This window comes from Streptomyces sp. NPDC048671 (assembly GCF_055587045.1).
This window is the reverse complement of record NZ_JBVJHB010000022.1, coordinates 1-56,654: the sequence shown is the minus strand read 5'-3', so window position 1 is coordinate 56,654 and position 56,654 is coordinate 1. Positions and strand designations below refer to the sequence as shown.

The following is a 56,654-nucleotide window of genomic DNA, read 5'->3' as shown; positions in this document are numbered from 1 at the left end:
CTCTTCCGAGTCCGGCATCACCGAGATCAAACTCGGCACGATGCCCGTCATCGATGTAGCACCCGTGCGGCTCGGCATCGAGAAGGGCTTCTTCTCCAAGCGAGACCTGAAGATCACCATGCAGGACGCACAGGGTGGCGCCGTCATCGTTCCGGCGGTGGTGAGCGGCAGCTACCAGTTCGGCTACTCGAACATCGTCAGTCTGCTGGTGGCCCGTGCGGAGAAGCTGCCGGTGAAGATGGTCTCCGTCGGTGCCCGCGCCTCCGACGACGTGTCGGAAGACGGCTCGGGTCAGTTGCTGACCAGTGACCCAGAGGTGAAGAAGGCCGGCGACCTGAAGGGCAAGAAGGTCGCGGTCAACACACTCAAGGGACTCAGCGAAGTCGCCGTCCGCACCGGCCTGGAGAAGTACGGCGTCAAGGCCGGCGACGTCGAGCTGGTCGAGGTGCCGATTCCCAACATGCAGACGGCGATCGAGAAGGGGCAGGTGTCCGCAGCGCTGATCGGGGAGCCGTTCACCACGACGGCCAAGGCCGACGGCGCTCGCGCACTGCCGGTCAGCTACGCCAGCCTCGGGAAGCTGTCCCCGTTCGCCGGCTGGTTCACCTCCGAGCAGTACGCGGCCGCCAATCCCAAGGTCGTGTCCCGCTTCAAGGCCGCGCTCCAGGAGTCGCTGACCTACGCGGAGGACCACCCCGACGAGGCGAGGGCCGTCCTGAAGACCTACCTGAAGCTGAAGCCGGGTGTCAGCGAGAAGGTGACGCTGCCCGGATGGGACCCGGCGACGGACGCGGCGGAGATGAAGTCGCTGGCGCAGTACACCGTCGACGCGGGGCTCATCAAGAACGCCGACGCGCTGGACAGCCTCCTGGCGAAGTGAGGAAAGCGCGGCCCCGTGAACTCGGCGTGCACCTGGGCCACTTGATGCCTGCAAGGAGGGAGACGACGTGAAACTACAGCCGCACAGCGGTGACGGACCGGCGACGCCGTCCGCATCTGCTGCGGACGAACGGACCGCGGACGGTCCGGCGTCCGTGACGAAGAGCCGGACCTCCGACGTCCGTCCGGCACCGGACCCCGGCGGCCGGCCGCGGCGCCGGCCCGTACCCGACCCGGTCCTCGGGGTGGCCGGAGTGCTGATCTTCGCCGGTGTGGTGGAGGCGCTGCCCCGGCTCGGCCTGGTGAGTGACCGCCACCTGCCGCCGGTCAGCGACATGGCCCGTGCCCTGGCGGGGGAAGCGGGGGGCTCCGCCTTCTGGACGGCGCTGACGGACACCTTGCAGGGCTGGGGGATCGGACTGGCCATCGCCGTCGTGGCGGGGACGGCCCTCGGGCTGCTGCTCGGCAGCGTGGAGGTGCTGCGTAAGGCCACGGCCTCGACCATCGAGTTCCTGCGGCCGATCCCTTCGGTGGCACTCGTACCGCTGGCGGTCCTTGTCTACGGCACCGGGCTGCGCTCCACCCTGCTCCTTGTCGTGTATGCCTCGTTCTGGCCCGTGCTCCTCCAAGTGCTCAGCGGTGTACGGGACATCGACCCGGTGGCCCGGGACACCGCGGCCTCCTACCGGCTGTCGCCACTGGCGCGCCTGCGCTACCTGCTGTGGCCCACCACGCTGCCGTACTTCATGACCGGCTTGCGCCTTGCGGCCTCGGTGGCCCTGATCCTGGCCGTCAGCGCCGAACTGATCATCGGCGGTTCCGGGCTCGGCAGCCTGATCGCCTCGGCCCAGGCCGCCGACGCCGTACCGGAGACCTACGCGCTGGTCGCGGTGACCGGGCTGCTCGGACTCTGCGTCAACATCGTCTTCCGGGTACTGGAGCGGACCTTGCTGTCCTGGCACACCTCGGTACGGAAGGAGGGCACGGCGTGAGCGTCCTCGGCGTATGGACCCGCAAGGCGGCCTACCTGCTCGCACTGCCGGCGGTGCTGGTGGCTTCATGGGCGGTGCTCGGCGGCCGGACCACCAGCTTCTACTACCCCTCGCTCGGCACGATCCTGTCCGCGTTCGCCGACACCTGGGGGTGGGAACGCGTCACCGGTGATGTGCTGCCGAGCCTGGCCCGCCTTGCCGCCGGTTACGCGGGCGCCGTCTGCGTGGGCGTGGTTCTCGGCACGCTCCTGGGCTCCCTGCCCCGGCTGCGGGCCCTGACCGAGCCGATCCTCGAGTTCTTCCGGGCCATCCCGCCCACGGTGCTGATCCCGATCCTGATGCTCTTCAGCGGTGTCGGCGACGGAATGAAGATCCTCGTCATCATCTCGGGCGCCGTCTGGCCGGTCCTGCTCAACACGGTGGAAGGCGTACGGGCCGTCGACAATGTGCTGTCGGACAGCGCGCGGTGCTACGGCATCACCGGCTTCGCCCGGCTGCGGCACCTGGTCCTGCCCGCGGCGAGTCCGCAGATCGTCGCGGGCATGCGGCAGGCCCTGTCCATCTCGATCATCCTGATGGTGATCAGCGAGATGTTCGCCAGCTCGAACGGACTCGGCTTCACCATCGTCCAGTTCCAGCGCAGCTTCGCGGTCCCCGCCATGTGGAGCGGGATCATCCTGCTCGGCCTGCTCGGGTTCGCCCTCTCACTGCTCTTCGACCGCTTCGACTCCCGAGTTCTCGGTTGGTACCACGGCCTGCGGCGTTCCCAAAGGGGAGAGAAATGACCATGACGCATGTTGACTCCGCCCTGTCCACGGGCGCGGGCCCAGCCCGTCTCGACGTGCGGGGGGTGCAGAAGATCTACCAGGGTTCCGGCCGGAGCGTCGAGGCGGTACGCGACCTCACCTTCAGTCTCGCCGGGGGAGAGCTGGTCTGCATAGTCGGCCCCTCCGGGGCGGGCAAGACCACGCTCCTGAAATGTGTAGCCGGCCTGCTTGCCCCCACCTCCGGCGAGGTGCGGCTCGGCGACGAGCGGGTGGTGGAGCCGCCGCCGGGCATGGCCGTGGTCTTCCAGGAGTACGGCCGCAGCCTGTTTCCGTGGATGACGGTCCAGGGCAACATCGACCTGCCGCTGAAGCAGAAGAAGCTGTCCAAGGGGCGCCGCGCCGAACTGGTGGCCCAGGCGCTGGAGGCGGTCGGCCTGACCGATGTGGCCGACGCCCACCCCTGGCAGCTGTCGGGTGGCATGCAGCAGCGCGTCGCCATCGCTCGGGCCGTCGCCTACGAGCCGGCCGTGATGCTCATGGACGAGCCGTTCGCCGCCGTGGACGCGCAGACCCGGGCCGAACTGGAGGACCTCACACGGTCGTTGTGGCAGCGCCTGGGGATGACGCTGCTGTTCGTCACCCACGACATCGACGAAGCGGTGTACCTGGGGCAGCGCGTCCTGGTGCTGTCCGCGTCACCCACGGTGGTCATGGAGGACATCACGGTCGACCTGCCCGCCGAGCGGGACCAGATAACCACCCGCTCCGCGCCCCGCTTCGGGGAACTGCGGGCCCACGTCCACGAGCAGGTGCAGCGGGCGAAGACGTACCACACCGCGTCGGGCGACGGCTCCGCCGCCGGCAAGGCCGACCGAGGCTGAAGCAGCTGAAGGAAACCGGCGTAACCAACTACGGCGGTATCTGAATCCCGGAGGAATGATGGCAGAGATATCTTTGGCCATGGCCGCCAGTCACGCTCCTGGCCTGGCCGGCTGGTTCGACAAGGCCCCCGAGGCGGACCAGGCAACGGTCCGCAAGGCTTACGACGCGATCCACGACGCCGTGGTCGAGTCGCGCACGGACGTACTCCTCGTCATCGGCAACGACCACGTGGCCAACGCCCGGCTCAACGACTACGCCGACTTCACCTTCGGCCAGGCCCCCCGGCACACCGGCCCCGACGACTGGTTCAAGCCGTGGCTGCGCATGGCCGACTACGACCTGCCGGGCTCACCCGAGAGCGCCGCGATTCTCCACGAGGCCGTACGCGACACCGGACTGAACGTCAGGGGTGTCGAGCACAACCTCCGCTTCGACGACAACCTGTCGGTCCCGGTCCACATGGCGCGCCTGGAGTCCGCCGGGGTGGCGATCGTGCCGGTGCTGCAGAACTGCACCGTCCCCCCGGTCCCGGACGAACGCGCCTGCTACAGCTTCGGCCAGACGCTCGGCGACGCCATCAGGACCCAACTGCCCGACGGACTGCGGGTCGGCCTGCTGGGGTCCGGCGGACTCAGCCACGAACCGGGCGGGCCGCGCTACCTGGAGATCGACGAGAAGTTCGACCGCTGGTTCCTCGACCTTCTGGAGGCCGGCGACCACGAGCAGGTTCTGTCGCAGGCCACCTTCGAGCGCATGGAGGAAGTCGGCTCCGGAGGCACCGCCGAACTCCTGTCCTGGATGGTCGTCATGGGAGCCGTCGGACCACGGCCGTGTACGTCGCTGGGATACGCCGCGGTCGATCAGTGGCGTTGCGGCGTCGGCGCGGTGCAGTGGCACCTGTGACCCTCGCGGTGGCCGACCGGCCACCACCTCGACGACCGGCTCCCTCCCCGACGACCGGATGACGGAAGGACCAGTGACATGGCGCTCGACCGATTCAATCCGCTGCTGCGGACCAACGACCTGGTGCAGGACCTGAAATGGGACACCGAGCTGCGCAAGCGGTTCGAGTCCGACGAGCAGCGAGTGCTGGCCGACTACCCGCTCACCGACGAGGAGCGCACGGCCATCAGCACCCGCGACTACCGTGCGCTGCACGAGCTGGGCCTGCACCCTTACCTGCTCTCCCAGCTCGCCCGCCTCGTGCACGGCAACGGTGAGAAGGCCGGGACCTCCGACGCCGCGACCGCACTCATCCGCTCACTGCTCGGCGACGAGTTCGAGACGTACATGGCGGAGCGCGATGAGTGAACAGCTGATGGGCGCTCGGGCCGCGAGAGACCGGCCCGTGATCGACATCCACACGCACGCCCTGCCGATGCCTCTGCTGCGGCAGCTGGAACGCCACGGCCTCGCGGACCTGTCGGGCATGGCCGACCACGTACTCCGGCTCGACCCCGACCTGTGCGGCCTGGCCCCCGGCGCCGCCATCCCGTTCCCGCCCGAGCAGTACGACCTGGAGCTGCGCCTGGCGTCACTGGAGAGCATGGGTGTGACCCACCAGGCGGTCGCGGCACCGCCGTTCGTCTTCGCCTCCGAGTCACCGGACGCCTCGCTCGTCATGGACGTCACCCGCCGGGCGAACGACGCCCTCGCGGAGTTCGTCGCGGCGTCGTCCGGCCGCCTGGTGGGCCTGGCCACGGTCCCCGTCGGACTGCCCGACGCGGCCGAGGAGCTGGCCCGATGCATGGACGAACTGGGCTTCGCGGGCGCGACCGTGGGCAGCTACGGGGCGGGCCGGGAGCTGGACGACCCGGTCAACGAGGACCTGTGGTCGGCGCTCGCCGAGCGCAGGTGCTTCACCCTCCTGCACCCGAGCCGGGTGTCCTCGCGCGACCGGCTGGCCGACTACCACCTGGTGCAGCTCCTGGGATACCCGATGGAGACCGCACTGGCCGTATCGCGGCTGATCTTCGGCGGCGTCCTGGACCGGCACGACCTGGTGCTCTGCCTGACGCACGGCGGCGGCTGCGTGCCGGGCGTCGCACCCCGCCTCGACCTCGGCTGGCACCGCAAACCGGTGGCCCGGGTCACCGAGCGGGTGCCGACGGAGTACCTGCGGCGCCTGTTCTACGACACGGCGGTGTTCGACACCAAGACGCTGGCGAGGCTGGTGGAGGACATGACCGCGCAGCACATTCTCCTCGGCACGGACGCGCCGTTCGACCTGAGGGACCGGCAGCCCGTGGCGACGGTTCGTGCGCTGGGACTGGAGGCGTCGCAGGAGGACGCGGTCCTCGGCGGCAACGCCGCGGCACTGCTGCGCGGCCTCTCCCCCGGGTTTGCCGGGGCTACGGTGGGCGGGGCAGGCCCACCGGTTCCCGACCTCCGAGCGCGGAGCCGGCGCTCGGACGTCGGGGGCGGTCTCGCTACGCTCGCGATCGAATCCACCGCAGTCGAAGGGCATGGACCATGAACGCAGATGGCGACGTCATCGAGCTCCTCCGGACCTCGTCCCGGGCCGAAACGGTGGCCAAGGCCATCGAGGAGCGGATTTCGGCACAGAGCCTGCCCAGTGGCCACCGCCTCGGTACGAAGGACACCCTGCGGCAGGAGTTCAACGTGGCGGCGGCCACCTTCACCGAAGCGGTGCGGCTGCTCAGCTCACGGGGCACCATCTCCGTCCGTCCCGGTGCCAAGGGCGGCATCTTCGTCAGCTCGCCGCCGGCCCTGGTCCGCCTCGGCCGCAAGATGCTCGAACTGAGCGGGGATTCGGTACCCGTCTCCGACGCCCTCGCCATGCGGCATGCCCTCGAACCGCTGGTCACCCTTGAGGCCATGCGGCACCGGAGTCCCGCGGACCTCGAAGAACTGCACGCCCTGGTGCGGCAGATGACGGAGGCCGGCTCGGACATGGCGGCCTATCTGGCCATCAACTGGTCGCTGCACAAACGCATCGCGGCCATCACCCCGAACGAGATCCTGCGCCACACCTACGTATCCCTCCTGGACTTCGTCGAGAGCCGGCTGCGCCGGGTGACCCCCGCGGCCGAGTCCACATCGACCCTGGAGGGAGCGCAGGTGCACCAGCGCCTGGTGGACGCCATCGGTGGGGGAGACCGGGCCGTTCTCGACGAGGTGCTGGCGGTCCACGCGGCGCTGACGGCCGACCCGTGAGGAGAGTGGAATGAGTACAGAACGCACCACAGTCCCGGACAGCCGGGACGGCACCACCACGAGGACGGCCCTGGTCGTGGTGGACATGCAGAACGACTTCTGCGACCCCTCGGGCGTCTTCGCTCGGGCCGGCCTGCGCGTCGACGCACTCGACACCCTCACCGCGCACATCAACACACTGATCGCCGCGGCCCGCGCGGCCGGACAGCCGGTGATCTGGGTCCGGATGGAGTGGGCGGACGACACGGCGGTGGGGCTGCTCGCGCAGCGCAGCCCCTTCCTGCGCACCGAGGGCCTGCGCGAAGGGACTTGGGGCGCCGCCGTCGTGCCCGGCCTGGATCAGCTGCCCGACGACACCGTCGTGGTCAAGGCCCGCTTCAGCGCCTTCCACCGCACCGAGCTGGCCGACGTACTGGAGCGGCTCGGCGTCGGCACCGTGGTCGTGGCCGGCGTGCGCACCGACTTCTGCATCGAGTCGACCGTCCGGGACGCCTTCTTCCGCGACCTGCACGCGATCGTGCCCGAGGAGGCCGTCGCCGGCTACTTCGAGGAACTGCACCACAACAGCCTGCGGCTGATGGGCACGGTCTTCGCCGAGGTCGTTCCCCTGGAGGCGGCTGCCGGGGCGTTCGCCCCCGCCGCGGTGGAGGCCGGACAGCCATGCCCCTGATCGAGGTGACGCTCGTGGAGGGCAGGTCGGCGCGACAACTGCGCGCCCTCATCACCTCGGTGACAGACGCGGTGGAGACCTCCGTCGGCGCGCCGAGAGACAGCATCCGCGTCATCGTCCGCGAAGTGCCGCCCACGCACTGGGCGGCGGGAGACGTGACCATCGAAGAGAGAAGAGGGCAATGATGAAGGACCTCATTCCGCACATCATTGACGGCAAGGAGCAGGAGTCCCGCGACGGGGCGCGGTTCGACACGGTCGACCCGTGGACCCGGCAGCCGTGGTCCGAGGTGGCCCTCGGCGGAGCGGAGGAAGCCGGCGAGGCCGTCGGCGCCGCACGCGACGCCTTCGACAAGGGGCCGTGGCCGCGGATGGGCTTCGCCGAACGGGGCGCGGTCCTGCACCGGCTCGCGGACCTGATCGACGTGCACCGCGACGAACTCGCCATGGCCGACACCACCGACATGGGCAAGCCCATCGCGGACAGCACGGCCAAGGACGTCCCGCGGTCCGCGATGAACTTCCGCTTCTTCGCCGACCACGCCCGGATGTCGGCCGGCGAGGCCCTGCCGATGGACAGCGGCCACCACACCTACACCCGCTTCGAACCGGCCGGCGTCGTCACCGCCATCGCGCCGTGGAACTTCCCTCTCATGCTGGAGACTTGGAAGATCGCGCCCGCCCTGGCCTGGGGCAACACGGTCGTCCTGAAGCCGGCCGAGGACACCCCCGCTTCCGCGACCATCCTGGCGCGCCTCGCCCTGGAGGCCGGAATGCCTCCCGGCGTGCTCAACGTCGTCCACGGTTACGGGCCCGACTCGGCCGGGGAGGCACTGACCCAGGACCCCCGGGTGGACCGCATCACCTTCACCGGGGAGTCCGGCACGGGACGGATCATCGGCCGCGCCGCAGCCGGGAACCTCACCCCGGTCAGCCTCGAACTGGGCGGCAAGGGCGCCAACCTGGTGTTCGCCGACGCCGACCTCGACCTGGCCGTCGACTGGTCGGTGAAGGCCATCTTCAGCAACGCCGGGCAGGTGTGCCTGGCGGGCAGCCGGCTGTTCGTCCAGCGCGAGGTCTACGACGAGTTCCTCCGGCGGTTCTGCGCCGCCGCCGAGGAACTGGTGATCGGTGACCCCAAGTCCCCGTTGACCCAGCTCGGTCCGCTGGCGTCGAAGACCCACTACGACAAGGTGCGTTCGTACATCGACACGGTGGAGGCGGACGGCGGGACCGTGGCCCTCGGCGGTCTCGGTGACGGCTGGACGGTACGGCCGACCGTCGTGACCGGAGCACCCGCCTCGGCGCGTGTCGTCCAGGAGGAGATCTTCGGCCCGGTCGTGGTGGTCACACCGTTCGACACGGAGGAGGAAGCGGTGGCGGCCGCCAACGGCACCCCGTTCGGCCTCAACGCCATGGTCTTCACAGAGAACCTGTCCCGCGCCCACCGCGTCTCCGCGGCCCTGCGCGCGGGCACGGTGTGGACCAACTGCTTCTTCGTCCGGGACCTGCGCGCCCCCTTCGGCGGATTCGGCGACTCGGGCATCGGACGTGAAGGCGGCACCTTCAGCCGGGAGTTCTTCACCGAGCCGAAGGCCGTGACGATGGCCATCACTCCGGGCTGAGCCACGAGGGTCCTTGTCCGCAGCGGCGCGGGGACAGGGCGGTGGGAGGACGCCGGTACGCGGCGTCCGGGCCGTACCGGAGAGGGCCGGCACGACAGCCCGCTCGCGATCCAGCGACCCGCACGTTGACGGTCGCGGCCACCGCCGGCCCCCCGCCCGGACCGGCCCGCACGTTGACGGTCGCGGTCATGGCCGCCTCCCCCGCCCGGACCGGCCCGGCTACAACGCGTCGCCGAAGGCCTCGGCCAGCTCGCGCCATTCGGCCCTCGGCAGGCCGGCGCCGCCCTCGTCCGCGGTGAGTACCTGGAGGGCGACGTGGTCGGCGCCGGCGTCGAGGTACTGCTGGGTGCGGGCCTTCACCTGCCCGGCGTCGCCCAGGGCGAAGAGGGAGTCCAGCAGGCGGACGCTGCCGCCGCCCTCGAAGTCGCTCTCCGCGAACCCCAGGCGCAGCAGGTTGTCGGTGTAGTTGGGCAGCTGGAGATACCGCCCCAGCATGGTCCGCGCAGTGGTGCGGGCCCGGTCGGGGTCGGTGTCGAGCACGACGGACAGCTCCGGGGCGAGCAGCGCGTCGGGGCCGAGTGCCTCGCGCGCCTCCGCCGTGTGCTCGGCGGTGACGAGGTAGGGGTGCGCGCCCAGCGCCCTGTCGGTGGCCAGCTTCAGCATTCTCGGGCCGAGCGCCGCCAGAACCCGATGCCCGGAGTCCACGGGCGGGGTGGCGGTGTCCAGCGCGTCGAGGTAGGCGACCATCGCGCTGTACGGCTTCGCGTACTGCGGCACCATCGGGCCGTGGCTGACGCCCAGGCCGAGGACGAACCGCCCGCGCGCCTGCGCGTCGATCGCCGCGATCCGCGCCGCCACGTCCTGCGCCGTGTGGTCCCAGATGCTCAGGATGCCGGTGGCCACGGTGGCCTTGCGGGTGGCGGCGACGACCGCCGCGGCGTCGTCGGGCGAGGGGCTGCCGCCGATCCAGAGCGTGCCGTACCCCAGATCTTCGAGCTCGGCGACGGCTTCCGCGATCGCTCGCCTCCCCGCGTCGTCCGCCCGCGACCCGTGCAGGGCGCTGCTCCAGATTCCGACCCGTCCGAATGCCTCACGTGTCTCAGAAGTCATGCAGTGGCCAACAGCGACCCGCGCCCGCTATTCCCGGCCGGGCCGGGATTCACCCGAGTGCACGCGGTACGGCGCAGGACCAGGCACACCACCCGTCTGTTCGTCCCACCGCCCACCGCCCACCGTCCACCGTCCACCGTCCACCGTCCACCGTCCACCGTCCACCGTCCACCGTCCACCGCCCCACCGCCCGGCGAGTGCGGGTTCAGCCCCCCTGCGGGGGTTCCACCCGCGCCAGCCACGCGGTCAGGAGCGGCTCCAGCGCCGCCGCCTCGTCCCCGGTCAGGGTGTCCAGGAGGCGGCGTTCGTTGCGCATGTGCTCCGTGAACGCCTGGTCGATCAGCTCCCGGCCCGCGTCGGTGAGGGCGACCACCCGGCCCCGCCCGTCCCCGGCCGCGCGGCGGCGGGTGACCAGGCCGGCGCGCTCCAGACGGTCGATGCGCTTGGTCACCGCGCCGGTGGTGACCATGGTGTGCGTCGCCAGCTCCCCGGGGGCCCGCTCGAACGGGGCCCCGGCCCGCCGCAGAGCGGCCAGCACGTCGAACTCGCCCTCGCTCAGGCCGAATCGCCGGTACACCACGCAGAGCTCCTCCGTGAGCAGCCCGCCGAGCCGGTGCAGCCGTCCGATCACGCCCTGCGGGCTCACATCGAGGTCCGGGCGTTCACGGTGCCACTCCGCCTGGATGCGCGCGACATGGTCCAGGGGCTGAGGGGCGGGGGAGGCGGGGGAGGAATCCTGCATGGCTTCACTATAGCTTCCGTGGAAGGCATAATAGTTTCCATGGAAGCTACATTGCGATGGGTACTGATCACGGCGATCGCACCGGTGGCCTGGGGCACCAACTACTACGTCACCCACGCCTACCTGCCCGCCGAGACCCCGCTGTACGGTGCCGCGATCAGGGCCCTCCCCGCCGGACTGCTGCTCCTGGCCGTCCGGCGGGAACTGCCCCGCGGCTCCTGGTGGTGGAAGGCCGCGGTCCTCGGTGTCCTCAACATGGGCGGGTTCTTCGCCCTCGTCTACGTCGCCGCGCAACTGCTCCCCACCAGCACCGCCTCGACGATCATGGCGGCCTCGCCGGTGGCCATGATGCTGATCGCCTGGGCGCTGGTCGCGGAACGGCCGGGCCTGCTGCCCCTGCTGGGCGCCGCCGCGGGCATCGCCGGGGTGTGCCTCATGCTGCTGACCGGTTCGGTCTCCGTCGACGCCCGCGGAGTGCTGGCCTCGGTCGCCGCCATGCTGATGTCGTCCCTCGGCTACATCCTCGTCAAGCGCTGGGGCGCCGGTGCCGACGTGCTCGCCTCGACCTCCTGGCAGCTGATCGCCGGTGGCCTCCTGCTGCTGCCCCTCGCCGCCGTGGTGGAGGGCGCGCCGCCCGCGCTCGACGGGCCGGCCGTCCTCGGGTTCGGTTACGTCGCCGTGGTGGCGACCGCGGTCGCGTTCGCCGCCTGGTTCACGGGCCTGCGCCATCTGCCCGCCGCGACCGTCGGCCTGGTCGGACTGCTCAACCCGGTGACCGGGGTGCTGCTCGGCACCCTGATCGCCGGGGAGTCGCTCACCCTCAGGCAGGTGTGCGGGCTCGTCCTGGTGCTGGGCGGAATCCTCCTCGGCCGGCCGACAGCCCGCCGGTCGGCCGATCCTCCTAGGCCGACAGCCCGCCGGTCGGCCGAGGAATGCCCCACCGGGGCCGGGCGACCCGCCGGGCCCACCGGGGCACCCGGAGCGCCCGGATCGTCTACGGCTGGGTAACCCTCAGCTCCCGTACACCTGTGGGCTCGTCCGCATCCGCCGACCGGACCGTCACCCGCACCTCGCGGGCCACCGCCCCCGCCCGGTACGGCTCCCAGTGTTCCCCGTCGGCCGAGCTCTCCAGCCGGTGTGCGGCGGGGCGTACGTCCGTCCACTCCGGCACGATCGCCGTCACCGCCGCCGTCCGCCCCAGATCCACGGTCAGCGTGCCCGTCGCCCCGTCCGGGGACCAGGCCGTCGCCGTACTGCCGTCCACCGCCGCCGCCGCGTACAGGCCGGGGGTCTCCGAGGTCGCCGTCGCCGGGCGGCAACGGGACGCGTCGGTGGTCGGGGTGAGGTCGGGGCGCCGGGTCGGCAGGGTGAGCGCGGTGGACAGGAGACGCGGGCCGGCGGGCGTGTCAAGGGTGAACGGCGCACCCGAGGTCAGCCGGACCTCCGTCGTCCGGGGGCCGATCGCGATGTCGTACGTACGCCCCTGGTAGCGCAGGCCCGTCAGGGTGACCCCCTCGCGCAGTTGCGGCGGCAGCATCGGGTCCAGCCGTACTCCGTCCTCCCGCAGCCGCAACCCCGTCAGCCCGTGCGTGAACACCTGGAGGAAGCCGCCCTTTCCGGTGAGGAAGTCCTCGGCGGGGAACCCGGACAGGGGATCCTGCGCACCCGACTTCGCGCCCCGCGCCTCGCTGAAGAGGGCGTACGGACCGCGCGTGAACGGGCGCACGGCACGCTGGAGATAGGTGTACGTGGCGCAGCCGGGCTCCCCGGTCGCGGCCGCGTCGATCGCGTGGACCGAATCCGTCATCGCCGGGCCGTCCGGATCGGTGTGGGCCGCGTAGTAGTCGAGCGTCGCGGCCGCCGCACCCGGCTCCATCGGCCACTCCAGCGGGTAGATGAGCAGCACGGTGTCGGCCTGCTTGATCGTCGAGCCGTCGTAGCCCGCGTACTGGAGGTAGAGCTTGCGTTCCGGGTCGTACGGGATGCGCAGACCGTCCGCGACCTCGTTCCACTCGGCCGGAGCGGGGTGGCCGAGGAGCTGCGCCGCGCGGGTGGCGTTGCGCAGGGCGGTCGCGGCGACGGCGTTGGTGAACACCCCGTCGGTGACGCCGTTGCTGTACTCGTCCGGGCCTGCCACCTCCTTCACGGAGTAGCTGCCGTCGTCGTTCGCGGTGGCGCGCGAGGCCCAGAAGTCCGCGATGCCCTCCAGGAGTTGCCAGCCATTTCCGGCCAGCCAGTCGCGGTCGCCGGTGGCCAGGTAGTACTGCCAGACGGCCAGGGAGACATCGCCCTGGAGGTGGTTCTGCGTGACGCAGTGCGGCGGGTTCCAGCTCTGGCACTCGGACCAGAGGTTGCCCTTGCTCGCGCTCGTCCAGGGGTAGAACAGCCCCTTGAATCCCAGCTTCTCGGCGTTGGTACGGGCCTGGTCACGGGTGCGGTAGCGGTACTCGACCACCGAACGGGCCAGCTCGGGACGGGTGGCCAGCAGCCCGGGGTACATCCAGGTCTCGGCGTCCCAGAACACCATGCCCGCGTAGTTGTCACTGGTCAGTCCGGCCGGGGCGATGCTGTCGCGGGAACCGGTGCGGGTGGACGCGAGGAGCCCGTACTGCGCGGAGCGCAGCCACTTCTGGAGGTCAGGGCTGCCCGGTACCAGGACGTCCGCGGACCAGTCCCGGCGCCAGACGGCGGCGTTCTCGGCCAGGACGGCGGACCAGCCGAGCCGCGCCGCGCGCCGGGACGCCTCGCGCGCGGTGGTGCGCGGGGCGCGCGAGGTGAGCGTGGTGTCGACCCCGACGTACTTCTCGAACGTATACGTGCGCCCGGCGCTCACCTGGGACGGATTCGCGTTCTCGGCGGCCGGGGCCGTGGTGCCGGGGGCCGAGGTTGTGATGTCGGAGACCGGGGTTGTGATGCCGGCGGCCGGGGTTGTGGTGTCGGAGGTTCGGCTCGTGACGCCGGAGTCCCGGCGCATCGTCTGCACGATCGCGCCGGCCGTTCCGGTGCCCCGCGTGCGGAACGTCCCGTCGTCGTCGAGTGCGATCCGGCGTGCGCCGCGCGGGTCGAGGCGGCCGGTGACCGTCGCAGTGCCGCTCCAGTGCGGGGTCATCCGCAGTCGTACGGCGCCGGCGTGCACGGAGGCGCGGTCGGTCAGCACCTCGTACGTCAGGTCGGTCGCGCGGCCGTCGGCGGTCGTCCAGCGCAACGACGTACGCACCAGTCCGCAGCGCAGGAACACCGTCTGGCGGTACCGGGAGATCCGGCCCGCCGGGGTGGCGGAGCCGTACGTCTCGTCGCCCACCCGCACGTCGAGGTTGGTCCAGCTCGGCAGCGCGGCGGCCACCTCGCGGCCGGCCGCCAGATCCGGGTCGCGGCCGAAGAGCCCGGAGACGAAGGCCCCGTCGTAGCGCGGCGTGTACAGCGGCCAGCCGGTCTTCTCGCCCGGCTCCGCGTATCCGGCGCCAGCGGCGGGCACGCGGTGGCCCAGGTATCCGTTACCGACGTAGGGGGCGTAGCCCTCGGCCTCGCCGAGCGTGGTGGACGTCGGGGCCCAGGCGGGGTCGGTGTCGCGGCCGCAGGCCACGTCGGGACCAGGATCGGCGGCGGCAGCGGGGGCGGACGCGGCCTGGTGCGAGGCGTAGGCGACGGGCGGCAACGGCGCGATCAGAGCGCATGCGACCAGTGACGTGAGGAGAGAGATGCGCGAGAGGCTCACGGTACGAACGTAGGGAAACGGGCACGGCGCGGCGGCGCACGGCGCGCGGGTGAACGGCTGATGAGGCAGCCGGCCGAACGAGGATCCGGCCGAAAGCGGTATGCCCAAGAACGTGGGAGCGGCCCGGCTCAGGCCGCGAGACCCGTCTTGAGGCCCGCGCCGCACAGCGGTACGACGACGCTGCGGTCCGTCCAGCCACCGACCGCGGCCCAGCAGGCGACGCCTGTCGTCTCCACGTAGAAGCCGCGGGCGGCCAGATCCAGCTGTGCGCCGCGGATCTGATCCTCGGTCACGGTCAGGAAGGTGCCGCCCGACTCACGCACCGCCGCCAGGATTGCCTGGGCCCGCGGCGGACGCGGGATGGCGATGCCCTCGGCGAGGGTGGGGGAGAGGGGGCCGGGCGGGGTGTCGGGGAGCACGTCCGCCCCGGCACGGAAGGCGGCGGCCAGCGGGGAAACGGCCTCGGCCTGCACGGCGATCAGGGCCGGACCGGTGTCGATCAGGCCCTGGGCACGGAGCTCCGCGATGGCCAGCGCCGCGCCGAGGAGCAGGGTGCCGTTGCCGACCGGTACGGCGAGCGCGTCGGGGAGCCTGCCGCCGAGGTCCTCCCACAGCTCGTACACGTAGGTCTTCGTGCCGTGCAGGAAGTACGGGTTGAAGACGTGCGAGGCGTAGAAGGTGCCGGGTGCGTCGGCGGCGGCTCGGGCGGCCAGGGCGGTCGACTCGCGGTCTCCGGGGACGATTTCCAGCCAGGATCCATGGGCCCGGATCTGCTCGGTCTTCTTCGGGGACGTGCCCTCGGGGACGTACACCGTGCAGGGCAGCCCGGCACGGGCGCAGTAGGCGGCGACTGCGGTGCCCGCGTTGCCGCTGCTGTCCGCCACTACCCGCTCGGGCGAGAGTCGACGGGCCAGTTCGGCGACCATCACCGCGCCGCGGTCCTTGAAGGAGAGCGTCGGCATGAGGAAGTCGAGTTTGGCCGAGACCGCACCCGTGAGCGGTACGAGTGGGGTGCGGCCCTCGCCCAGCGTGGTTGTGGGAGACGAGAGCGGCAGCACCTCCTCGTAGCGCCAGAGAGAGTTGACCCGGCCGGACAGGGCCTCGGGACGGAGGCGGCCCGTGATCTCGAAGTCGAGGTCCCAGGGGCCGTGACAGACCGGACAGCACCAGGCCGGCGAAGCGACGTCAGCACGGGTTCCGTCCTGAGGGCAGCGGTATGCGGGGGCCATGGCAGCCAGCATGCCAGGAGGAGGGCGGGGAGCCCTTGCCGCCCGGAGAGCCCTCGGTCGGCGGCGGCCATCAGCTCGCCGTCGAGGCGATGGCCGCAAGCGCACTGGCGGCTCGTGCCGGGTAATGCGCACGTCCACGGCGAATCATCACTTCGAGTGAATCTCTGGCCTGCGCTTGCGGTCCGGAACCGACGGTTGCGACGCTGTTGCAGTCTGTCAACCTCTTGGGGAGTGGCCTGTGACTTTCGGTGAGCAGCCCGCCTATCTGCGCGTTGCGGGCGATCTGAGAGAGAAGATCGTCAATGGTTCACTGCCGCCGCATACGCGACTGCCGTCGCAGGCGCGTATCCGCGAGGAGTACGGGGTCTCGGACACCGTCGCGCTGGAGGCGCGCAAGGTGTTGATGGCCGAGGGCCTGGTCGAGGGCCGCTCCGGCTCCGGTACGTATGTGCGCGAGCGCCCGGTACCGCGCCGGATCGCCCGCTCCGGCTTCCGTTCGGAGACCGGTGCCAGCCCGTTCCGGCAGGAGCAGACGGCGGAGGGGGCGCGGGGGACCTGGGAGTCCCGGAGTGAACAGGAGGGGGCGAGTCCGGAGATCGCCGAACGGCTCGGGATCGAGCCGGGCGACCGTGTCATGCGGACGCGCTACGTGTTCCGGGAGGCGGGCGAGCCGATGATGCTCTCGACCTCCTGGGAGACCCTCGCGGTCACGGGGCGCACGCCGGTGATGCTGCCGGAGGAGGGCCCGTTGGGCGGCTGCGGGGTGGTCGAGCGGATGGCCGCGATCGATGTGGTCGTGGACAACGTGGCCGAACAGGTCGGCGCACGCCCGGGGCTGGCGGAGGAGCTCCTGGCGCTCGGCGGGGTGCCGGGCCATGTCGTGATGGTGATCGAGCGCACCTACTACGCATCGGGGCGGCCGGTCGAGACCGCCGATGTGGTGGTGCCCGCCGATCGCTACCGGATCGCCTACCACCTCCCTGTCAGGTGACCGGCCACGGAAGGCCTCGTTCACCCCGGTCCACTCCGGTCCACCCAGGTGGCGCCCGTCCGGCGCGTGTGACGACAAGTTGACGCCCGCCCGGGTCCCGTAACGGCTGGGCAATCGTCACCCGTGATGGCTTGTCATGTCCTGCTCCTAACTTCCCGTGCCGGACCTTCCTGAGGCGCCGGTGGCCGCTGCTGCGCGCGAGGCCGGGGGCGGGGGCGGTGGAGGCGCGGTCCCCGAGTGCGGCCCGCCTGGTTCGGTCCGAACCGCCCAGGGGGCGCATCCAGTTGGATGCGCCCCCTGGGGTTGGTCCACACCTGGCCGGATCCGTATCTCTTTGTGCAATTCCGTATTCGTTCAGTGAAGGTCAGGCGTACGCTCGGGCATATGCGTACTGCGGTTTCCTGGGGATCCTTAGAAACATGCACGCCGTTCAGGGGAGGGGCGCAATGCTCGGGAGGGACACGATGAGCGACAGCGGTGCCGTGCTCCCTTGGCTGGTGATACGGCAGGACGACAACGGCAGTCGCTACCGCGTGGGCAGGTACGCCACGCAGGACGAGGCGCAGCGGACCGCCGACAAGCTCGATGAACGCGGACACAAGCAGCTCTACTGGGTCGAGCGCGTCGGGCAGACCGCGCGGCCTTAGTCCGCCGGTCCAGCAGCCCGCCGTATCTCCGGTGTCGGCGCCGGCACCGCACCCTCCGGTCCGGTGTCGGGGCTCCCGGTCCGGCCGGAGCCGGGCATTACGCTCCGGGGCATGAGTGATCGTGTGGTGGTGGCCGGGGCCGTCTACGACCGGGGGCGGCTGCTCGCCGCGCGCCGTAGCGCCCCGCCCGAGCTGGCCGGCCGTTGGGAACTGCCCGGTGGCAAGGTGGAGCCGGGGGAGAGCGGCGAGCAGGCGCTCGTGCGCGAACTCCGCGAGGAGCTCGGCATTGAGACGGAGCCGCTGGAGCGCATCCCCGGTGAGTGGCCGCTTAAGCCCGGCTATGTGCTCCGGGTGTGGACGGCCCGTCTGGTGTCCGGCGTGCCCGCGCCGCTTCAGGACCACGACGAGCTGCGCTGGCTCGGCCCCGGCGAGAGTGACACCGTCGACTGGCTGGAACAGGACCGGCCCGCGGTCGCCGAAGCCGTACGGCGACTGCCTGGCGGCGCACACCACTGAGCGGGGTGCTTGCCGTGCGGCGCGCACCGATGGGCCCGTGCGCCCTTTCTTGGCGCGCACACCCGTTCGTGCGCATGGCCTTACACCCGTACGCCCCACGTGTCGGCGCCGAGCGGTATCCCGTGCTGAATATCGGGTATGTCCTGTTTAACCCCCGTAAACAGGACGTTCCCCGTTGCTGGTCTTGGGAAGTGATCGGCGTGATCGATACCGAAGGCGACTGCGCCGAGTGGAGCTTTCCGGCTGTTCCCGGTGCCGTGCGCACGGCCCGGCACGCCGTCCACGAGGCGCTGCGCGGCTGGGGGCTCGACGCGGTGGTCGGGGATGTGGCTGTACTCCTGGTCAGCGAGCTGGTGACCAACTCCATGCGCTATGCCTCGGGGCCCATCGATGTGCGACTGGTGCTCCCTCATCCCAACGGTGACGGCCCCACCGCTCACCCCGGCCTGTTGGTGGAAGTCTCCGATCCGCTTCCGGATCCGCCCACCGAACGTACGGCGGGACCCGATGACGAAGGCGGCAGAGGACTGCAGCTCGTGGCCTGCTCCGCCCGACGTTGGGGGATCAGGCATGGAAAGAGTGGCAAGACGGTGTGGTTCGAGCTGGCCCTGCCTGGTTAGGAGTGGGGTGGGACGGACAGCGATCACCAGAGGTCATGCAGAACCTGGCTGAAAGGGACTGAGACCGTGATGTGATCGTGAACGCCGTGTCGGTGAGGGCCGTAGTGCTGAATACTGCGGGCAGGACCGGTCCGGTGTGTGAGCTGGAGGGGACGGTCGCGTGAGCGAAATACCTGGGACAGCGGGCGACGTCGTGTGGCAGAGCAGTCCGCCTGGCTCGATCTACGACTACATCAGGGTCGCCTCCTTCTCGATCGGCCCCGACGGTCTGATCGAGCAGTGGAGCCGCCGGGCCGCCGGTCTCTTTGGCGTTGCCGCTCACCAGGCGGTGGGTAAGGACCCGGTCGAGGCCTTCATGCCCGGCGAACTGCGCCGGGACGGTCATCGCCGCATCGGCGAGGTGCTCGACGGCAAGGAGTGGACGGGTCTCGTCCCCTTCCGGGTGCCGGGCGAGGACGGACTGCACGGGCTCGCCGAGATCTATGTGATGCCGAGTGAGACGGCGACGGGCGAACGGGCCGCGGTCTGCATCGTCGTGGACGTCCGCGCGCTCCGCGGCATCGAGACCGACCTCGCGGCCTCGCAGGCGATTTTCGGCCAATCTCCCTTCGGTTTCGTGCTGTTCGGCACCGACTTCACCGTCCTGCGGGCCAACGATCGCTTCGCCACCGTCTTCGGCGGCCGGGCCGACGACCACCGCGGCCGCACCGTCCACGACTATCTCGCCGGTGCGGAGGCCGACCGGCTGGCCGCCACACTCAGCCGTGTCCTGGCGACCGGCGAGTCCGTCACCGACCTCCAGCTCGTCGGCACCGCCCCGGGCGACACGGAGCGCCGCCACTGGTCGATGAACCTCTACCGGGTGTACAGCGGAACGGGTCGCCCCATCGGCATCGCCGGACTGGCCACCGACGTCACCCGGGGCCATATCGCCGCCCGTGAGGCGGCCAGCGCCAGGCGCAACCTCGCGCTGCTCAACGAGGCGAGTGCGCGCATCGGCAACTCCCTCGACCTGGAGACCACCGCACGCGAACTCCTCGACGTCGCCGTACCTGGCTTCTGCGACCTCGCGTCCGTCGACCTCTACCAGGCGCTCCTCACCGGCGAGGAGGCGCCGCCGGGCAGCTGGAGCTCGCTCCGCCAGGAAGCGGTCGGCGGCTCCGCCGAACTGCGCCGCGTCGCCTTCGCCAGCGCCGTGTCGGACGCCATGCCCGATACCGCCCCAGGCCTCGCCGGCGACGCCCCGCGAGCCGGGACGGCCGCCGGACCGCCCGTACTCGGCGCGGTGCACCGCTACCCGTTCAACTCGCCCTGTGCCGTAGCCCTGCGCACCGGCCATGTCGAGGACGTGCCCGGCGACGACCGCGGATTCGTCCAGTCCACCTTCGCCGTGCCGATGGTCGCCCACGACACCGTGGTCGGCCTCGTGCAGTTCTCCCGTACGAAGGGCAGCGAGCCCTTCGGCGAACGGGACCGGGCCCTGGCCACCGAACTCGCCGCCCGCGCCGCCGTCTGTATAGATAACGCCCGCCTCTACCGGCGCGAGCACGAGCGCGCCCTGATACTCCAGCGCAGCCTGCTCCCTCCTGGCGACCCCGAGGCCGCCGGCCTCGACATCGCCTGCCGCTATCTGCCGGGCAACACGGCGACCGAGGTGGGCGGCGACTGGTTCGACGTCATCGAACTCCCCGGGCACCGCACCGCCCTCGTCGTCGGCGATGTGATGGGACGCGGACTGCGCGCCGCGGTGGCCATGGGGGAACTGCGCACCGCCGTGAGGACCCTGGCCCTCCTCGACCTGGAACCCGCCGAGGTCCTCTCCGCGCTCGACGAGGTCGCCCGGGGCCTCGGCACCCCCGGTGGCAGCACCTCCTCCGGCGGGATCGGCGGCGCCCAGTGGCCCTCGCGGGCCGCCCACAAGTCCCGCGAGGCGGACCTCTCCGAGGTCTATCTGGCGACCTGCATCTACGCCGTCTACGACCCGGTCACCCGGCGGTGCACCTTCGCCAATGCCGGTCATCTTCCCCCTGTCGTGGTCGAGCCGGGTGAACCGGCGCTGCTGCTCGACGTCCCGCCCGGGATGCCGCTCGGTGTCGGCGGCGAACCCTTCGAGGAAGTCGAGGTCGAACTCAAGGAGGGCGCCCTCCTCGCCCTCTACACCGATGGCCTCGTCGAGTCCCGCGATCATCCGCTGGACGAGGGGCTGGAAGCGCTGCGCGGCGCACTCGTCGAACCCGCGCGGCCTCTTGAGGACGTCTGCGACCGGGTGCTGAGCACCCTCGACACCCGCCACGGCGAGGACGACATCGCCCTGCTGATGGCCCGCATCCAGGGACTGCCGACCGAAGCCGTCGGCGACTGGCGGCTGCCCCCCGAACCCCGCTCGGTCGGCCGCGCCCGCGAGCTCGCCCGCGGCCAGTTGCTCGCCTGGGACCTCGACGACCTGGTGGACACCACCGAACTGCTCGTCAGCGAGCTGGTCACCAACGCCCTGCGGTACGGCGAGGGCGAGATCCGGCTCAGGCTGCTGCGCGACCGCACCCTCGTGTGCGAGGTATGGGACGCGGGCCTCGTCCAGCCGCGACGACGGCGGGCACGCGACACGGACGAGGGCGGTCGCGGTCTGCAACTGGTCGGGCTGCTGAGCGCGGCCTGGGGATCGAGGCGGACGCCGCGAGGCAAGACGGTCTGGTTCGAACTGCCGCTGCCCGATGGCCGGCCGGCCGCGGAGCGTACGGTCGAGGAGCTTCTGAGCATGTTCTGAACAGGGCCGCGACAGCCCCGACCGGACTCATGAGGCCGTCTTCAGCGCCGCGAGACGCGCCTCGACCTCGGCGCTGGCCCCCAGCGTGTCCAACTGCTCGAACTGGGCGTCCAGGGACGACGCGGCAAGCTCCTGCTTACCCACCGCCTTCGCCTCCTCACGCCGCACCTTGTCCTCGAACCGGCTGATCTCACTGGTCGGGTCGAGGACGTTGATGTTCTTGACGGAATCCATCATCTGGTTCTGCGCCTGGGCGGACTTGGCCCGTGCGACCAGCTCGTCCCGCTTGGACTTCAGCTCCGCCAGCTTGGCCTTCATCTGGTCCAGGCCGGACTTGAGCTTGTCCACCACCTCCGTCTGCGAGGCGATGGTGGGCTCCGCGGTCCTCGCCTCCTTCTCCGACTGAAGCTGTCTGCCGAGCGCGACCTTGGCCAGGTTGTCGAACTTGTCGGCGTCGGCCGCCGACCCGGCCGCACGCAGCTCGTCCGCCTTGCGGCTGGCGGCGAGGGCCTTCTCACCCCACTCCTTGGCGGCCCCGACATCCTCCCGGTGGTCCTGCTCCATCAGCCGCAGATTGCCGATCGTGGCGGCCACGGCCTGTTCGGCCTCCGAGATGTTGGACGTGTAGTCGCGGATCAGCTGGTCCAGCATCTTCTGCGGATCCTCGGCCTGGTCGAGCAGCGCGTTGATGTTGGCCTTCGCCAGCTGGGTGACGCGTCCGAGAATGGTCTGCTTGGTCATGGCACCTCTCCTGTGTGTCCAGTGCTGCGTATTCGTCCTGGTGCTACGAGTGATCCGCGTGATCCGCACGCTGCCGCCGCCCGTGGGCGGTGGTCAGAACCGGCCGCCGCCGCCCCGCCGCCCACGAGTGCCCCCGCCGCCGAAGCTGCCCGGCCCGCCGCCCCCGCCGAACCCCCCTCCGCCGAGGCCGCCTCCCCCTCCGAATCTGCCCCCGAACCCGCCTCCTCGGCCGCCCCCGCCCAGGAGCCCGCCGAGGATGATCCCGCCGAGGACCGCACCACCCATGCCTCCGCCCCCGCTGCCCCCTCCTTGTACACCGCCCGGACCATTTCGGTTCCCGTACGCCCGCACGTCCTGTTCCGCCATGCTCTGTGCCTGCCTGGCCAGTGAGTCCGCCTGGTGCGCCTCGGCCAGTGCCCCCTGCGCGTCATCCGCCCCGGCCAGCTCGCGGGCCCGCTCCAGCCTTCGCTGTGCCTCCGCCAGGCGGGTCCGGGCCTGGCTGCCGACCGCTCCCCGGTTGGTGCTGATGTAGTCGGCGGCGCCGCCGATCGCCGATCGCGCGGTGAGCATCGCCTGGTCGAGGAGCGAGCGGGCCCGCCGGTTGCCCTGCTCCTGCTCGCGCGCACCGGCCAACGCCTCGTCCAGAGCGGCGTCCGCCTCCTCCACCCGGCGCAGCGCGTCGATCGGGTCGTACGGACCGGCCCGCAGCTCGCCCCGCACGTCGCGGACCACGGACCGCGCACGGGCGATCCGGCCCCGGAGGTTCGCTGTGGACACCCCCTCGGCGGTGCCTTCCAGCAGCCCGCCCGCGTCGGCCAGGTCCGTCTCCGTCTCGGTGAGCGCGGCCGGCAGCTTGCCCGCCGCCTCCTCGACTTCCCGTGCGCGCCGGTCGACGGCGTCCGCGAGGGTGGACGCCTGGCCGACCGCGCCCTCGGCGGCCCGTACGTATACGGCGGCGGCGGCGCTGTCACCGCCGTCCACCGCCTGCCGGGCCTGATTGAGCGAGGACGTCGTGAAGAGGAGCCGGTCCTTGGCCTGTTCGATATCGCCGGCGACGGGGGCCGAGACCGACTCCGCGTAGCGGCTGCGCATGGAGGTCAGGGTCGCATCGGCCGCGGAGACCCGGCCCGCGAGCGAACGGAACGCGGTCTCGGCCGCGGCGAGTGCCTGCGGGGCGTTGCGTTCGAGCGCACGGAGCCGGTCGAAGTCCTCGGAGACCGCGTCCAGGCGCGTGTTGGCCTCCTCGCAGCGGCTGATGATCTCGTCCAGCATCTGCCGGCGGGTGGCGTCGTCCTCGGGAAAGGCGTCGTCGAGCTGCTGGCGCAACCGGAACGCGGCCGTCAGCTCGCTCCTGGCATAGGTGACGGCCTCGGTGAACGGTGCCGCGGCCTCCTCTCCGAACTGGGCCGTGGCGAATCCGAGTTCTTCGTCGCTGGTGCGGACCGCATCGTCCGTGTCGACCAGCGTCTCCTTGGCCCGCGCGTCGAGCTCCGGCAGCGGAGTGGGCGGTTCCGGTGACGCGCTCCGGTCGGCGCCTCCCGGTCCCCAGCCGGTCGCACCGGGCGTCGTACGGGTCGCGGTGCGCCGCTTGCGCCGGGTGTACGCGTAGACGGCGACCGCCCCGGCTCCGACGACGACCACGATCGGCAGGACCAGGTCCCCGACGGACGTCCCGCCGGAATCCCCCGTCCCCGGGTCGTCGGCGCCCGGGGTGATCGTCGGGGTGGGCACGGCCGCGCCGGTCAGGACGGCGGAGTACCCGTCGGCCGCCCCGATCGCGGCCCCCGCCCAGTCGTTCTCCTTGAGCGCCGGCTCGATGGCGGTGCTCGCCACATCGTGGAGCTGGGCGTCGGTGAAGCGGGAGTCCTGGTCGACCGAGTACGCGTACTGCCGGTCGTGGGTGGCGACGGCGAGCAGGATGTCGTCGCGTCCGAGCCCGTTGCGGTTGGCCGTCTCGTCGGCCCAGTTCTGCGCGGACCGCCCGGAGAAGTCACGGACGTACGCCACGAAAAGCTGGACACGGCGTTTGTCGTACAGCTGGTCGAGTGCGGAGGCGACCTGGTCCTTGCGGTTTCCCAGCGCGCCGGCCTTGTCGGTGATCTGCCCGTTCCGGGACAGCGTGACGGGGTCGTCGGCGCGCGCGGTCAGCACGGCGGGAAGGGCCAGCCAGCACACCGCCATCAGGACGGCGAGCAGGGCCCGGCCCGGTATGAGGATCCGGGTTCGGCTCACGGGCGAGATCACGTTTGCGAGGTTATGTCCACGTTCAGTGACCCGCGACCCGGAGAGGTGGCCCTTGGTGGGCCACCGTCCCCGGCCGCTTCGGACGGTCCCGCGTGGGGCTCAGATGCTGAAGCGCTCCTTGACGAGCAGCGGCCGTACCCGGGAACGGAACCCGCCGGTCCGGAACGGCTGCTGCAGGAGCCCCGGCCGGATCGCCTGGGCCAGGGCGGCGGCGATCATCCCCTGGTCGAGGGCGAGCTGGTAGTCGCTGACCCGTCCGGTGGAGACGTTGACGGAGTCCCGGAACCCGTAGCCGTCGTCATAGGCACCGAAATCCCGGTCCAGCGCCCGCAGATTCGCCACCGCCTCGGCCGGCGCGTACGGCAGGGCGAGGAACGAGGCGTGCGGGGTGACCACACCGTTGGTGAACGCCGACGCGGGCGGCAGCGGAGCGCCGTCCGTGGTGTACGTGCGGTCCGTGTTGGAGGCGTAGCCGTCGAGCTCCATCCCGAGCGCGTCGACCCCGTACTCCTGATACCCGCCCTCGGGAATGTTGGCGGGGGAGAAACCCCAGTACCCGTACTCCGCCTCTGCCATGCCGTGCTCGATCTGGCCGCGTACGTACCGCTGGTGAGTACGGCCCCACGACTTCGGCGACCACTCCGGCTCCGGCACGAACAGCGGAACCATCAGCGCCTCGAACATTGACCCGCCCCAGGTGGGCACGAGCTTGCGGCCGCGGTGCGTGTAATGGCCCTGCCAGACGCGGATGCCGTCCATCGCGACGTAACCGCCCTGCGGCTGCTGCTCCTGCTCATTCCCGGGAAGCATGGTGCGCAGCAGGTGCCAGTAGTGGTCGGCGGGCAGGGATCCGTCCGCGATACCCAGATAGCTGGCCATCCGGGGCTCGGTGTTGAGCGCGCCGTAGTGGTGGCCCGTGGGTTCCTCGGTGTCGGTCCAGAAGCCGCCGCGCAGCTGGCCGGGTCCGGCGACGGGGTCGGCCGGGTCGAAGGGCGTGTAGTAGTAGGACCAGTCGGCGCCCGCCAGGATGCGGTCGATGCGGGGACGCAGCGCGGGAGCCGCGTCCGCGGCGATGTGCAGACCGGTGATCAGCCAGGCGTTGTCGACGGAGGAGAGGAACGGACGGACCGGCTCGCCGGTACCGGGCCACTCGGTCAGCACCGAACCGTCGTGCGCGTCGTACCAGTTGAGCCAGAAGCCGTGATGGCGCTCCAGCTTCTCCACGGAGCGGACCGTGCGCTCCAGCCTGCGCCGCATCGTGGCGTCGCTGATCACTCCGAGCCCGCCGGCGGCGACGGTCGACCACAGGCCGCAGCCGATATTGGTGGGCGAGGTCTGGCGCGACTGGACGGGGCCGCCCGGACCGCTCAGGTCCATCTTGTCGACGGCGAGACCCAGATCGGTCGTCATCGCCTCGATCGAGTGATACGTATCGCGGAACCAGCGCAGCAGCAGCGGTGTATCAAAGGCATGAACAAGATGAGCGGTGTCCGCGGAAGGCGCGGATCGACTGGCGGGAACGGCGTTCGCCGAGGGCGCGGATACGGCCCCGAGGGACAGGGCGGCAGCCCCGGTCCCGGTGGCGGTGAGAAACGTGCGACGGTCCATGAAGGTCCAGCTCCCGTTGGCAGAAGGGGGATGGGTGCGTTTCGTGGCGTGCTCGATGCGGCGGAGGAGAGCCGCCCGGGGTGGTGCTGCGCCTGCGCGGCGCCGTTTTCGGGTGTGGCTGCCGGTGCGGCCCGAGCTGTGGGGCTCGGGCCGCACCGGGTGGATCGGCGCGAGGTCCGGCGGCCGTCAGGTACCGCCGGCCCCCGCACGGTCGGGAACCGTCAGGGGCTCCCGGTCAGAGGGCCGACGTCAGTCGGCGATACGCGGCAGCGCGCGGGTGCGGCCCATCTCGCCCAGCCAGGTGGCGGACGGCTTCGGCAGCCGCTCGAAGGTCTCAGGGTTCCAGCCGATGAGGCCGAAGGTCGGCGCGTAGGAGCCCCACTCGTAGTTGTCCAGGGCGCTCCACGCGAGGTAGCCCTCGACGCGCAGGCCGTCCTGGATGGCGGAGGCGACCTCGTTCAGGGCGCCGGTGTAGTAGTCGATCCGGCGGCTGTCCTGGTCGGTCGCGATGCCGTTCTCGGTCACGATCAGCGGCACGTCGCGGCCGACGACCTCGGCGGTGTGGCGCAGCGCGTGGCCGACGGCGGAGGGGTAGTACTCCCACTGCGTGAGGGTGCGCTCCACGTCGTCGGCGGTGGGGATGGGTCCGTCCGTGCCGATCCTGGTCCGGGTGTAGGACTGCACCCCGATCCAGTCGTCGCCGCGGGCGGCCTCGATGAAGATGTCCTCACGGGGGTGGCGGTAGGCCGCGGTGACCTCCTCGGCGCCGGGGAGGGCCTGGTAGACCTGGTTGGCGATGGTCCAGCCGACCTGGATGTCGGGGTTGATCGCCTTGACCTCCTTGACGGCCGCGTGGTGGGCGGCGATCACGGCCTGGCTGGTCTCGTCGTCGGGGGTCGGCAGACCGGCGGGCGGGAAGCCGATGTCGCCGCGCTTGGCCTGGCCCGCCATCACGGCGATCATGTTCGGCTCGTTGATGGTGCAGACGTGGCTGACGCCTTCGCTGATCACCGGCGCGCAGGCCGCGACGTAGCGGGCGAACAGCTCGGTCGCGCCCTCGGCGGTGAAGCCGCCACGTGCCTCGAACCACTGCGGCACGGTGAAGTGGTGCAGGGTGATCATGGGGCGCAGCCCGCGCTCGATGGCGCCCTCGACCATGCGGCGGTAGTGGGCGAGCTCGGCCCGGGAGAACTGCCCCTCGGCGGGCTCGATACGGGCCCACTCGATGGAGAACCGGTAGTCGGTGAAGCCCAGTCCGGCCAGCACGTCCATGTCCTCGTGCCAGCGGTGGTAGCTGTCGCAGGCATCCAGGCTGGGCTCCTGGATGTGGGTGCCCGCGGTGTGCTCCTTGACCCACCAGTCGCTGTTGGTGTTGTTGCCCTCGATCTGGTGGGCGGCCGTGGAGGCACCCCACAGGAAGCCTTCGGGGAACGGGACCTGGGTGTGAGTCATCGCAAACTGTCCTTCTGGTGCGGGAGGGGTGTGGCCGGCGGGATGTGGGGCGCGCGGCCTCGTACGTATCGATGGGGCGGCCGGGGGCGGGGCAGGGCCGCCCCCGGGGGCGGACTACTTCATGCCGGCGGTGGCGATGCCCTGCGTGAAGTGCCGCTGGAGCGCGATGAACACGACCAGGACCGGCAGCACGATCAGGAAGGAGCCGGCCATCAGCATGCCGTTGGATCCACCCGCCTTGTTCGGGTCGGTGGCGAAGGTGGCCAGGGCGACCGGAAGGGTGTACTTGTCGGGGTCGTTGGTCGCGATGAGCGGCCAGACGAAGTTGTTCCAGGAACCGAGGAACGTGAAGATCGACAGCGTCGCCAGGGCGGGCTTCACCAGCGGCATCACGATGCGCCAGAAGATGTACCACTCGCCGGCGCCGTCCATCCGGGCCGCTTCCAGCAGCTCGTCCGGGATCGACTGCATGAACTGGCGCATCAGGAAGACGCCGAACGCCCCGGCTGCGAAGGGCAGGACCAGCCCGGCGTACGAGTCGATCAGCTGGAGCTTGCTCATCAGGACGAAGAGCGGCAGCAGCATCAGGTTGCCGGGCACCATGAGGGCGCCGAGAACCAGACCGAAGATCTTGTTGCGGCCCGCGAACCTCAGCTTGGCGAGGGCGTACCCGAGCATCGAGCAGAACACCAGGTTCGACACGGTGACCAGCACCGCCACGATCACCGAGTTCATGAAGTACAGCGGCAGATCGAGCTTGTCGAGCAGGTCCCGGAAGTTGTCCAGGGTCCATTCGGTCGGGATCCAGACCGGCGGGCTCGCGGTCAGTTCGGTCGTCGTCTTGAACGAGGAGAGGGCCATCCACAGGAACGGCGCCGACATGATCAGCAGGCCGAGCGAGAGCAGGACGTAGACGAAGATCCGCTTCAGGGACCTCGGCTCCTTGACCTTGACCTTGCCCTTCTGCCAGTCGTTCCCGGGCTTCTTCGACGGCGCCGTCGAGACGGCGCCCGGTGCATTGGTGGCGCTCATTTCGTGTTGTCCTTCAGCAGTCGGAGCTGCAGCACCGTGATGCCCATGATCACTACGAAGAGGACATACGCCATGGCGCTCGCATAGCCCATGTGGAAGAAGTTGAAGCCCTCGCGGTACATGTTCAGCGAGACGGTGAGCGTCGAGTCCGAGGGCCCGCCCTGCGTCATCACGAAGGGCTCCTCGAAGACATTGAGGTAGCCGATCGTGGTGATCACGGTGGCGTAGAGCATCGTCGGCCGCAGAAGCGGGACGGTGATGCCCTTGAACTCCTGCCAGAGGCCGGCGCCGTCCAGCCGGGCCGCCTCCCGCACCTCGGTGGGAATGGCCTGCAGACCTGCGATGAAGAGCACCATGACCGTGCCGACATTGCGCCAGACCGCCATCGCGATCATCGACGGCATGGCGAGCGTCTCGGAGCCGAGGAAGTCCGGAGCGGTGAGGCCCACCTCGGAGAAGAGACCCGCGACGAGACCGTCGCTCGGGTCCAGCACGAAGCGCCAGACGACGGCGACCGCGACGATGGTGGTGACGACCGGGGCGTAGAAGCCGACGCGGAAGAAGGTCCGGGCCCGGTCGATGCCGTTGTTCAGCAGTACGGCGACGACCAGTCCGAGGAGGATCGTCAGCGGCACGCCGACGACCACGAAGTACGCCGTGTTGAACAGCGACTTGAGGAACTTCTCGTCGCTGAACAGCTTGGTGTAGTTCTCGAACCCGATGAAGTTCGCGTCCAGGGGGTGCGTCACGTTGCGCAGACCGAAGTCCGTGAAGCTCATCACCAGGGTGGCGATGATCGGGACGGCCATGAAGACGAGGAAGAGAACGAGGAAGGGAGTGGAGAACAGCCAGCCGGCCATGTTCTGCATACCCAGCGAGGGCTTCCTGCGCATGCGCGAACCCTTGGGCCCGGCGGCCGGGGACTGCGCGGTCCCCGGCCCGGCCTGCACCTTGGCCGACTCTGCGGCCTTTCCGGTCGTGGTGCTCATGGCTCCTACTTCACGAGGCCTTCGATCTGGGACTGCGCCGTCTTCAGCGCGTCCTCGGCGGAAGCCTTGCCCTGGGTCACCTTCGCGATGGCCTGGTCGACCTTGTCGGTGACCTCGGTCCAGTTGGGCAGCGACGGGGAGGACTTGGCCGTGTCCATCTGCTTCTTGAAGATCTGCAGATCGGCGTCGTCGGCGAGGTCACCGGAGGTCCAGGCGGCGGTGTTGGCCGGCAGGTCCTTGGTGCGCTCGTACCAGTCGGCCTGGCCCTTGGTGTCCGTCAGGTACTTGATGAACTGGGTGGCGGCGGCCTTGTGCTCGCTGTCCTTGGAGATCACCAGGGAGGAGCCGCCGGCCATGGAGACGGAGGACTTGTCGGCGGGGACGTTGGCCACCGCCCACTTGCCCTTGAGCTGCGGCTGGCCCTCGTTCAGCAGGGTGACGTGCCAGGGGCCGCCGAAGAACATCGGGACGCGGCCGTTGCCGAAGTCCTTCACCACGTCGTAGCCGGGCTGCACGGACTTGTTGGAGAGCCCCTTGGAGAAGTACGAGCCGTACTCCTTGAGCGCCTTGACGGCCTCAGGGCTGTCGATGACGGCTTCGCCCTTGTCGTTGACGATCTCGCCGCCGGCCGAGTACAGGAAGGAGTAGAAGTTCTGCACCGTGTCCAGGCCGCTGGGCTGGATGGACAGGCCCCACTTGGTGCCCGCCTTCTTCTGGTAGGCGGTGGCGAGGTCCTGCATCTCCTTCCAGTTGGTCGGAGCCTTGGTGATGCCGGCCTGCTTGGCCAGGTCGGTGCGGTAGTAGAGGACGCGGGTGTCGACGTACCACGGCACGCCGTACGCCTGGCCGTCCACCTCGCCCTGCTCCCAGCCGGACGGGAAGAAGTCCTTCTCCTGGAAGGTCTTGGTGTCGACCGGCTCCAGAACGCCGAGCTCGGAGAACTCGCCCATGTAGCTGCCGCCCATCTGCGCCACGTCCGGCATGCTGCCGGCGGCGGCCGCGGAGACCAGCTTCTGATGGGCGACGTCCCAGCCGACCGGGGTCACCTTGACGGTGATGTTCGGATTGGCCTTCTCGTAGACCTTGGCCACATCCGCGAGCTTCTCGCCCTCGGCCCCCATGGCCCAGACGGTGAGCGTCTGCTTCTTGTCCGCGGCGACGTCGTCGCCACCGGAGCTGCCGCACGCGGTGAGACCGAGAGCGAGCACGACTGCGATACCGATGCCGGTGGAGGCGGTTCTGGCGGTGCGGGGCATGGAGGGCTCCTCCTTGAGCAATCCGGATGTATGCGCTGCCTGTAAGCGCATACATCACTGTGCGACAGGGATTCGGGAATCCGCAAGAGGGGTTTAGGTCACACTCGTGCAACGTATTGGACATCTGAATGTTCAACTTGGAACGGTAAGTGTGCTGTTTGCGGAAAAGGGAGCGATGTGACCGATTTCGCATGTTTGACGCAGACGGTCATCGGCGACCACCGGCGGCCACCGGCGGCCACCGGCGGCCTGGAGGGCGGAGAAGGGCAGGGATATTGTCGTGACCATGCCTTCATTCGTGCATGATTTCCCTTTTGACCCGTCTTACGGGTGCGCTCTCGACGTCCTGTCGGCCATCCCCGCACCCCCCGCGCCGGACGGTTTCGCCGACTTCTGGCGAGCCCGGTACGAGACCGCTCGCCAGGTCGCCACGGAGCCGGAGATCGGGCCGCTGGAGGACGAGCGCGACGGCGTCCGCATCCACGGAGTGACATTCACCTCGGTGGGCGGGGAGCGCCTGGGCGGCTGGCTCGCGCTGCCCGCGGACGGGCCGGCCCGCCATGGGTTCGTCATCGGCCACGGCTACGGAGGCCGGCAGGAGCCGGGATCCGCTGTGCCGCTGCCACTGCCCGGGGCGGCCGCGATCCTGCCCTGTGTGCGGGGGATGGGGGCGCGCGGCCTGGTGACGGGCGTCCCGGACGTCGCTGACGCCCATGTGCTGCACGGCATCGAGTCACGCGAGACGTATGTGATCGGTGACTGCGTGGCGGACCTGTGGTGTGCGGCGTCGGCACTGCACGAGCTGGTCCCCGAGCTGGCGGGGGCGGGTCCGCTCGGCTACCTGGGGGAGAGCTTCGGCGGGGGCCTCGGCGCGCTGGCCCTGCCGTGGGACGACCGCTTCGGGGCCGCGCAGCTGACGGTGCCCACATTCGGGAACCACCCACTGCGGCTCACGCTGCCGTGCGTGGGGAGCGGGGAGTCGGTGCGCGGGTACGGCCGGGAGCACCCCGGGGTCACCGAGGTGCTGAGGTACTTCGACGCCGCGACGGCCGCGGGGTTCCTGGAGCTGCCGACGCTGGTGGCCGCGGCGCTGTTCGACCCGTCCGTGCCGCCGCCGGGGCAGTTCGCGGTGTACAACGCGCTCGCGGGGGAGCGGGAGTTGCTGGTGCTGAGCGCGGGGCACTTCGAGCATGCGGGGTCGGTCGCCGAGACGGCCGGGCTGGTCGCGGAGCGGCGGCGGTTCTTCGGGGAGCGGCTGGGCTCCGTAGGCCCGGCCTCCTGAGCGGCCGTACGTCCCCCGTACGTCCCCCGTACCGTCCCTCGTCCGTCCCCCCGTACGTCCGGCCCCGTCCGGCCCTGTCCGGCGGCCCCGTCCAGCCCCGACCTGGGCAGCCCCGGGCACTCCCGGGCACTCCCGGCGGCGTACGCGTCAGCCGCAGCCGCAGCTCCTGCGGCGGATCAGGGAGACCGGGAGGGTGAGTGAAACCGGTTCGCGGCCCGTGTTGTTCAGCCGCTGCACCAGCAACTCGACCGCCTGCTCTCCCAGTTGACGTATCGGCTGGCGCACCGTCGTCAGCGGCGGCTGGACGATCCGGCTGAGCGGGATGCCGTCGAAGCCGGTCACCGCCATGTCCTCGGGCACCCGCACGCCGCGCCTCGCCAGCGCGCGCAGGGCGCCCACCGCCATCTGGTCGTTGGCGAAGAGCATCGCCTCCGGCCGCTGTCCGCCCCCGTCCAGGAGGCGTTCGGCGGCTCCCGCACCCTCGGACTGCGTCATCATCACGGTCCGCACGGCCGGCGCGTCCGGCACCGGGATCCCGGCGTCCAGGCATGCCTCCCGGAAGCCGTGGAACCGCGCCTCGGCGTCCGGCGAGTCGGTGTCGCCGCCGATGAAGGCGAGCCGGCGCAGTCCGTGGTCCTCGATCAGGTGGCGGGTCAGTTCGCGTTCGCCGTCGACGTTGGCGACGACGATGTGGTCGAGGTGGTCGATCTCGCGAGGTCCGGCGAGCATCACGACCGGCAGCCGGCGCGATATCACCTCAAGGTCCTCGGTCGGCACCGTCTGCGCCAGTACGGCGAAGCCGTCGACCCGGCCCGCGACCTTCGCGACCAGGCTCTCCGGCCCGCCCTCCAGTGATGCCGCGATCAGCAGGGCGTACCCGTGCCGCCGTGCCGCCCGCTCCATGCCGCGGATGATCTGGTCGGAGTAGAGCATCACCGCGTCGTCGGCGTCACTGTCCGCCTCGGCGTCGGCCTCGGCGTCCGGGTCGGCGTAGTCGGGGAAGCACAGTCCGAGCACTCCGGTGGTGCGGCTGGCCAGCCCCCGGGCGTTTCCGCTCGGTACGTAACCGAGCTCGCGCGCCGCCTCCAGAACTCGCTCGCGGGTCTGGGCGCGCACCGAATCAGGGGTGCGGTAGACCCGCGAAACCGTGGCAATGGAGACGCCCGATCTCTCGGCGACGTCGTACACCGTTGGGGCACTCACTCGACCGACCGTCCGCTTCTTCTTCCGTACCGACACGCACCGACAGTTACCGCCACGTGGCGAAACGTGGCGACAGACACCTTATGAAAGCGCATTCACCCTAGATCGCGGGTCGGATGCGAGCAAGGTCGCGTCGGAATCGACAGGCTACCTTGCAAGATGTCCTGTGCATCTTTACGGTGAGGCGCATGACGCAACCGCCCGGTGCCACGCCCGCCGACCCCACGGCCGAACAGGTCGCGAACGACCTCGCGGCCGTCGTCGGCAGGCTGCTGCGGCGGCTGCGTTCCTCGTCCTCGGAGAGTCTGCTCACCCCGACCCAGCGCTCGGTGCTGGCCCGGCTGGAGGACGGGGGTCCGGCCACCACGGCCGCGCTGGCCCGCGCCGAGTTCGTACGCCCGCAGTCCATGCGGCTGACCCTGGGCGCACTGGAGGAGCAGGGGACCGTCGAGCGGGCGCCCGATCCGGACGACGGACGCAAGTCGGTCATGTCGATCACCGACACCGGTCGCACGACGCTCGCGGAGGTCCGGGCCGCCAAGCGCAACTGGCTCGCCGAGGCCATCGCCGCCGAACTCGACGGGGCCGAGCGCCGCACCGTCGCCGAGGCGACCGCCCTCCTGGACCGCCTGGTCGGTTCATGACCGGCCGCGACGCGGCCCCCGAAGCGACACCCCAGGCGCCACGGACACCGGCACCGGCACCGGCACGGCACCGGCATCGGCACCCCGCGTTCCGTCCTGGCCGGGCTCTCCTTCTTACCGTCACCGACCGCGCCCTGTGCGGCCGTACCTGAAAACCGTCCCGCACCACTCAGCGAGGAGCACCACCATGAGCGCCACCACCCTCGACCCGAAGACCGCACTGGTCGTCGTCGACCTGCAGAAGGGCATCACCGGTCTGCCCACCGTCCACCCCAGCGCCGATGTCATCGCGCACGCCGCGACCCTCGCCGACGCGTTCCGGGCCAAGGGCCTCCCGGTCGTCCTGGTCCGCGTCACCGGCGGCGCCCCCGGCCGCACCGAGGGCCCCGCCCGTTCCGGGCAGCCCGCCGCCGACTGGGCCGACATCGTCCCCGAGCTCGGCCCGCACGAGGGCGACATCGTCGTCACCAAGCTGACGTGGGGCGCCTTCTACGGCACCGACCTCGACCTCCAGCTGCGCCGCCGCGGCGTCACCCAGGTCGTGGTGGCCGGCATCGCGACCAGCATCGGTGTCGAGTCCACCGCCCGCTCGGCGTACGAGCACGGCTACCACGTCACGGTCGCCACGGACGCGGTGACCGACATGAGCGCCGAGGCCCACGAGAACAGCGTCGAGCGGATCTTTCCGCGCCTCGGCGAGACCGGCACCACCGCCGCGATCATCAAGCTGCTGGGCTGACCGCCCGCGCGGCGGGGCCCCTCAGGACGACGGGTCCCGCCGCCGGATCTTGTTCCCCAGCCACACCAGCGGGTCGTACTTGCGGTCCACGGCCCGCTCCTTCAGCGGGATCAGCGCGTTGTCGGTGATCTTGATGTGCTCGGGGCACACCTCCGTACAGCACTTCGTGATGTTGCAGTAGCCGAGTCCGTGCTCCTCCTGGGCCGTCGCCTTCCGGTCGAGCCCGGACTCGGCGGCGGCGTCCAGCGGGTGCATGTCCAGCTCCGCGACCCGCATCAGGAAGCGCGGTCCGGCGAAGGCCGCCTTGTTCTCCTCGTGGTCCCGCACCACATGGCAGGTGTCCTGGCACAGGAAGCACTCGATGCACTTGCGGAACTCCTGTGAGCGGTCCACATCGACCTGCTGCATCCGGTACTCGCCCGCCTTCACCCCCTCCGGGGGCACGAAGGCGGGCACTTCCCGTGCCTTGGCGTAGTTGAACGACACATCGGTCACCAGATCCCGCACCACGGGGAAGGCCCGCAGCGGGGTGACCGTGACCGTCTCCTCGCGGGTGAACACCGACATGCGGGTCATGCACAGCAGCCGCGGCCGTCCGTTGATCTCCGCGCTGCACGAACCGCACTTGCCGGCCTTGCAGTTCCACCGCACCGCCAGATCGCCCGCCTGGGTGGCCTGGATGCGGTGGATGATGTCGAGGACGACCTCGCCGTCGTTGACCTCGACCGCGTAGTCCTCCAGACCGCCGCCGTCGGTGTCCCCGCGCCACACCCTGAACCGTGCGTTGTAGCTGCTCACTCGTACAGCTCCTCTTCGGCGAGGTACTTGACCAGCTCCTCCTTCTCGAAGAGGGAGAGCAGGTCCGGACGGATGGGTTCGGTGGCCTTGCGCACGAGGTCGATCCGGCCCTCCAGCGGTGCGGCGGAGACGTCGGCCGGCCGGCACAGCAGGTTGACCGGGCGCCAGGAGCGCTCCATCGCCGGGCAGTCCTCGCGGGTGTGGCCGCCGCGGCTCTCGGTGCGCTCCAGCGCCGCCCGTGCGACGCACTCGCTGACCAGCAGCATGTTCCGCAGGTCGAGGGAGAGGTGCCAGCCGGGGTTGAACTGCCGGTGCCCCTCGACCCCGGCCCGCCGGGCCCGCTCCCGCAGCCCCGCCAGTCTCTCCAGGGCCTGCTCCATCTCGGGGGCGCGGCGGATGATGCCGACCAGGTCGTTCATCGTCTGCTGGAGTTCCTGGTGCAGGGTGTACGGATTCTCCGTCGGCGCACCCTCGGCGAGCTCCTCCGCGCTGAACGGACGCAGCGCCTCCGCGGCCGCCGCGTCGATCTGTGCCTGGTCCACCACCGGCAGGACCTCGGCGGACGCCGCGTACCCGGCGGCGTGCAGTCCGGCCCTCCGGCCGAAGACCAGCAGGTCGGAGAGGGAGTTCCCGCCGAGCCGGTTGGAGCCGTGCATGCCGCCGGCGACCTCGCCCGCCGCGTACAGACCGGGCACATCGAGGGCGGCGGCGGTGTCGGAGTCGACGGCTATGCCGCCCATCACGTAGTGACAGGTCGGGCCGACCTCCATCGCCTCGGCCGTGATGTCGACATCCGCCAGCTCCTTGAACTGGTGGTACATCGACGGCAGCCGGCGCCGGATCCGTTCCGCGGACATCCGGGTCGACACATCCAGGAACACCCCGCCGTGCGGCGATCCGCGGCCCGCTTTCACCTCGGAGTTGATGGCGCGCGCGACCTCGTCGCGCGGCAGCAGTTCGGGTGGGCGGCGGTTGTTGTCCGGGTCCTCGTACCAGCGGTCGCCCTCCTCCTCCGACTGCGCGTACTTCTCCTTGAACACATCGGGGACGTAGTCGAACATGAAGCGCTCGCCCTCGGAGTTCCGCAGCACCCCGCCGTCGCCGCGCACCGACTCGGTGACGAGGATGCCCTTGACCGAGGGCGGCCAGACCATGCCGGTCGGGTGGAACTGCACGAACTCCATGTTCAGCAGGGGCGCGCCCGCCAGCAGGGCCAGCGCGTGGCCGTCGCCGGTGTACTCCCAGGAGTTCGACGTCACCTTGAAGGACTTGCCGATGCCGCCGGTGGCGAGGACGACCGCGGGTGCCTCCAGCACGAAGAACCTGCCGGTCTCGCGCTCGTAGCAGAAGGTTCCGGAGACGCGGTCCCCGTCCTTCATGACGCGCGTCACCGTGCACTCCTGGAAGACCTTCAACCGTGCCTCGTAGTCACCGAATTCGCGGTAGTCCTCCTGCTGGAGCGAGACGATCTTCTGCTGGAGGGTGCGGATCAGTTCGAGGCCGGTACGGTCCCCGACGTGCGCCAGGCGCGGATACTCGTGGCCGCCGAAGTTGCGCTGGGAGATCTTCCCCTCGGGGGTGCGGTCGAAGAGGGCGCCCCAGGTCTCCAGCTCCCAGACCCGGTCGGGCGCCTCCTTGGCGTGCAGCTCCGCCATCCGCCACTGGTTGAGGAACTTCCCGCCGCGCATGGTGTCGCGGAAGTGCACCTGCCAGTTGTCCCCGGAGTTCACATTGCCCATGGAGGCGGCGATTCCGCCCTCCGCCATGACCGTGTGCGCCTTGCCGAAGAGCGATTTGCAGATGACGGCGGTACGGGCCCCGCGCTCCCGGGCCTCGATCGCGGCGCGCAGCCCGGCACCTCCGGCGCCGACCACGACGACGTCCCACTGCTGCCGTTCGAGCTCAGTCATTCAGAAAAACCTCGGATCGTCGAAGGCGCCGGAGGCGACCAGGTACACGTAGAAGTCGCACGCGGCCACGCTGATCAGCGAGGCCCAGGCGAGCAGCATGTGACGGGTGTTGAGCCGCCCCACCCAGCCCCACAGGCGGTAGCGCACGGGGTGCTTCGAGAAGTGCCGCAGCCGGCCGCCGATGATGTGCCGGCAGGAGTGGCAGGACAGGGTGTACGCCCAGATCAGGACGATGTTGACAACGAAGATCAGTGAGCCGAGACCCATGTGGCCCCAGGCGTAGTGCTCGTCGCGGAAGGAGAGCACGGTGTCGTACGTGAGGATCCCGGCGACCGGCACCGCGGCGTAGAAGAAGTACCGGTGGATGTTCTGCATGATCAGCGGGAAACGGGTCTCGCCGCTGTACGCCGTGTGCGGCTCGGCGACCGCGCAGGCGGGGGGCGAGGCCCAGAAGCCCCGGTAGTAGGCCTTGCGGTAGTAGTAGCAGGTCAGCCGGAAGCCGAGCGGGAAGATCAGGATCAGCAGGGCGGGGGAGAGGCCCCACCAGCTGCCGAACAGGTCCCAGTTCGGGCCGTGCCGCATGGGGGCGCAGCTGTCCGCCAGGCAGGGTGAGTAGAACGGCGAGACATAGGGGGCGGCGTAGTAGTCGGCGTTCGAGAACGCCCGCCAGGTCGAGTAGATGATGAAGGCGAGGAGCCCGCCCGCCGTCACGGCGGGCGCCAGCCACCAGCGGTCGGTCCGCAGATGGCGGGCGGCGATGGCGGCCCGCGAGGGGTGATGCACACCCGCCGTCCGGGTCGCCGCTCCGCCCGGCGGGGGCGGCTTCGTGCCCGGATCGCCGGCGGGATCACTGCCGGGATCCGTGTCTGTTTCCGTACCGGTGGCCAAGGAACTCTCCTAGGGGGCATTCGTCAGACACCCCCTCTAGGGGGCGTGCCTGCCGCGGACGCCCAGACCCTCGTCGTCCGAGTCCGTCCACAGAGTGGTGTCGTACGGCACTTCGGTGATCGTGATGACGCCGTCGACAGGGTCGGCGTGGCCCTCCGGGGCGAGCGGGTCCGGCGCGGGGTCCGCTTCGCGCAACTGCGCGAGGCTCCGCTCCAGCCGCCCGACGGTGCGGACCAGGTCATCCAGACAGTGCTGAACTGCCGTCAACTCGTCCTGTAGTGACATGACTTGATCTCACTTCCGCAGTCGCGGGTGGCCATGCTCATGCGGATGCGAGTGTCGCGCGTCACATCCCGTTTGGGAAGGGAGCGGGCCGCCCCGTCTTGCGGCCCCGGCGGAAGGTCCTCGGGGCCGGCCTTCCGGACCGGGCCCGGTGGGTCGAGTTACGGCCGTTGTCGACGGTGCGGATTCCGGCCATGGGCGGTGGCTCGTGGGGGTGCCGGGACTCCGCCGCACGGGTGAGGTTCGGGGGTCGTTGCGCCGTGTCTGCGGCACCCCTCGCGCGTGGCCGCTTTCAGTGGATGGGCGGAACCAGTGTGATCAACTGCAAATGCCACCAAACACGCATAATCCGGTCCATTCGGCTACGGGTGGTCCGGGCCGTCTCCGGAGGTATCAGCCATGTCCCACGTCGGCGTCCCGCGCGGGGCAGCCCGAAAGCGCCGCTCGCTCGCGCTCTTCACCACGGGTGTACTCACGCTCCCCGTACTGGCCGGCTGCAGTTCGGGCGAGAAGGAGGCCACCACCGCCGTCGTCCCGCAGGACGTCGCACCCGCGGCCCGCACCCAGGTCGCGGACGGCGGCACGGTCAACTGGGCGATCGACGCGATGCCCGCCACCCTCAACGCCTTCCAGGCGGACGCCGACAGCGCCACCACCCGCATCGCCGGCGCCCTCCTGCCGACGCTCTTCCCGCTGGACGCCAAGGGCCGGCCGCAGCTGAACCCGGACTACCTGGAATCCGCGAAGGTGGTCGGAAACGAGCCCAGGCAGGTCGTGCTCTACCGGCTCAACCAGCAGGCGGTGTGGAGCGACGGCCGGGAGATCGGGGCACCGGACTTCGTCGCCCAGTGGCGGGCGCTGAGCGGCAAGGACTCCGCGTTCTGGACAGCCCGCAACGCCGGGTACGAGCGCATCGAGAAGATCGAGCGCGGCGCCGACGACCTGGAGGTCAAGGTCACCTTCGCCAAGCCGTACGCGGACTGGCGCTCCCTCTTCTCCCCGCTGTACCCGAAGCAGGTGACGGGCTCCCCGGACGCGTTCAACGACGGAGCGCGGTCCACGCTCAAGGCGACCGCCGGACCGTTCCGGCTGCGCGGTGTGGACAAGGAGACGGGCTCCGTCACGCTGACCCGGAACCCGCGCTGGTGGGGCAGTCCGGCCAAGCTCGACTCGCTGGTCTTCAAGGCGGTCAGGCCGCAGGACCGCACCGAGGCGCTGACCGAGGGAAAGATCGACGTCGCGGACATCGACGCGGCGGCGGCCCACCGCATCGTCCAGGCCGCCCGGGACGCCGGCAACAGCGGGGCGCCGCCCGCCCACGGCCCCGGCTCCGAGATGACCCCGGCCGCGGCCCTGCGGTCCTGGGCACTGGCGCACGGCTCCGACGAGGACGCGGCCGCGGAGGCGCAGTCCGACCGGGACGAGAGGGCCCGTGCCGCCAAGGCGTACGCCACCGAGCAGAACGATCTGCGCGGCTACGTGGTCCGCAAGTCCCTGGAGCCCGCGTACACCCAGCTCGCCCTGAACGGTGAGACCGGCCCGCTCGCCGACGACCGGGTACGCCGGGCCGTGGCCCGCGCCCTGGACCGCCAGGCGCTCGTCGACACCGTACTCAAGCCGCTCGGCCTGCCCGCGAACCCGCTCGGCAGCCACCTGGCCCTGGCCGGACAGCCCGGTTACAAGGACAGCAGCGACGCACTCGGCAGCCAGGACACCAAGGAGGCCCAGGCGCTGCTGGCCGACGCGGGCTGGACGCGGGAGGGGGCCCTCAAGAAGACGGACGGCACCAAGGCGGGCAGCGAGGGCGAGAAGCAGACGGACAAGGAGAAGGAGAAGAAGGAGGGGGACAAGAAGGCCGAAGAGAAGACGGCCGAGGAGAAGAAGAAGGCCGAGGACAAGGAGAAGGCCGAGGAGAAGAAGGCCGAGGAGAAGAAGGACGACGGCAAGACCGACAACGCCGCCCGTCGCGAGCCCTCCAAGGACGACGGCCTCTACATCGTCGGCGACGACAGCAAGCCCGGCGAGGCCGAGGGCGCCTTCACCCGCGCCATCGCCCCGGCCCCCGCCGCCGCCGTGCAGAGCGCCGCGCTGCTGCGCCAGGCCGGACACCTGGGCGAGACGGGCACCTCGGAGGACGCCCCGGCCAGGATCACCGCCCAGGACCGGCAGCCCGGTGGCGCCGCCGGCGCCTACGCACCGGCCGGCACCGCGGCGCCCGCCCAGGCCCCCGACTCCGCCCGCGGTCCCCTCGGCAAGGACGGCACGCCGCTGTCCCTGCGGTTCGTCCTGCCCTCGGGGCCCGGCTCCGAGTCGCTGCGCAGCGTCGGGGACAAGATCGCGGCGATGCTCGACACGATCGGGATCCGTACCGAGATCACCAAGGTCTCCGACGAGAGCTACTTCCGGGACCACGTCGCGTCCGGTGACTACGACCTGGCGCTCTACTCCTGGCCCGCGACCGCCTATCCGGCCACCGACGACCGCCCGATCTTCGCCAAGCCGGTGCCCGCGACCGACGGCTCGCTGCTCGTCGAGCAGAACTACACCCGCGTCGGCACGGACCACATCGACCAGCTCTTCGACCAGGCCGCCGGGGAGCTCGACGAGGGCTCGGCCAGGGACCTGATGAAGAAGGCGGACGCCAGGATCTGGGCCGCCGCTGGATCGATTCCCCTCTATCAGCGCCCGCAGCTCGTCGCGACCGACAAGAAGCTGGTGAACGTGGGTGCCTTCGGCTTCGGGGTGCCCCACTACCAGGACATCGGGTTCAAGAAGCCGCAGGCGGCCGGCGCCCCCGCCAACCCCAGGAAGTAGCAGGTCAGCGCAGCACCGAAAGCTCAGAACCAGCTCAATTCCCTTGCCCGCCGGCCCGCCGGCGGGCAAGGCTGTGTGCACCCGCTGACCCGGGTAGCCGCTCCGCCGCCCGGTCCCGGGGCCCCAACCCCGGCGATCGCGGCGCACCGGCATCGCTCCGGGCTCCCCCTCGGAGCCGCGGGCTTCGGAGCCCCACCTCCGAGGTCGCGCGCGCCCCGCGTCCGCGCGGACTCTCCCGCACACCGTGTCCGCGCTCGACCGGCGCCCGGGGGTGGCCCGGGACCGACTGAGCCGGGGGCCGCGTGGAGCTCGGCGGGGAGGTTTCGGCGGCCGCGAGCGGGGCCGCGCGCCCGTCCTTGTGGCCGGTAAGGCTTGCCCGGGAAGCCGCAGGGGCGCCCGGCCCGTACCATGGGACTAGCCGTGGCGCGTCCGCCCGGCGGGCGTACGAGGACTCAAGACCGACTAAGACGCCTGAATCCCCGATCCGAGAGAAGCGCAAGCCACCCATGCCCACGCGCCACGATATCCGTAACGTAGCCATCGTCGCCCACGTCGACCACGGCAAGACCACGCTGGTCGACGCCATGCTCAGGCAGGCAGGCGCCTTCGCCGCGCACGCCGCCGAGAACCTCGACGAACGCATGATGGACTCGAACGACCTGGAGCGTGAAAAGGGCATCACGATCCTGGCCAAGAACACGGCCGTCAAGTACCACCCCAAGGATGGCGGCGACGTCATCACCATCAACATCATCGACACCCCCGGCCACGCCGACTTCGGTGGTGAGGTCGAGCGCGGCCTGTCGATGGTGGACGCGGTCGTCCTCCTGGTCGACGCGTCCGAGGGCCCGCTCCCGCAGACCCGCTTCGTGCTCCGCAAGGCGCTGACGGCCAAGCTGCCGGTCATCCTCTGCATCAACAAGACGGACCGCCCGGACTCCCGGATCGCCGAGGTCATCGACGAGACGTACGACCTCTTCCTGGACCTGGACGCCGACGAGGACCAGATCGAGTTCCCGATCGTCTACGCCTGCGCCCGTGACGGCGTCGCCTCGCTGACCAAGCCGGAGGACGGCCAGGTCCCGCCGGACAGCGACAGCCTGGAGCCGTTCTTCAGCACGATCCTCTCCGCCGTCCCGGCCCCGGAGTACGACGAGGAGGCCCCCCTCCAGGCCCACGTCACCAACCTGGACGCCGACAACTTCCTCGGCCGTATCGCGCTCTGCCGTGTCGAGCAGGGTGAGCTGCGCAAGGGCCAGACCGTCGCGTGGATCAAGCGTGACGGCTCGATGTCCAACGTCCGCATCACCGAACTGATGATGACGGAGGCGCTCACCCGCAAGCCCGCCGAGAAGGCCGGTCCGGGCGACATCTGCGCGATCGCCGGTATCCCGGACATCATGATCGGCGAGACCCTGGCCGACCCCGAGAACCCGATCGCGCTGCCGCTGATCACGGTCGACGAGCCCGCCATCTCGATGACCATCGGTGCGAACACCTCGCCGCTGGTCGGCAAGGGCGGCAAAGGCCACAAGGTCACCGCCCGTCAGATCAAGGACCGTCTGGACCGCGAGCTGGTCGGTAACGTCTCGCTCCGCGTCCTGGACACCGAGCGCCCCGACGCCTGGGAGGTCCAGGGCCGCGGTGAGCTCGCCCTGGCCATCCTCATCGAGACCATGCGCCGCGAGGGCTTCGAGCTCACGGTCGGCAAGCCGCAGGTGGTCACCAAGCAGGTCGAGGGCAAGACGTACGAGCCCATCGAGCGCATGACCATCGACTCGCCCGAGGAGCACCTCGGTGCGATCACGCAGCTCATGGCGAGCCGCAAGGGCCGCATGGAGACGATGACGAACCACGGTTCGGGCTGGGTCCGCATGGAGTGGATCGTCCCGTCCCGCGGCCTCATCGGCTTCCGTACGGAGTTCCTGACCCAGACCCGTGGCACGGGCATCGCGCACTCCCTCTTCGAGGGCCACGAGCCGTGGTTCGGCGAGCTGCGCACCCGTCACAACGGCTCGCTGGTGGCGGACCGCGCCGGCGTCGTGACGCCGTTCGCGATGGTCAACCTCCAGGAGCGCGGTGTCATCTTCACGGAGGCCACCACGGAGGTCTACGAGGGCATGATCATCGGTGAGAACTCGCGCGCCGACGACATGGACGTGAACATCACCAAGGAGAAGAAGCTCACCAACATGCGTGCGGCTTCCGCGGACACCACGGAGAACGTGGTGCCCGCCCGCAAGCTGTCGCTGGAGCAGTCGCTGGAGTTCTGCCGCGACGACGAGTGCATCGAGGTGACCCCGGACACCGTGCGTATCCGCAAGGTCGTCCTGGACCAGAAGGAGCGCGGCCGCTCCGCGTCGCGCGCCAAGCGCTGATCCTCTTGCAGGTGAAGGGGCCCGGCACCGCTCATCACGCGGTGCCGGGCCCCTTCGTCGCGTCCGCTGTGTCCGCCGTGTCCGAAGCGCCTGTCGTGCCCGCTGCGCCCTCGTCCGGGCGGAGGTTTCCGGCCCGGACCGGCGCCCCGGTCCGGAGGGCCTGAACAAGCCATGCGCGCCCGCGTATTGGCTTAGGGTTGAGCGGCCCGTAACCGGCAGACCGGAGTCCGCTTCCGGCGACCGGCCGGCCGCGCCGCCGCTCCGTGATTCGCCGGGTGCCGGGGAGGCCTACGGGGTCCGGCAGGTCAACCCGATTTTGGGGACCAAGCGTCCGGATATCGGGCGTCGCTCTCCGGAACATGTGTTAACAGTCCGTTTCGGGTGTGTCTGTCTGGGGTCATTTTGTCCGTATTTTGATCTACGGGGTTAGGGGATGTTGTCAAACCGAGACCCTTTAAGTGTGGTTTACAGCCCAGTCGTACTTAATAGTTGGCTCCATTGAGCTCGGGTCAATGGGTCACGCACTGTGGGGAGTGCCGACTCACGAGCACACTCAGGGCACTGAAACGATCACCGTCAGGGGTGTCGGTGTATCAATCCAGTGCCCTTCTTTTAGTCAAAAGTGGACTCATGAGGAGGAACCCATGCGTGGTGCCAAGAGCGCCAAGTGGGTCGCGGGAGCGGCCATCATCGCCCTGGCTGCGACCGCTTGTGGCGGCGGTAACGACGACGCCGACAAGGGCAAGGGCGGCGACAAGGGCGCCGTCAACGCCGACGGCATCTTCTCCGTCGAGGTCGGTGAGCCGCAGAACCCGCTGCAGCCGGCCAACACGATGGAGTCGAACGGCAGCATCGTCACCGACTCGATCTTCTCGCAGCTGGTCGACTACGACCCGTCCGGCAAGCTTGAGATGATCAACGCCGAGTCTGTCGACACCAAGGACAGCAAGCTCTGGACGGTCAAGCTCAAGAAGGACTGGAAGTTCCACGACGGGACCCCGGTCACGGCCGAGTCCTACATCAAGGCCTGGAACTGGGCCGCGAACATCAAGAACAACCAGACCAACGCGTCCTGGTTCGGCGACATCAAGGGCTACGGCGACGTTCACCCCGAGGACGCCAAGGCCAAGCCGAAGTCGGACGCCATGTCCGGTCTGAAGAAGGTGGACGACTACACGTTCACCATCGAGCTGAACTCGGCGCTGCCGTACTTCTCCTACAAGCTCGGCTACACCGTCTTCTCCCCGCTTCCCGAGTCCTTCTACGCGGACCCGAAGGCCGCCGGCGAGAAGCCGGTCGGCAACGGCGCGTACAAGTTCGTCAGCTGGGACCACAAGAAGCAGATCAAGGTCGTCCGCAACGACGACTACAAGGGTGCCGACAAGGCGAAGAACGGTGGTGTGATCTTCAAGAACTACACCACCCTCGAAACCGCCTACGAGGACCTGAAGTCGGGCAACGTCGACGTTCTGCGTCAGATCGGCCCGAAGGACCTCCCGGTCTACCGGGCGGACCTCGGTGACCGCGCGGTGGACAAGGCGTACTCCGCCATCCAGACGATCGCCGTCGCGTTCTACACCGACCAGTTCAAGAACATCGACCCGAAGGTCCTTCAGGGCCTGTCGATGGGCATCGACCGCGACACCATCACCAAGACCGTGCTCCAGGGCACGCGCGAGCCGGCCACGGGCTGGGTCGCCAAGGGTGTTCTCGGCTTCCAGAAGGACGCCGCGGGCGACGTCACCAAGTACGACCCGGCGAAGGCCAAGAAGCTCATCAAGGACGGCGGCGGCGTCCCGGGCAACAAGATCTCGATCCAGTTCAACGCCGACGGCGGCCACAAGGAATGGGTCGAGGCGGTCTGCAACAGCATCAAGCAGTCGACCGGTGTCAACTGCACCACCGACTCGAAGGCCGACTTCCAGGCCGACACGAACGCGCGTGACGCCAAGCAGGTCAAGTCCCTGTACCGCTCCGGCTGGGTGCTCGACTACCCGGTGAACGCGAACTTCATCTCGGACCTGTTCCGTACCGGCGCGGCCGGTAACCAGGGTGGCTTCTCGGACAAGGGCCTCGACGCGGAGATCAAGACGGCCGACTCCGCCGCTTCCCTCGACGACTCCGTCGCGGCCTACCAGAAGATCGAGAAGGAGCTGGTGAACTTCATGCCCTCCATCCCGCTCTGGTACTACAAGGTCAACGCCGGCTACTCGGAGAAGGTCCAGAACGTCGATTACGCGCAGGACGGCGACCCGATCCTGACCAAGATCGAAGTCAAGAAGTAAACATCCCGACGTAGTCCGCGCGCAGCCGCGGGACCGGTACTGAAAGACGGTCCGCGCCTGTCCGCACGCCGTGGCCGGGGGGCCCTTCCACACATCCGACGCACCCTCAGGGGGAAGTCCGGTGCGGGGGAGGGCCCGTCGGCTGCTGCTTGCCTATTACATGGAGGCATGATGGGGCGCTATGTCGCACGACGACTGCTCCAGATGATCCCGGTCTTCCTCGGGACAACCCTGCTGATCTTCCTGATGGTCTACACGCTGCCCGGCGACCCCGTGCGCGCGCTCTTCGGGGACAAGGGGGCAGATCCGGCCACTCTGGCGAGACTTCGCCATGAGAAGGGGCTCGATCTACCGATCCTTCAGCAGTACTGGAATTACATGACAGGCATCGTCCTGCACGGTGACTTCGGTGAGCAGATAGCCAGCGGACGTCCCGTCACGGACGTCCTCGGCGATGCGTTCCCCGTCACCCTCCGGCTGGCCGGTATGGCGTTCGTCATCGAGATCGTCATCGGTATCAGTCTCGGTACCCTCGCCGGCCTGCGCGCCGGCCGGCTCACCGACAATGTCGTCCTGGTCTTCACCCTGCTGATCATCTCGATCCCGGTGTTCGTCCTCGGCTTCATCATCAAGGCCGTGTTCGCCTTCCAGCTCGACTGGATCTCACCGAACGTGTCCAACGAGGCGAGATGGAGCGAACTACTGGCGCCCGCCATCGTGCTGGGCTCCTTGTCACTCGCCTACGTCGCGCGGCTCACGCGTACGACGATGGCTGAGAACCTTCGCTCGGACTACATGCGCACGGCCATCGCCAAGGGCCTTCCCAAGCGGCGCATCGTGGGTGTGCACCTGATGCGCAACTCGCTGATCCCCGTCATCACCTTCCTCGGCACCGACCTCGGTGCCCTGATGGGCGGCGCGGTCGTCACCGAGGGCCTGTTCAACGTGAAGGGCATCGGCGGCACGATCTACGAGTCGATCGTGAAGCGCGAAGGCACGACGCTCGTCGGCCTCGTCACCATCCTGGTGCTCGTCTACCTCCTCATGAGCCTCATCGTCGACCTGCTGTACGCGGTCCTGGACCCGAGGATCCGTTATGCCTGACGTGACCAAGACCGCACCCGCACCCGAGGACGCCAAGGCGCCCATCGCGGACCCGTCGGCGGTCGTCAAGGCCGAGAAGGCCCGCAGCCTCTGGGGCGACGCCTGGCGGGACCTGCGCAGCAACTGGTACTTCATCATCTCGTCGGTGCTGATCGTCATCCTGCTCGTGATGGTGGCCTTCCCGGGCCTGTTCACCAGCGCCTCGCCGACCCACGTCGACCTGGCGAAGCACTACCTGGGCAAGCCGGAGCTGGGCAAGATCGGCTCCGAGGGCTGGCTCGGCTACGACGGCCAGGGCCACAGTGTCTTCGCGCGTGTCATCTACGGCACCCGTGCCTCGGTGACCGTCGGTGTCTGTGTGACGCTCCTGGTGACGCTGTTCGGCGGACTGATCGGCATGCTCGCCGGCTACTTCGGCGGCTGGGTCGACGCCCTGCTCTCCGGGTTCTTCACCAACGTCTTCCTCGGCATCCCCTTCCTGCTGGGTGCCATGGTCGTGCTCCAGGCGTTCTCCGACCGGACGGTCTGGGTGGTCATCTTCGCCCTGGCGTTCCTCGGCTGGACCCAGATCGCGCGTGTCATGCGCGGTGCGGTGATCGTGATCAAACAGTCGGACTACGTGCAGGCCGCCAGAGCGCTGGGCGCGGGTACCAACCGGATCCTCTTCCGGCACATCCTGCCCAACGCCATGGCCCCGGTGATCGTGGTCGCCACCATCTCCCTCGGTGTCTACATCTCCGCCGAGGCGACCCTGTCCTACCTCGGTCTGGGTCTCGCCGACCCGACGATCTCGTGGGGCATGGACATCTCCGGTGGCGCCGCCCAGATCCGCGTCGCGCCGCACATCCTGCTGTACCCGTCGATCATGCTCAGCATCACCGTTCTGGCGTTCATCATGCTCGGCGAAGCCGTCCGTAACGCCCTCGATCCCAAGTCGCGATAAGGAGGGCGAACGTGACCACCATCGACAAGACAGCCGAAGTCCCGTCCCCGCGCAGCGGCGCCGACCACGTCGGCCCGCTGCTGGAAGTCCGTGACCTGCACGTGGAGTTCCACACCCGCGACGGTGTGGCCAAGGCGGTCAACGGAGTCAACTACACCGTGAACGCCGGGGAGACCCTCGCCGTCCTCGGCGAGTCCGGCTCCGGCAAGTCCGTGACGGCCCAGGCCGTCATGGGCATCCTCGACATGCCGCCGGGCAGGATCCCGCACGGTGAGATCCTCTTCCGCGGCCAGGACATGCTGAAGATGTCCAACGAGGAGCGCCGGAAGATCCGCGGCCAGAAGATCGCGATGATCTTCCAGGACGCGCTCTCCTCGCTGAACCCGGTCCTCACCGTCGGCTACCAGCTCGGCGAGATGTTCCAGGTTCACCAGGGCCTGTCCAAGAAGGAAGCCAGGGCCAAGGCCATCGGGCTGATGGACCAGGTCAAGATCCCGGCCGCCGCGGCCCGGGTCTCGGACTACCCGCACCAGTTCTCCGGCGGTATGCGCCAGCGCATCATGATCGCGATGGCGCTGGCCCTGGAGCCGGACCTGATCATCGCGGACGAGCCGACCACGGCGCTCGACGTGACGGTGCAGGCCCAGGTGATGGACCTGCTCGCGGAGCTCCAGCGCGAGTACAACATGGGTCTGATCCTGATCACCCACGACCTCGGCGTCGTCGCCGACGTCGCGGACAAGATCGCCGTGATGTACGCGGGCCGGATCGTCGAGACCGCCCCGGTCCACGAGATCTACAAGCGTCCGGCGCACCCCTACACCAAGGGGCTGCTGGAATCGATCCCGCGCCTGGACCAGAAGGGCCAGGAGCTCTTCGCGATCAAGGGCCTGCCGCCCAACCTGCTCCACGTGCCGTCGGGCTGCGCCTTCAACCCGCGCTGCACGAGGGCGCAGGACATCTGCCGTACGGACATCCCGGCGCTGACCGCGGTGACCGAGCAGGACGGCGCCGAGCTGGTCGGACGCGGCAGCGCCTGCCACTTCTGGAAGGAGACGATCCATGGCTGACCTCGAAAAGGAGCCCGTGGACGCCACCCCGAACGTCTCCGAGGTGGAGACGGTCGACGCGGGCACCGAGGCGGAGGCCGTAGCCGCCATCGACGCACCCGTGTCGCAGGGGGAGCCGATCCTCCAGGTCCGCAACCTGGTCAAGCACTTCCCGCTGACCCAGGGCATCCTGTTCAAGAAGCAGGTCGGGGCGGTCAAGGCCGTCGACGGCATCTCGTTCGATCTCTACGCGGGCGAGACCCTCGGCATCGTGGGCGAGTCCGGCTGTGGCAAGTCCACCGTCGCCAAGCTCCTGATGACGCTGGAGCAGGCCACCGCGGGCGAGGTCTTCTTCAAGGGCCAGGACATCACCAAGCTGTCCGGCCGCGCCCTGAAGGCCGTGCGCCGGAACATCCAGATGGTGTTCCAGGACCCGTACACCTCCCTCAACCCGCGGATGACGGTGGGTGACATCATCGGGGAGCCGTACGAGATCCACCCCGAGGTGGCCCCGAAGGGGGACCGCCGGCGCAAGGTCCAGGAGCTCCTGGACGTCGTCGGCCTCAACCCGGAGTACATCAACCGGTACCCGCACCAGTTCTCCGGCGGACAGCGCCAGCGCATCGGCATCGCCCGCGGCCTCGCGCTCAACCCCGAGATCATCATCTGCGACGAGCCGGTCTCCGCGCTCGACGTGTCGGTGCAGGCTCAGGTCATCAACCTGATGGCGAAGCTCCAGGACGAGTTCAACCTCTCCTACCTCTTCATCGCGCACGACCTGTCGATCGTCCGGCACATCTCCGACCGGGTCGGCGTCATGTACCTCGGCAAGATGGCCGAGATCGGTACGGACACGCAGATCTACGACCACCCGACGCACCCCTACACCCAGGCGCTGCTGTCGGCGGTCCCCGTCCCGGACCCGGAGGCCCGTGAGGGCCGCGAGCGGATCATCCTCTCCGGGGACGTCCCGTCGCCGGCCAACCCGCCGTCGGGCTGCCGCTTCCGCACCCGCTGCTGGAAGGCCGAGGCCAAGTGCGCCGAGGAGATGCCGCTGCTGGCCATCCCCGAGCGCTTCAAGACCTCGACGACGCCGGCCGCGCACGAGTCGGCCTGCCACTTCGCGGAGGAGAAGGACGTGGTCGGCGCGGCTTCGTAGCGTGGTCGCGCCGGTCAGACTGTGAACCGTTGATGCATGCGCTCGGTCGGGGTTTCCCGGCCGAGCGTTTTGCATGGGCCGGGCCGGGCCGGGCCGGCCCGGCACCGCCCTGATGACGAACGCCCGCCCGTGACCGGCCTGTTGTCACGCATGCGGAAGCAGCGTGTTCGATCGGATGACCTCGATGGCCGTGTTCAGGCAGTCGGACAGATCGGCCTGCAGCGCGGAGGGCATGCTCCCGACCCCAAGCCCGCAGGCCCGCACGGTGTCGGCACACCGCTGCAGTTGACGTGTGCTCGCGAGTTCCCTGAAGCGGTGGTGGGCCTGGCACTCCCGCGCGACGTTCCCGTCGACAGCGGTGGCAGCCCAGCGGTCGAGATCATCGAGGACGAGGCGTGCGACGGGATATGCCGTTCCGCAGATGTCCAGAACGGTTAGCCCGATACGGGCGTGAAAGACGGCCTTTCCCGGGGTTACCTCGGTGTGCTGCATGTTCTCGGCCATGAGCACGACCGGATGGTCGGCGGGGAGGTGGCCGGTTCCCGAGCACAGAGCCGACAGGCAGGACGTCACGTCCTGTTCCCAGGGTTCACCGGGGTGCGTTGATTCGACCAGGGCGCGGGCGGCGGAGTCAGCGCCCGAGGCGAGGCTCGCCAGGACGGCAATCTGACGGCCGTCGAGCATCCGGTCGTTCATGCCGCGGTGGGACTCGACGAGAGCGCGGGCTTCGCTCCAGCGCCCGCTGTTCGTGAAGATCCGGGAGCCGTCGGCCAGGATGGTCTTCCTCAGCCAGGCCAGTACTTCCTCACGGTCGAGGGGTGAAGCCACCAGCGAATCCGGAACCGTAATGCCTGCGATGAGGGCGGGCCTGCCATTTTCGACCGCCTCGTAGAGGGAGGTGATCTGGAGAAGCCCTTCATCCGGAGCACCCCCGCGGACGCGGAGGCGGGCCAGATTGACGACCGGAGTGAGCGCACTTATGGCTGATGTGGCGGGCAGCGGACAGGCATTCAGATAGGCCATGGCCTGTCGCCGGCATACTGAATCAGAGAGGTTGGGCAGGCCGACGTCAGAAAATATGAGAGCGATCTGATTGCAGACGATCGATGCTATGCGTTGATTTGATGTCCGCGCGGCGTTCCCGGTCGCGGCGACTATTCTGCGGACCCGCTCCGGAAGGGGTGGGCATACAGGGCGGAAGCGATCCACGAGTGGAAAACGACGGGATATTCTCTTAAATTCTTCCACGGGAATTCCTGACAACGTCGAGGGTTGGGTCTCAGCCGGCGACAGGGCGTGACGGGAAGAATATTTCGCGTGCCGTTGCAACCTCTGCGAGGATCTCGGATATGTCCGGGAAGTTCACATCGTGTTCGATGATCACATTCCGTGGATCGCACAGACCGGCTACGTGGGCGGACAGGTCCCATATCTCTTGCGCAATCAGTTCCGAATGGGTGTCCAGGAGCTTCCCCTCGGGATTCATCCAGGAGCCTGCCAGATGGATGTGCACCACCCTGTCCATGGGGATCAGCTTCACGTATTCGGTCGGTGAGAATCCGTAGTTGCGTGCGTTGACGAACAGGTTTGTCACGTCAAGGAGAATGAAGCAGCCTGTTGCGGCGACCAATTCTGACATGAAAGCGGCCCCGGACAGATGATCAGGAGACGGGCTGACGGAGTACGTCACGTTCTCAAGGGCCAGGGGGACGCCGATCTCTTCTTGGACCTGGTGCACGTTCCTGATGCAGGAGGAAAGGCTGGACTGGCTGAGAAATGGTGGGCAGAGATGGCCCGAATCCATTCCCGGCACATGCGTCATGGCCAGGTGTTCGCTGTGGTACGAGGCTCCACACCGTGACACCGCGTTGCGTATGAACCTCAGATAGTCCGAGTCGATGGCCCCCGCGCCGGCGACCGACATCGATACGCCGTGCGTCACCAAGTGATGCCGGTCCGCAAGAGCGTCGAGCGCATCCAGGGTGTCCGCATGCCGCCATTGATCGACCATGACTTCCAGCACGTCGATGTCCGAGCGGTGTTCCTCCAGCGAGAGCGCGAACTCGCGGCGGTATCCGATACCGACACCGTGGTGCGGGACAGCTGTTACGGGGGGGGGCGAGGTCATTCCGTTTCCCTTCTCTGCGGAGCGACATCCACGAGTGTCCAGAGAGCGCAGGCGCGACACGCGTCGCATCCTTCCGGTGACGCCCCCAGAGGGAAATCGATGGTTTCTGACACGTCTTCGAACATCAGCTCTCAGTCCAGGAAGCAGAACGGCCGCTCACTGAGCGGTCTCCGGGCCCGGATGCCAGGCCACCACGTCGAGACCGACGAGGTTGTCCATCAGCTCCGAGAGGGTTGCCCTCGGCAGGGAGCCCGAGGACGTGAGCTCCCGGCACATCTCCCCGCCCGTGTCCGGTTCCCCGAGGTGCTTCAGGACCTTGAGAGCGGGGGGAGCGAGCTTGAGCACTCTCGGTCGGCTCCTCCCCTCCGGAGCGGGGGCGACGAGCAGGTGTGTCCTCGCGCCGGGAGCCTGTTCGAGGTCGTACTTCCGGGATATCAGAGGAAGCGGGTCCACGGCGAAGGATCCCAGGAGGGTTGTCTTCGGCCGCCAGTACAAATTGCTTTCGGAGAAGTGATGTGCGCCCCCCGCGGTGTACTGCCGGGAATCCCTCGACCACGTCATCTCAAGGAACATGAGTTCCAACTGGGCGACTGCTGAGATTCCCTCTGGGAAATGATGGAACGGCGTCGAAAGTATGTCGGTCGCGGCTGCAGGTGTCCAGTGATCTATGTGTCGGTTTTTGTTGATTCTGCATTCGTGCTGGTCAGGCATGAGATTTTCGTGGGTTCCGGGGAAATGGGAGGTGATATTCCGGTGGGGCGGGGTGTCATGATATTGGGTATACTGCGGACATGCTGGCTATATGTAGTGGATCTTTCTTCGCGCATGGTGCGTGACTATCGAGGAATTTCGCATTAATCGTCCGGACACTGTGGTCCATCAGAGAAGAGTGGCAGTGATGGCGAGGGGGGCCAGTCAACGTGCGAGCCAAAAGAGGTGACGAACAACCGTGGTCCCAGCCGTATCGGTGGCCGCATACGGGGCCGCCTGAACTGGGCACGCGGAAGCGCCCGGAACCAATGGGTTCCGGGCGCTTCTTCCTATCCCTCGAACCGGGCTCGCAGGTGGCTCGGGTCAATGGGCCGACGTGCTCGGATTCTCGGGGCCGAGGTGTCAGGACCCGGCCCTGGGGCCTTCGGTGGCCCTGTCGGGCTTCGGTCCGGATGAGGCGTCACGGGCCTTCGGGACGGCCGGCACGGCCTGGGGGTCCTCGGGGTAGTGGCAGGCGGTCAGGTGCCCGTCCCGGCTGCCCTCGACCCGAACCAGCGGCGGCGCCTCGCTCGCGCACCTGTCCGTCGCCTTCCAGCAGCGGGTGCGGAAGCGGCAGCCCGAGGGAGGGTCGACGGGGGACGGCACATCGCCGGTCAGCCGGATGCGCTCGCGGGCCGGGACGTCGTCGGCGGTGACCTCGGGGACGGCGGAGAGCAGCGCCTTGGTGTACGGGTGGCGCGCGTTGCCGTAGAGGTCGTCGCGGTCGGCGATCTCCACGATCCGCCCCAGGTACATGACGGCGACGCGCTGCGAGAAGTGGCGCACGATCGCCAGGTCGTGGGCGATGAAGAGGAACGCGATGCCCAGTTCCCGCTGCAGCTTCTGCAGCAGGTTCACCACCTGGGCCTGGATCGACACGTCCAGCGCCGAGACGGGCTCGTCGGCCACGATGAGCTTCGGCTCCAGGGCCAGCGCGCGGGCCACCCCGATGCGCTGGCGCTGACCGCCGGAGAACTCGTGCGGGAAGCGGTTGAAGTGCTCCGGGTTGAGCCCGACGGTCTCCAGGAGCTCGCGCACCCGTGTCTCGAACCCGCCGGGCGGCTTGATTCCGTTGATTTCCATCGGGGCTGAGATGATCTTGCCGACCGTCTGGCGCGGGTTCAGCGACGCGTACGGGTCCTGGAAGATCATCTGGATCTCGGAGCGGATCGGCGCCAGCTGTTTGCGCGAGGCATGGCTGATGTCTTGCCCGCGGTAGGAGATCCGGCCGCCGGTCGGCTCCAGCAGCCGGGTGATCAGCCGCCCCGTCGTCGACTTGCCGCAGCCGGACTCACCGACCAGGCCCAGGCTCTCGCCCTCGGAGACGGTGAAGTCCAGGCCGTCCACGGCCTGGACCGCGCCGATCGTCCGCCGGATCGGGAAGCCGCCCTTGATCGGGAAGTGCTTGGTCAGCCCGGAAACGTCAAGGAGGGGATTGGTGCTGCTCATAGTAGGGAAGTCCCGTCTCTTGTACGTCAGTTGGGCCGGGTACCGGCGAAGTCGGCGAAGAACTCGATGCGCTGCTCCGCAGTCAGGTGGCAAGCGGACCCGCGCCCGCCCGACAGGCTCAGCAGCGGCAGCTCGGTCGCACACCGGGTGCCGCCGACCTGCTCGGTGAAGGTGCACCGGGGGTGGAAGCAGCAGCCCGTCGGCGGGTTGAGGAGGCTCGGCGGGGTACCGGGGATCGGCGACAGCGGTACGTCCACCGGCCCCTCCAGGGTCGGCATGGACCCCAGCAGGCCCCAGGTGTAGGGGTGCTGCGGCGAGCGCAGCACCTCCTTCTTGGTGCCGCGCTCCACACACCGGCCGCCGTACATCACCAGCACGTCGTCCGCGATGTCGGCGATCACGCCGAGGTCGTGGGTGATGAAGATGATCGAGGTGCCGGTCTCCTGCTGGAGGTCCTTGAGCAGGTCCATGATCTGGGCCTGCACCGTGACGTCCAGCGCCGTCGTCGGCTCGTCCGCCACCAGCAGCGCGGGGTTGCAGACCAGCGCCATGGCGATCATCGCGCGCTGGCGCATACCGCCGGAGAACTGGTGCGGGTAGTCGTCGACCCGCAGATCGGGCTGCGGGATGCCCACCTTGGTGAGCATCTCCACGGCCCGCGCCCGTGCCTCGCGCTTGGAGGCCCCGGTGTGCTTGCGGTACGTCTCACCGATCTGCTTGCCGATGGTGTGGTACGGCGAGAGCGAGGCCAGCGCGTCCTGGAAGATCATGGACATCTTGTTGCCGCGCAGCCGCTCCAGCTCCCGCTCCGAGGCGGTGAGGAGGTCCTGCCCGTCGAGCAGGATCTCGCCGTCGATCGTGGTGTGGTCGGGGTGGTGCAACCCGAGGATGGTCAGGTTGGTGACGGACTTGCCGGAGCCGGACTCGCCGACGATGCCGAGCGTCTTGCCCCGCTCGACGTCGAAGGACAGCCCGTCGACGGCCTTGACCATGCCGTCTTCGGTGGAGAAGTGCACGCGCAGATCGCGTACGGAGAGGAAGGGGGTGCTCACTGGATCTCTCCCTAGGCGAGGCGGACGCGTGGATCGATGAGGGCGTACACGGCATCGACGATGATGTTGAGGACGACGATGGCTCCGGCCGCCACCAGCACGACGCCGAGCAGCAGGGGCAGGTCGTTGTCTTTCACGGCCTTGATGGAGAGGGCCCCGATGCCGTGCAGTCCGAAGATCTGCTCGGTGATGATCGCGCCGCCGAAGAGGACGCCGAGGTCGAGGCCGAAGATGGTGACGATCGGGCCCATGGCCCCGCGCCAGGCGAATCTGAAGAACACCGTGCGCCGCGAGAGCCCCTTGGCGCGTGCGGTGCGGACGTAGTCCTCGTTCAGCGTCTCGACGAGCTGGGAGCGGGCCATGCGGGTGTAGTTGGCGGTGAAGATGAGCGCCAGCACCAGCCAGGGCAGCAGCAGCCCGTTGAACCAGCCGGCCGGGTCCTCGGTGAAGGGGACGTCCTTGGGACGGCTCATGATGTGCCACTGGTCGGCGAGGTAGTACATGGCGACCACGCCGACGATGTAGATCTGCATGGAGGAGCCGATCAAGGAGGCCGAGGAGGCCACCTTGTCCAGCATCTTCCCCTGCTTGACCGCGGCCAGCATGCCGGTGCCCACACCGAAGACGACGAAGACGACCGCACTGCCGATGGAGAGCGACAGCGTCGTCGGGAAGCGGTCCAGGATCGTGCCGAGGACCGGCTCACGGTTGTGGAAGGAGTAGCCCAGACACGGTGCGGGACAGTGCCCGAAGGAGGCGTAGTCCCGGCCGACGAACACGGCCTGGATCCAGTGCCAGTACTGCACGGGCATCGGGTCGGAGATGCCGAGGTTGCGTTTGACCAGCGCCAGTGTCTCCGGTGTGCACACCTTGCCGCAGGCCACACGAGCTGGGTCGCGGGGCGCGACGTAGAACAGGACGAAGGTGATGGCACTGATGATCAGCAGGATGACCAGTGCGCCGATTGCCCGGCGGATGAGGAAACGGAACATGGCGATGGATTTCCCTGGCAGACGCCGACGAGGGGGAGGGGGGCGGGGGGGGGGGCCGCCCGGGGGCCCCCCCCCCCCGGGGGGGGGGGGGGGGCGGGCCCAAAACGGTGTTTTAAATGGCCCGGGGGGAATGGGGGGGGAGAAAGGCCCCCCCCCCC

Annotated in this window: 49 protein-coding genes (1 of these 49 running past the window's edge); 27 read left to right on the top strand and 22 right to left on the bottom strand. The window is 69.4% G+C overall.

Annotation, left to right across the window (positions count from 1 at the left end):
* From ACZ6S6_RS33940 to ACZ6S6_RS33890, 11 genes are all read left to right on the top strand, one after another.
* A protein-coding gene (locus ACZ6S6_RS33940; protein WP_469708821.1) for an ABC transporter substrate-binding protein crosses the window boundary here: on the top strand, positions 1–880 show its 3' portion. The gene continues 107 nt to the left of window position 1, outside the view; the window shows 880 of its 987 coding nt (coding positions 108–987); the start codon falls outside the window, past its left edge; it ends in the stop codon at positions 878–880.
* 154 nt (positions 881–1,034) lie between these two features.
* Positions 1,035–1,871 carry an ABC transporter permease gene (locus tag ACZ6S6_RS33935; RefSeq protein WP_362956092.1) on the top strand — a complete coding sequence of 279 codons (837 nt, stop codon included), beginning with the start codon at positions 1,035–1,037 and terminating at the stop codon, positions 1,869–1,871.
* Positions 1,868–2,656, top strand: coding sequence for an ABC transporter permease (locus ACZ6S6_RS33930; RefSeq protein ID WP_469708820.1), 789 nt, complete (start codon positions 1,868–1,870; stop codon positions 2,654–2,656). Before ACZ6S6_RS33935 ends, ACZ6S6_RS33930 begins: the two co-directional genes overlap by 4 nt.
* The gene (locus ACZ6S6_RS33925) at positions 2,653–3,519 is read left to right on the top strand and encodes an ABC transporter ATP-binding protein (RefSeq protein ID WP_469708818.1); all 867 of its coding nucleotides are present in this window, start codon (positions 2,653–2,655) and stop codon (positions 3,517–3,519) included. The genes ACZ6S6_RS33930 and ACZ6S6_RS33925 overlap by 4 nt, the downstream gene beginning before the upstream one ends.
* Before the next feature lie 79 nt (positions 3,520–3,598).
* Positions 3,599–4,423, top strand: coding sequence for a DODA-type extradiol aromatic ring-opening family dioxygenase (locus ACZ6S6_RS33920; RefSeq protein ID WP_362955769.1), 825 nt, complete (start codon positions 3,599–3,601; stop codon positions 4,421–4,423).
* A gap of 78 nt (positions 4,424–4,501) precedes the next feature.
* The gene (locus ACZ6S6_RS33915; RefSeq protein ID WP_018552330.1) at positions 4,502–4,831 is read left to right on the top strand and encodes a hypothetical protein; all 330 of its coding nucleotides are present in this window, start codon (positions 4,502–4,504) and stop codon (positions 4,829–4,831) included.
* Complete coding sequence (locus ACZ6S6_RS33910; protein WP_362955766.1) at positions 4,824–5,996, top strand: amidohydrolase family protein; 1,173 nt, start codon at positions 4,824–4,826, stop codon at positions 5,994–5,996. The genes ACZ6S6_RS33915 and ACZ6S6_RS33910 overlap by 8 nt, the downstream gene beginning before the upstream one ends.
* Positions 5,993–6,697, top strand: coding sequence for a FadR/GntR family transcriptional regulator (locus ACZ6S6_RS33905; RefSeq protein ID WP_362955763.1), 705 nt, complete (start codon positions 5,993–5,995; stop codon positions 6,695–6,697). Before ACZ6S6_RS33910 ends, ACZ6S6_RS33905 begins: the two co-directional genes overlap by 4 nt.
* A 10-nt stretch (positions 6,698–6,707) precedes the next feature.
* Complete coding sequence (locus tag ACZ6S6_RS33900; RefSeq protein ID WP_362955760.1) at positions 6,708–7,367, top strand: cysteine hydrolase family protein; 660 nt, start codon at positions 6,708–6,710, stop codon at positions 7,365–7,367.
* Positions 7,358–7,552, top strand: a complete 195-nt coding sequence (locus ACZ6S6_RS33895) for a 2-hydroxymuconate tautomerase (RefSeq protein WP_362955757.1) — start codon at positions 7,358–7,360, stop codon at positions 7,550–7,552. Before ACZ6S6_RS33900 ends, ACZ6S6_RS33895 begins: the two co-directional genes overlap by 10 nt.
* Entirely contained in the window at positions 7,552–8,991 is a 1,440-nt protein-coding gene (locus tag ACZ6S6_RS33890; protein ID WP_362956089.1) for an aldehyde dehydrogenase, read from the top strand. Before ACZ6S6_RS33895 ends, ACZ6S6_RS33890 begins: the two co-directional genes overlap by 1 nt.
* A gap of 219 nt (positions 8,992–9,210) precedes the next feature.
* On the opposite strand, the gene ACZ6S6_RS33885 is transcribed toward ACZ6S6_RS33890, so the two are convergent.
* Positions 9,211–10,101: an LLM class F420-dependent oxidoreductase gene (locus ACZ6S6_RS33885; RefSeq protein ID WP_362955754.1), complete on the bottom strand. Its 891-nt coding sequence runs from the start codon at positions 10,099–10,101 to the stop codon at positions 9,211–9,213.
* Between the two features lie 205 nt (positions 10,102–10,306).
* The gene (locus tag ACZ6S6_RS33880; RefSeq protein ID WP_469708814.1) at positions 10,307–10,843 is read right to left on the bottom strand and encodes a MarR family winged helix-turn-helix transcriptional regulator; all 537 of its coding nucleotides are present in this window, start codon (positions 10,841–10,843) and stop codon (positions 10,307–10,309) included.
* 39 nt (positions 10,844–10,882) lie between these two features.
* Between ACZ6S6_RS33880 and ACZ6S6_RS33875 the strand changes: the two genes are divergently transcribed.
* A complete protein-coding gene (locus ACZ6S6_RS33875; protein ID WP_469708812.1) occupies positions 10,883–11,851 on the top strand; it encodes a DMT family transporter in 969 nt (322 codons plus the stop codon).
* Here ACZ6S6_RS33875 and ACZ6S6_RS33870 read toward each other — a convergent pair.
* Both ACZ6S6_RS33870 and ACZ6S6_RS33865 read right to left on the bottom strand, forming a co-directional pair.
* A complete protein-coding gene (locus tag ACZ6S6_RS33870; protein ID WP_469708810.1) occupies positions 11,838–14,558 on the bottom strand; it encodes a discoidin domain-containing protein in 2,721 nt (906 codons plus the stop codon). The genes ACZ6S6_RS33875 and ACZ6S6_RS33870 overlap by 14 nt on opposite strands.
* 128 nt (positions 14,559–14,686) lie before the next feature.
* Complete coding sequence (locus tag ACZ6S6_RS33865; RefSeq protein WP_469708808.1) at positions 14,687–15,787, bottom strand: threonine synthase; 1,101 nt, start codon at positions 15,785–15,787, stop codon at positions 14,687–14,689.
* A 238-nt stretch (positions 15,788–16,025) separates the two neighbouring features.
* Here ACZ6S6_RS33865 and ACZ6S6_RS33860 point away from each other — a divergent pair, with 238 nt between their 5' ends.
* The 5 genes from ACZ6S6_RS33860 (at position 16,026) to ACZ6S6_RS33840 (ending at position 21,325) form a co-directional block, all read left to right on the top strand.
* Positions 16,026–16,778, top strand: a complete 753-nt coding sequence (locus ACZ6S6_RS33860; protein ID WP_362955739.1) for a GntR family transcriptional regulator — start codon at positions 16,026–16,028, stop codon at positions 16,776–16,778.
* Between the two features lie 446 nt (positions 16,779–17,224).
* Positions 17,225–17,425 (top strand): SPOR domain-containing protein, encoded by a 201-nt coding sequence (locus ACZ6S6_RS33855; protein WP_362955736.1) that lies wholly within the window; start codon positions 17,225–17,227, stop codon positions 17,423–17,425.
* A 111-nt stretch (positions 17,426–17,536) separates the two neighbouring features.
* Entirely contained in the window at positions 17,537–17,941 is a 405-nt protein-coding gene (locus tag ACZ6S6_RS33850) for a (deoxy)nucleoside triphosphate pyrophosphohydrolase (protein WP_362955734.1), read from the top strand.
* Positions 17,942–18,132: 191 nt separating this feature from the next.
* Complete coding sequence (locus ACZ6S6_RS33845) at positions 18,133–18,561, top strand: ATP-binding protein (RefSeq protein ID WP_362955731.1); 429 nt, start codon at positions 18,133–18,135, stop codon at positions 18,559–18,561.
* 193 nt (positions 18,562–18,754) lie between these two features.
* Positions 18,755–21,325 (top strand): SpoIIE family protein phosphatase, encoded by a 2,571-nt coding sequence (locus ACZ6S6_RS33840; RefSeq protein WP_362956086.1) that lies wholly within the window; start codon positions 18,755–18,757, stop codon positions 21,323–21,325.
* Positions 21,326–21,352: 27 nt separating this feature from the next.
* On the opposite strand, the gene ACZ6S6_RS33835 is transcribed toward ACZ6S6_RS33840, so the two are convergent.
* From ACZ6S6_RS33835 to ACZ6S6_RS33805, 7 genes are all read right to left on the bottom strand, one after another.
* Positions 21,353–22,066: a PspA/IM30 family protein gene (locus ACZ6S6_RS33835; protein ID WP_362955729.1), complete on the bottom strand. Its 714-nt coding sequence runs from the start codon at positions 22,064–22,066 to the stop codon at positions 21,353–21,355.
* 93 nt (positions 22,067–22,159) lie between these two features.
* Positions 22,160–24,298: a TPM domain-containing protein gene (locus ACZ6S6_RS33830; protein WP_469708853.1), complete on the bottom strand. Its 2,139-nt coding sequence runs from the start codon at positions 24,296–24,298 to the stop codon at positions 22,160–22,162.
* Between the two features lie 111 nt (positions 24,299–24,409).
* A complete protein-coding gene (locus tag ACZ6S6_RS33825) occupies positions 24,410–25,918 on the bottom strand; it encodes a glucoamylase family protein (RefSeq protein ID WP_469708805.1) in 1,509 nt (502 codons plus the stop codon).
* 249 nt (positions 25,919–26,167) lie between these two features.
* The gene (locus ACZ6S6_RS33820; protein ID WP_469708803.1) at positions 26,168–27,370 is read right to left on the bottom strand and encodes a glycoside hydrolase family 1 protein; all 1,203 of its coding nucleotides are present in this window, start codon (positions 27,368–27,370) and stop codon (positions 26,168–26,170) included.
* A 114-nt stretch (positions 27,371–27,484) separates the two neighbouring features.
* On the bottom strand, positions 27,485–28,402 hold the full coding sequence (locus ACZ6S6_RS33815) for a carbohydrate ABC transporter permease (protein ID WP_469708802.1): 918 nt from the start codon (positions 28,400–28,402) through the stop codon (positions 27,485–27,487).
* Positions 28,399–29,391 (bottom strand): carbohydrate ABC transporter permease, encoded by a 993-nt coding sequence (locus ACZ6S6_RS33810; RefSeq protein WP_362955718.1) that lies wholly within the window; start codon positions 29,389–29,391, stop codon positions 28,399–28,401. The genes ACZ6S6_RS33815 and ACZ6S6_RS33810 overlap by 4 nt, the downstream gene beginning before the upstream one ends.
* Before the next feature lie 5 nt (positions 29,392–29,396).
* The gene (locus ACZ6S6_RS33805; protein ID WP_362955715.1) at positions 29,397–30,647 is read right to left on the bottom strand and encodes a sugar ABC transporter substrate-binding protein; all 1,251 of its coding nucleotides are present in this window, start codon (positions 30,645–30,647) and stop codon (positions 29,397–29,399) included.
* A 286-nt stretch (positions 30,648–30,933) separates the two neighbouring features.
* On the opposite strand from ACZ6S6_RS33805, the gene ACZ6S6_RS33800 reads away from it, so the two are divergent.
* Positions 30,934–31,929 carry an acetylxylan esterase gene (locus ACZ6S6_RS33800; RefSeq protein ID WP_469708799.1) on the top strand — a complete coding sequence of 332 codons (996 nt, stop codon included), beginning with the start codon at positions 30,934–30,936 and terminating at the stop codon, positions 31,927–31,929.
* 147 nt (positions 31,930–32,076) lie between these two features.
* Here the strand turns inward: ACZ6S6_RS33800 and ACZ6S6_RS33795 are convergent, their stop codons facing one another.
* Complete coding sequence (locus ACZ6S6_RS33795) at positions 32,077–33,132, bottom strand: LacI family DNA-binding transcriptional regulator (RefSeq protein ID WP_362955709.1); 1,056 nt, start codon at positions 33,130–33,132, stop codon at positions 32,077–32,079.
* 188 nt (positions 33,133–33,320) lie between these two features.
* On the opposite strand from ACZ6S6_RS33795, the gene ACZ6S6_RS33790 reads away from it, so the two are divergent.
* Positions 33,321–33,776, top strand: a complete 456-nt coding sequence (locus ACZ6S6_RS33790) for a MarR family winged helix-turn-helix transcriptional regulator (RefSeq protein WP_469708797.1) — start codon at positions 33,321–33,323, stop codon at positions 33,774–33,776.
* Positions 33,777–33,963: 187 nt separating this feature from the next.
* Positions 33,964–34,515, top strand: a complete 552-nt coding sequence (locus ACZ6S6_RS33785; protein ID WP_362955704.1) for an isochorismatase family protein — start codon at positions 33,964–33,966, stop codon at positions 34,513–34,515.
* 21 nt (positions 34,516–34,536) lie between these two features.
* On the opposite strand, the gene ACZ6S6_RS33780 is transcribed toward ACZ6S6_RS33785, so the two are convergent.
* From ACZ6S6_RS33780 to ACZ6S6_RS33765, 4 genes are read right to left on the bottom strand one after another with little or no spacing between them, the layout of a single operon-like run.
* The gene (locus ACZ6S6_RS33780; protein ID WP_469708795.1) at positions 34,537–35,313 is read right to left on the bottom strand and encodes a succinate dehydrogenase/fumarate reductase iron-sulfur subunit; all 777 of its coding nucleotides are present in this window, start codon (positions 35,311–35,313) and stop codon (positions 34,537–34,539) included.
* Entirely contained in the window at positions 35,310–37,223 is a 1,914-nt protein-coding gene (locus tag ACZ6S6_RS33775; RefSeq protein ID WP_469708793.1) for a fumarate reductase/succinate dehydrogenase flavoprotein subunit, read from the bottom strand. Before ACZ6S6_RS33775 ends, ACZ6S6_RS33780 begins: the two co-directional genes overlap by 4 nt.
* On the bottom strand, positions 37,224–38,111 hold the full coding sequence (locus tag ACZ6S6_RS33770) for a hypothetical protein (protein WP_469708792.1): 888 nt from the start codon (positions 38,109–38,111) through the stop codon (positions 37,224–37,226).
* Between the two features lie 36 nt (positions 38,112–38,147).
* Positions 38,148–38,396, bottom strand: a complete 249-nt coding sequence (locus ACZ6S6_RS33765) for a hypothetical protein (RefSeq protein ID WP_469708790.1) — start codon at positions 38,394–38,396, stop codon at positions 38,148–38,150.
* Positions 38,397–38,792: 396 nt separating this feature from the next.
* Between ACZ6S6_RS33765 and ACZ6S6_RS33760 the strand changes: the two genes are divergently transcribed.
* From ACZ6S6_RS33760 to ACZ6S6_RS33730, 7 genes are all read left to right on the top strand, one after another.
* Positions 38,793–41,207 (top strand): ABC transporter family substrate-binding protein, encoded by a 2,415-nt coding sequence (locus tag ACZ6S6_RS33760; RefSeq protein ID WP_469708788.1) that lies wholly within the window; start codon positions 38,793–38,795, stop codon positions 41,205–41,207.
* Positions 41,208–41,713: 506 nt separating this feature from the next.
* Positions 41,714–43,585 (top strand): translational GTPase TypA, encoded by a 1,872-nt coding sequence (gene typA / locus ACZ6S6_RS33755; protein WP_362955691.1) that lies wholly within the window; start codon positions 41,714–41,716, stop codon positions 43,583–43,585.
* A 644-nt stretch (positions 43,586–44,229) separates the two neighbouring features.
* Positions 44,230–45,870: a peptide ABC transporter substrate-binding protein gene (locus ACZ6S6_RS33750; RefSeq protein ID WP_469708786.1), complete on the top strand. Its 1,641-nt coding sequence runs from the start codon at positions 44,230–44,232 to the stop codon at positions 45,868–45,870.
* A 171-nt stretch (positions 45,871–46,041) separates the two neighbouring features.
* On the top strand, positions 46,042–46,974 hold the full coding sequence (locus tag ACZ6S6_RS33745; protein WP_362956078.1) for an ABC transporter permease: 933 nt from the start codon (positions 46,042–46,044) through the stop codon (positions 46,972–46,974).
* Complete coding sequence (locus tag ACZ6S6_RS33740; protein WP_362955685.1) at positions 46,967–47,917, top strand: ABC transporter permease; 951 nt, start codon at positions 46,967–46,969, stop codon at positions 47,915–47,917. Before ACZ6S6_RS33745 ends, ACZ6S6_RS33740 begins: the two co-directional genes overlap by 8 nt.
* A gap of 11 nt (positions 47,918–47,928) precedes the next feature.
* Entirely contained in the window at positions 47,929–48,987 is a 1,059-nt protein-coding gene (locus tag ACZ6S6_RS33735; protein ID WP_362955682.1) for an ABC transporter ATP-binding protein, read from the top strand.
* Positions 48,980–50,125, top strand: a complete 1,146-nt coding sequence (locus ACZ6S6_RS33730) for an ABC transporter ATP-binding protein (protein WP_362955679.1) — start codon at positions 48,980–48,982, stop codon at positions 50,123–50,125. Before ACZ6S6_RS33735 ends, ACZ6S6_RS33730 begins: the two co-directional genes overlap by 8 nt.
* 144 nt (positions 50,126–50,269) lie before the next feature.
* Here ACZ6S6_RS33730 and ACZ6S6_RS33725 read toward each other — a convergent pair whose 3' ends face one another.
* From ACZ6S6_RS33725 to ACZ6S6_RS33700, 6 genes are all read right to left on the bottom strand, one after another.
* Complete coding sequence (locus tag ACZ6S6_RS33725) at positions 50,270–51,148, bottom strand: hypothetical protein (protein WP_469708783.1); 879 nt, start codon at positions 51,146–51,148, stop codon at positions 50,270–50,272.
* 256 nt (positions 51,149–51,404) lie between these two features.
* Positions 51,405–52,253: an MbnB/TglH/ChrH family RiPP precursor modification enzyme gene (locus ACZ6S6_RS33720; protein WP_469708781.1), complete on the bottom strand. Its 849-nt coding sequence runs from the start codon at positions 52,251–52,253 to the stop codon at positions 51,405–51,407.
* A gap of 156 nt (positions 52,254–52,409) precedes the next feature.
* On the bottom strand, positions 52,410–52,964 hold the full coding sequence (locus ACZ6S6_RS33715) for a hypothetical protein (RefSeq protein ID WP_469708779.1): 555 nt from the start codon (positions 52,962–52,964) through the stop codon (positions 52,410–52,412).
* Between the two features lie 402 nt (positions 52,965–53,366).
* On the bottom strand, positions 53,367–54,452 hold the full coding sequence (locus tag ACZ6S6_RS33710) for an ABC transporter ATP-binding protein (protein ID WP_362955668.1): 1,086 nt from the start codon (positions 54,450–54,452) through the stop codon (positions 53,367–53,369).
* A gap of 26 nt (positions 54,453–54,478) precedes the next feature.
* The gene (locus ACZ6S6_RS33705; protein WP_362956075.1) at positions 54,479–55,444 is read right to left on the bottom strand and encodes an ABC transporter ATP-binding protein; all 966 of its coding nucleotides are present in this window, start codon (positions 55,442–55,444) and stop codon (positions 54,479–54,481) included.
* Between the two features lie 71 nt (positions 55,445–55,515).
* Positions 55,516–56,496, bottom strand: a complete 981-nt coding sequence (locus ACZ6S6_RS33700) for an ABC transporter permease (protein ID WP_362955666.1) — start codon at positions 56,494–56,496, stop codon at positions 55,516–55,518.
* Positions 56,497–56,654: the final 158 nt, after the last annotated feature.

Bases quoted from the DNA above. Each gene is read 5' to 3' on its own strand.
- typA (WP_362955691.1), top strand. From the start codon at position 41,714: ATGCCCACGCGCCACGATATCCGTAACGTAGCCATCGTCGCCCACGTC.
- ACZ6S6_RS33765 (WP_469708790.1), bottom strand. From the start codon at position 38,396: ATGTCACTACAGGACGAGTTGACGGCAGTTCAGCACTGTCTGGATGAC.
- ACZ6S6_RS33825 (WP_469708805.1), bottom strand. From the start codon at position 25,918: ATGGACCGTCGCACGTTTCTCACCGCCACCGGGACCGGGGCTGCCGCC.
- ACZ6S6_RS33740 (WP_362955685.1), top strand. From the start codon at position 46,967: ATGCCTGACGTGACCAAGACCGCACCCGCACCCGAGGACGCCAAGGCG.
- ACZ6S6_RS33800 (WP_469708799.1), top strand. From the start codon at position 30,934: ATGCCTTCATTCGTGCATGATTTCCCTTTTGACCCGTCTTACGGGTGC.
- ACZ6S6_RS33750 (WP_469708786.1), top strand. From the start codon at position 44,230: ATGCGTGGTGCCAAGAGCGCCAAGTGGGTCGCGGGAGCGGCCATCATC.
- ACZ6S6_RS33805 (WP_362955715.1), bottom strand. From the start codon at position 30,647: ATGCCCCGCACCGCCAGAACCGCCTCCACCGGCATCGGTATCGCAGTC.
- ACZ6S6_RS33920 (WP_362955769.1), top strand. From the start codon at position 3,599: ATGGCCGCCAGTCACGCTCCTGGCCTGGCCGGCTGGTTCGACAAGGCC.
- ACZ6S6_RS33710 (WP_362955668.1), bottom strand. From the start codon at position 54,452: ATGAGCAGCACCAATCCCCTCCTTGACGTTTCCGGGCTGACCAAGCAC.
- ACZ6S6_RS33925 (WP_469708818.1), top strand. From the start codon at position 2,653: ATGACCATGACGCATGTTGACTCCGCCCTGTCCACGGGCGCGGGCCCA.
- ACZ6S6_RS33820 (WP_469708803.1), bottom strand. From the start codon at position 27,370: ATGACTCACACCCAGGTCCCGTTCCCCGAAGGCTTCCTGTGGGGTGCC.
- ACZ6S6_RS33725 (WP_469708783.1), bottom strand. From the start codon at position 51,148: ATGGCCTATCTGAATGCCTGTCCGCTGCCCGCCACATCAGCCATAAGT.
- ACZ6S6_RS33915 (WP_018552330.1), top strand. From the start codon at position 4,502: ATGGCGCTCGACCGATTCAATCCGCTGCTGCGGACCAACGACCTGGTG.
- ACZ6S6_RS33855 (WP_362955736.1), top strand. From the start codon at position 17,225: ATGCTCGGGAGGGACACGATGAGCGACAGCGGTGCCGTGCTCCCTTGG.
- ACZ6S6_RS33705 (WP_362956075.1), bottom strand. From the start codon at position 55,444: ATGGTCAAGGCCGTCGACGGGCTGTCCTTCGACGTCGAGCGGGGCAAG.
- ACZ6S6_RS33790 (WP_469708797.1), top strand. From the start codon at position 33,321: ATGACGCAACCGCCCGGTGCCACGCCCGCCGACCCCACGGCCGAACAG.
- ACZ6S6_RS33760 (WP_469708788.1), top strand. From the start codon at position 38,793: ATGTCCCACGTCGGCGTCCCGCGCGGGGCAGCCCGAAAGCGCCGCTCG.
- ACZ6S6_RS33815 (WP_469708802.1), bottom strand. From the start codon at position 28,402: ATGAGCGCCACCAATGCACCGGGCGCCGTCTCGACGGCGCCGTCGAAG.
- ACZ6S6_RS33730 (WP_362955679.1), top strand. From the start codon at position 48,980: ATGGCTGACCTCGAAAAGGAGCCCGTGGACGCCACCCCGAACGTCTCC.
- ACZ6S6_RS33900 (WP_362955760.1), top strand. From the start codon at position 6,708: ATGAGTACAGAACGCACCACAGTCCCGGACAGCCGGGACGGCACCACC.
- ACZ6S6_RS33890 (WP_362956089.1), top strand. From the start codon at position 7,552: ATGAAGGACCTCATTCCGCACATCATTGACGGCAAGGAGCAGGAGTCC.
- ACZ6S6_RS33810 (WP_362955718.1), bottom strand. From the start codon at position 29,391: ATGAGCACCACGACCGGAAAGGCCGCAGAGTCGGCCAAGGTGCAGGCC.
- ACZ6S6_RS33745 (WP_362956078.1), top strand. From the start codon at position 46,042: ATGGGGCGCTATGTCGCACGACGACTGCTCCAGATGATCCCGGTCTTC.
- ACZ6S6_RS33850 (WP_362955734.1), top strand. From the start codon at position 17,537: ATGAGTGATCGTGTGGTGGTGGCCGGGGCCGTCTACGACCGGGGGCGG.
- ACZ6S6_RS33720 (WP_469708781.1), bottom strand. From the start codon at position 52,253: ATGACCTCGCCCCCCCCCGTAACAGCTGTCCCGCACCACGGTGTCGGT.
- ACZ6S6_RS33905 (WP_362955763.1), top strand. From the start codon at position 5,993: ATGAACGCAGATGGCGACGTCATCGAGCTCCTCCGGACCTCGTCCCGG.
- ACZ6S6_RS33775 (WP_469708793.1), bottom strand. From the start codon at position 37,223: ATGACTGAGCTCGAACGGCAGCAGTGGGACGTCGTCGTGGTCGGCGCC.
- ACZ6S6_RS33700 (WP_362955666.1), bottom strand. From the start codon at position 56,496: ATGTTCCGTTTCCTCATCCGCCGGGCAATCGGCGCACTGGTCATCCTG.
- ACZ6S6_RS33895 (WP_362955757.1), top strand. From the start codon at position 7,358: ATGCCCCTGATCGAGGTGACGCTCGTGGAGGGCAGGTCGGCGCGACAA.
- ACZ6S6_RS33715 (WP_469708779.1), bottom strand. From the start codon at position 52,964: ATGCCTGACCAGCACGAATGCAGAATCAACAAAAACCGACACATAGAT.
- ACZ6S6_RS33910 (WP_362955766.1), top strand. From the start codon at position 4,824: ATGAGTGAACAGCTGATGGGCGCTCGGGCCGCGAGAGACCGGCCCGTG.
- ACZ6S6_RS33785 (WP_362955704.1), top strand. From the start codon at position 33,964: ATGAGCGCCACCACCCTCGACCCGAAGACCGCACTGGTCGTCGTCGAC.
- ACZ6S6_RS33875 (WP_469708812.1), top strand. From the start codon at position 10,883: ATGGAAGCTACATTGCGATGGGTACTGATCACGGCGATCGCACCGGTG.
- ACZ6S6_RS33835 (WP_362955729.1), bottom strand. From the start codon at position 22,066: ATGACCAAGCAGACCATTCTCGGACGCGTCACCCAGCTGGCGAAGGCC.
- ACZ6S6_RS33880 (WP_469708814.1), bottom strand. From the start codon at position 10,843: ATGCAGGATTCCTCCCCCGCCTCCCCCGCCCCTCAGCCCCTGGACCAT.
- ACZ6S6_RS33885 (WP_362955754.1), bottom strand. From the start codon at position 10,101: ATGACTTCTGAGACACGTGAGGCATTCGGACGGGTCGGAATCTGGAGC.
- ACZ6S6_RS33865 (WP_469708808.1), bottom strand. From the start codon at position 15,787: ATGGCCCCCGCATACCGCTGCCCTCAGGACGGAACCCGTGCTGACGTC.